The organism is Gorillibacterium sp. CAU 1737, assembly GCF_039888655.1.
Classification (GTDB): domain Bacteria; phylum Bacillota; class Bacilli; order Paenibacillales; family NBRC-103111; genus Gorillibacterium.
The window spans coordinates 1-55,654 of the sequence record NZ_JBDQQO010000016.1; the positions used below are offsets into that span (position 1 = coordinate 1).

At 54.7% G+C, this 55,654-nt stretch carries 66 protein-coding genes, 1 rRNA gene and 1 other annotated feature (1 of these 68 cut by a window edge); of the genes, 66 read left to right on the plus strand and 1 reads right to left on the minus strand.

What is annotated here, in order from left to right; genetic code table 11:
• Positions 1-178 precede the first annotated feature (178 nt).
• The 11 genes from rrf (at position 179) to pssA (ending at position 13,315) form a co-directional block, all read left to right on the plus strand.
• Positions 179-295 (plus strand): 5S ribosomal RNA (rrf, locus tag AAFN83_RS21250).
• Between the two features lie 194 nt (positions 296-489).
• A complete protein-coding gene (locus AAFN83_RS21255) occupies positions 490-957 on the plus strand; it encodes a DinB family protein (protein ID WP_347773141.1) in 468 nt (155 codons plus the stop codon).
• A gap of 150 nt (positions 958-1,107) precedes the next feature.
• Positions 1,108-2,229 carry an SGNH/GDSL hydrolase family protein gene (locus tag AAFN83_RS21260; protein WP_347773143.1) on the plus strand — a complete coding sequence of 374 codons (1,122 nt, stop codon included), beginning with the start codon at positions 1,108-1,110 and terminating at the stop codon, positions 2,227-2,229.
• 397 nt (positions 2,230-2,626) lie between these two features.
• Complete coding sequence (locus AAFN83_RS21265; RefSeq protein WP_347773145.1) at positions 2,627-3,091, plus strand: CtsR family transcriptional regulator; 465 nt, start codon at positions 2,627-2,629, stop codon at positions 3,089-3,091.
• Positions 3,092-3,105: 14 nt separating this feature from the next.
• The gene (mcsA, locus tag AAFN83_RS21270; RefSeq protein WP_347773147.1) at positions 3,106-3,627 is read left to right on the plus strand and encodes a protein-arginine kinase activator protein McsA; all 522 of its coding nucleotides are present in this window, start codon (positions 3,106-3,108) and stop codon (positions 3,625-3,627) included.
• A 12-nt stretch (positions 3,628-3,639) separates the two neighbouring features.
• Complete coding sequence (gene mcsB / locus AAFN83_RS21275; protein ID WP_347773149.1) at positions 3,640-4,698, plus strand: protein-arginine kinase McsB; 1,059 nt, start codon at positions 3,640-3,642, stop codon at positions 4,696-4,698.
• A 44-nt stretch (positions 4,699-4,742) separates the two neighbouring features.
• Complete coding sequence (gene clpC, locus AAFN83_RS21280; protein WP_347773151.1) at positions 4,743-7,169, plus strand: ATP-dependent protease ATP-binding subunit ClpC; 2,427 nt, start codon at positions 4,743-4,745, stop codon at positions 7,167-7,169.
• Positions 7,170-7,413: 244 nt separating this feature from the next.
• On the plus strand, positions 7,414-9,918 hold the full coding sequence (locus tag AAFN83_RS21285) for a DUF6242 domain-containing protein (protein ID WP_347773153.1): 2,505 nt from the start codon (positions 7,414-7,416) through the stop codon (positions 9,916-9,918).
• 89 nt (positions 9,919-10,007) lie between these two features.
• Positions 10,008-11,378, plus strand: a complete 1,371-nt coding sequence (radA, locus tag AAFN83_RS21290; protein WP_347773155.1) for a DNA repair protein RadA — start codon at positions 10,008-10,010, stop codon at positions 11,376-11,378.
• A gap of 103 nt (positions 11,379-11,481) precedes the next feature.
• Entirely contained in the window at positions 11,482-12,552 is a 1,071-nt protein-coding gene (gene disA, locus AAFN83_RS21295) for a DNA integrity scanning diadenylate cyclase DisA (RefSeq protein WP_347773286.1), read from the plus strand.
• A 64-nt stretch (positions 12,553-12,616) separates the two neighbouring features.
• A complete protein-coding gene (pssA, locus tag AAFN83_RS21300) occupies positions 12,617-13,315 on the plus strand; it encodes a CDP-diacylglycerol--serine O-phosphatidyltransferase (protein WP_347773157.1) in 699 nt (232 codons plus the stop codon).
• A gap of 142 nt (positions 13,316-13,457) precedes the next feature.
• Here the strand turns inward: pssA and AAFN83_RS21305 are convergent, their stop codons facing one another.
• Positions 13,458-13,853: a DUF1573 domain-containing protein gene (locus AAFN83_RS21305; protein ID WP_347773159.1), complete on the minus strand. Its 396-nt coding sequence runs from the start codon at positions 13,851-13,853 to the stop codon at positions 13,458-13,460.
• Positions 13,854-14,113: 260 nt separating this feature from the next.
• Between AAFN83_RS21305 and AAFN83_RS21310 the strand changes: the two genes are divergently transcribed.
• From AAFN83_RS21310 to rplQ, 55 genes are all read left to right on the plus strand, one after another.
• The gene (locus tag AAFN83_RS21310; RefSeq protein WP_347773161.1) at positions 14,114-15,199 is read left to right on the plus strand and encodes a PIN/TRAM domain-containing protein; all 1,086 of its coding nucleotides are present in this window, start codon (positions 14,114-14,116) and stop codon (positions 15,197-15,199) included.
• Positions 15,200-15,324: 125 nt separating this feature from the next.
• Positions 15,325-16,533 carry a 2-C-methyl-D-erythritol 4-phosphate cytidylyltransferase gene (gene ispD / locus AAFN83_RS21315; protein ID WP_347773163.1) on the plus strand — a complete coding sequence of 403 codons (1,209 nt, stop codon included), beginning with the start codon at positions 15,325-15,327 and terminating at the stop codon, positions 16,531-16,533.
• Positions 16,534-16,571: 38 nt separating this feature from the next.
• The gene (gltX, locus tag AAFN83_RS21320; protein WP_347773165.1) at positions 16,572-18,035 is read left to right on the plus strand and encodes a glutamate--tRNA ligase; all 1,464 of its coding nucleotides are present in this window, start codon (positions 16,572-16,574) and stop codon (positions 18,033-18,035) included.
• A 417-nt stretch (positions 18,036-18,452) separates the two neighbouring features.
• On the plus strand, positions 18,453-19,121 hold the full coding sequence (cysE, locus tag AAFN83_RS21325) for a serine O-acetyltransferase (RefSeq protein ID WP_347773167.1): 669 nt from the start codon (positions 18,453-18,455) through the stop codon (positions 19,119-19,121).
• Entirely contained in the window at positions 19,122-20,579 is a 1,458-nt protein-coding gene (cysS, locus tag AAFN83_RS21330) for a cysteine--tRNA ligase (protein ID WP_347773169.1), read from the plus strand.
• A gap of 14 nt (positions 20,580-20,593) precedes the next feature.
• Complete coding sequence (locus AAFN83_RS21335; protein ID WP_347773171.1) at positions 20,594-21,013, plus strand: Mini-ribonuclease 3; 420 nt, start codon at positions 20,594-20,596, stop codon at positions 21,011-21,013.
• A 40-nt stretch (positions 21,014-21,053) separates the two neighbouring features.
• Entirely contained in the window at positions 21,054-21,794 is a 741-nt protein-coding gene (rlmB, locus tag AAFN83_RS21340; RefSeq protein WP_347773173.1) for a 23S rRNA (guanosine(2251)-2'-O)-methyltransferase RlmB, read from the plus strand.
• 7 nt (positions 21,795-21,801) lie between these two features.
• Positions 21,802-22,308, plus strand: coding sequence for an NYN domain-containing protein (locus tag AAFN83_RS21345; protein ID WP_347773175.1), 507 nt, complete (start codon positions 21,802-21,804; stop codon positions 22,306-22,308).
• Positions 22,309-22,467: 159 nt separating this feature from the next.
• On the plus strand, positions 22,468-23,115 hold the full coding sequence (gene sigH / locus AAFN83_RS21350) for an RNA polymerase sporulation sigma factor SigH (protein WP_347773177.1): 648 nt from the start codon (positions 22,468-22,470) through the stop codon (positions 23,113-23,115).
• A gap of 307 nt (positions 23,116-23,422) precedes the next feature.
• Positions 23,423-23,572 (plus strand): 50S ribosomal protein L33, encoded by a 150-nt coding sequence (gene rpmG / locus AAFN83_RS21355; RefSeq protein WP_040953140.1) that lies wholly within the window; start codon positions 23,423-23,425, stop codon positions 23,570-23,572.
• A gap of 20 nt (positions 23,573-23,592) precedes the next feature.
• Positions 23,593-23,805 carry a preprotein translocase subunit SecE gene (gene secE / locus AAFN83_RS21360; RefSeq protein ID WP_058300181.1) on the plus strand — a complete coding sequence of 71 codons (213 nt, stop codon included), beginning with the start codon at positions 23,593-23,595 and terminating at the stop codon, positions 23,803-23,805.
• Positions 23,806-23,826: 21 nt separating this feature from the next.
• The gene (gene nusG / locus AAFN83_RS21365; protein ID WP_347773180.1) at positions 23,827-24,360 is read left to right on the plus strand and encodes a transcription termination/antitermination protein NusG; all 534 of its coding nucleotides are present in this window, start codon (positions 23,827-23,829) and stop codon (positions 24,358-24,360) included.
• 224 nt (positions 24,361-24,584) lie between these two features.
• A complete protein-coding gene (rplK, locus tag AAFN83_RS21370) occupies positions 24,585-25,010 on the plus strand; it encodes a 50S ribosomal protein L11 (protein WP_347773182.1) in 426 nt (141 codons plus the stop codon).
• 141 nt (positions 25,011-25,151) lie between these two features.
• Positions 25,152-25,844, plus strand: a complete 693-nt coding sequence (rplA, locus tag AAFN83_RS21375; RefSeq protein WP_347773184.1) for a 50S ribosomal protein L1 — start codon at positions 25,152-25,154, stop codon at positions 25,842-25,844.
• A 43-nt stretch (positions 25,845-25,887) separates the two neighbouring features.
• Positions 25,888-26,037: a sequence feature (ribosomal protein L10 leader region), on the plus strand.
• A gap of 42 nt (positions 26,038-26,079) precedes the next feature.
• On the plus strand, positions 26,080-26,589 hold the full coding sequence (gene rplJ, locus AAFN83_RS21380) for a 50S ribosomal protein L10 (RefSeq protein WP_347773186.1): 510 nt from the start codon (positions 26,080-26,082) through the stop codon (positions 26,587-26,589).
• 88 nt (positions 26,590-26,677) lie between these two features.
• The gene (gene rplL, locus AAFN83_RS21385) at positions 26,678-27,040 is read left to right on the plus strand and encodes a 50S ribosomal protein L7/L12 (protein WP_347773188.1); all 363 of its coding nucleotides are present in this window, start codon (positions 26,678-26,680) and stop codon (positions 27,038-27,040) included.
• A 79-nt stretch (positions 27,041-27,119) separates the two neighbouring features.
• Positions 27,120-27,716, plus strand: a complete 597-nt coding sequence (locus tag AAFN83_RS21390; RefSeq protein ID WP_347773190.1) for a class I SAM-dependent methyltransferase — start codon at positions 27,120-27,122, stop codon at positions 27,714-27,716.
• 567 nt (positions 27,717-28,283) lie between these two features.
• On the plus strand, positions 28,284-31,820 hold the full coding sequence (gene rpoB, locus AAFN83_RS21395) for a DNA-directed RNA polymerase subunit beta (protein ID WP_347773192.1): 3,537 nt from the start codon (positions 28,284-28,286) through the stop codon (positions 31,818-31,820).
• Positions 31,821-31,974: 154 nt separating this feature from the next.
• Positions 31,975-35,628, plus strand: a complete 3,654-nt coding sequence (gene rpoC / locus AAFN83_RS21400) for a DNA-directed RNA polymerase subunit beta' (protein ID WP_347773194.1) — start codon at positions 31,975-31,977, stop codon at positions 35,626-35,628.
• 176 nt (positions 35,629-35,804) lie between these two features.
• The gene (locus tag AAFN83_RS21405) at positions 35,805-36,056 is read left to right on the plus strand and encodes a 50S ribosomal protein L7ae-like protein (RefSeq protein WP_347773196.1); all 252 of its coding nucleotides are present in this window, start codon (positions 35,805-35,807) and stop codon (positions 36,054-36,056) included.
• A gap of 126 nt (positions 36,057-36,182) precedes the next feature.
• Positions 36,183-36,605 (plus strand): 30S ribosomal protein S12, encoded by a 423-nt coding sequence (gene rpsL / locus AAFN83_RS21410; protein WP_347773198.1) that lies wholly within the window; start codon positions 36,183-36,185, stop codon positions 36,603-36,605.
• A 45-nt stretch (positions 36,606-36,650) separates the two neighbouring features.
• Positions 36,651-37,121, plus strand: a complete 471-nt coding sequence (gene rpsG, locus AAFN83_RS21415; protein ID WP_347773200.1) for a 30S ribosomal protein S7 — start codon at positions 36,651-36,653, stop codon at positions 37,119-37,121.
• A 41-nt stretch (positions 37,122-37,162) separates the two neighbouring features.
• On the plus strand, positions 37,163-39,238 hold the full coding sequence (gene fusA, locus AAFN83_RS21420; protein WP_347773202.1) for an elongation factor G: 2,076 nt from the start codon (positions 37,163-37,165) through the stop codon (positions 39,236-39,238).
• A gap of 36 nt (positions 39,239-39,274) precedes the next feature.
• A complete protein-coding gene (gene tuf / locus AAFN83_RS21425; protein WP_347773204.1) occupies positions 39,275-40,465 on the plus strand; it encodes an elongation factor Tu in 1,191 nt (396 codons plus the stop codon).
• 249 nt (positions 40,466-40,714) lie between these two features.
• Positions 40,715-41,023 (plus strand): 30S ribosomal protein S10, encoded by a 309-nt coding sequence (gene rpsJ, locus AAFN83_RS21430; protein ID WP_027087350.1) that lies wholly within the window; start codon positions 40,715-40,717, stop codon positions 41,021-41,023.
• 45 nt (positions 41,024-41,068) lie between these two features.
• A complete protein-coding gene (rplC, locus tag AAFN83_RS21435; RefSeq protein ID WP_347773207.1) occupies positions 41,069-41,692 on the plus strand; it encodes a 50S ribosomal protein L3 in 624 nt (207 codons plus the stop codon).
• A gap of 21 nt (positions 41,693-41,713) precedes the next feature.
• Positions 41,714-42,337, plus strand: a complete 624-nt coding sequence (gene rplD, locus AAFN83_RS21440; RefSeq protein WP_347773209.1) for a 50S ribosomal protein L4 — start codon at positions 41,714-41,716, stop codon at positions 42,335-42,337.
• A complete protein-coding gene (gene rplW, locus AAFN83_RS21445; RefSeq protein ID WP_347773211.1) occupies positions 42,337-42,627 on the plus strand; it encodes a 50S ribosomal protein L23 in 291 nt (96 codons plus the stop codon). The genes rplD and rplW overlap by 1 nt, the downstream gene beginning before the upstream one ends.
• Before the next feature lie 33 nt (positions 42,628-42,660).
• Entirely contained in the window at positions 42,661-43,491 is an 831-nt protein-coding gene (gene rplB / locus AAFN83_RS21450; protein ID WP_347773213.1) for a 50S ribosomal protein L2, read from the plus strand.
• A gap of 39 nt (positions 43,492-43,530) precedes the next feature.
• Positions 43,531-43,815 (plus strand): 30S ribosomal protein S19, encoded by a 285-nt coding sequence (gene rpsS / locus AAFN83_RS21455; RefSeq protein WP_347773215.1) that lies wholly within the window; start codon positions 43,531-43,533, stop codon positions 43,813-43,815.
• A gap of 80 nt (positions 43,816-43,895) precedes the next feature.
• Positions 43,896-44,231, plus strand: coding sequence for a 50S ribosomal protein L22 (gene rplV, locus AAFN83_RS21460; protein ID WP_347773217.1), 336 nt, complete (start codon positions 43,896-43,898; stop codon positions 44,229-44,231).
• A 13-nt stretch (positions 44,232-44,244) separates the two neighbouring features.
• Complete coding sequence (rpsC, locus tag AAFN83_RS21465) at positions 44,245-44,907, plus strand: 30S ribosomal protein S3 (RefSeq protein WP_347773219.1); 663 nt, start codon at positions 44,245-44,247, stop codon at positions 44,905-44,907.
• Between the two features lie 2 nt (positions 44,908-44,909).
• On the plus strand, positions 44,910-45,338 hold the full coding sequence (gene rplP, locus AAFN83_RS21470; protein WP_058300201.1) for a 50S ribosomal protein L16: 429 nt from the start codon (positions 44,910-44,912) through the stop codon (positions 45,336-45,338).
• The gene (gene rpmC / locus AAFN83_RS21475; protein WP_058300202.1) at positions 45,335-45,532 is read left to right on the plus strand and encodes a 50S ribosomal protein L29; all 198 of its coding nucleotides are present in this window, start codon (positions 45,335-45,337) and stop codon (positions 45,530-45,532) included. The genes rplP and rpmC overlap by 4 nt, the downstream gene beginning before the upstream one ends.
• Positions 45,533-45,563: 31 nt before the next feature.
• Entirely contained in the window at positions 45,564-45,827 is a 264-nt protein-coding gene (rpsQ, locus tag AAFN83_RS21480) for a 30S ribosomal protein S17 (protein WP_347773222.1), read from the plus strand.
• Positions 45,828-45,858: 31 nt separating this feature from the next.
• Positions 45,859-46,227: a 50S ribosomal protein L14 gene (rplN, locus tag AAFN83_RS21485; protein WP_347773224.1), complete on the plus strand. Its 369-nt coding sequence runs from the start codon at positions 45,859-45,861 to the stop codon at positions 46,225-46,227.
• A gap of 41 nt (positions 46,228-46,268) precedes the next feature.
• On the plus strand, positions 46,269-46,622 hold the full coding sequence (gene rplX, locus AAFN83_RS21490) for a 50S ribosomal protein L24 (protein WP_347773226.1): 354 nt from the start codon (positions 46,269-46,271) through the stop codon (positions 46,620-46,622).
• 29 nt (positions 46,623-46,651) lie between these two features.
• Positions 46,652-47,194: a 50S ribosomal protein L5 gene (rplE, locus tag AAFN83_RS21495; protein ID WP_347773228.1), complete on the plus strand. Its 543-nt coding sequence runs from the start codon at positions 46,652-46,654 to the stop codon at positions 47,192-47,194.
• A 25-nt stretch (positions 47,195-47,219) separates the two neighbouring features.
• Entirely contained in the window at positions 47,220-47,405 is a 186-nt protein-coding gene (locus AAFN83_RS21500; protein ID WP_082651657.1) for a type Z 30S ribosomal protein S14, read from the plus strand.
• Between the two features lie 31 nt (positions 47,406-47,436).
• Positions 47,437-47,835 carry a 30S ribosomal protein S8 gene (rpsH, locus tag AAFN83_RS21505; RefSeq protein ID WP_347773231.1) on the plus strand — a complete coding sequence of 133 codons (399 nt, stop codon included), beginning with the start codon at positions 47,437-47,439 and terminating at the stop codon, positions 47,833-47,835.
• 31 nt (positions 47,836-47,866) lie between these two features.
• Entirely contained in the window at positions 47,867-48,409 is a 543-nt protein-coding gene (gene rplF, locus AAFN83_RS21510) for a 50S ribosomal protein L6 (protein WP_347773233.1), read from the plus strand.
• Positions 48,410-48,485: 76 nt separating this feature from the next.
• On the plus strand, positions 48,486-48,851 hold the full coding sequence (gene rplR / locus AAFN83_RS21515; protein ID WP_347773235.1) for a 50S ribosomal protein L18: 366 nt from the start codon (positions 48,486-48,488) through the stop codon (positions 48,849-48,851).
• A gap of 29 nt (positions 48,852-48,880) precedes the next feature.
• Positions 48,881-49,378 carry a 30S ribosomal protein S5 gene (rpsE, locus tag AAFN83_RS21520; protein ID WP_058300210.1) on the plus strand — a complete coding sequence of 166 codons (498 nt, stop codon included), beginning with the start codon at positions 48,881-48,883 and terminating at the stop codon, positions 49,376-49,378.
• 12 nt (positions 49,379-49,390) lie between these two features.
• Positions 49,391-49,579 carry a 50S ribosomal protein L30 gene (gene rpmD, locus AAFN83_RS21525; RefSeq protein ID WP_058300211.1) on the plus strand — a complete coding sequence of 63 codons (189 nt, stop codon included), beginning with the start codon at positions 49,391-49,393 and terminating at the stop codon, positions 49,577-49,579.
• Between the two features lie 61 nt (positions 49,580-49,640).
• Positions 49,641-50,081, plus strand: coding sequence for a 50S ribosomal protein L15 (rplO, locus tag AAFN83_RS21530; protein ID WP_347773238.1), 441 nt, complete (start codon positions 49,641-49,643; stop codon positions 50,079-50,081).
• Complete coding sequence (gene secY / locus AAFN83_RS21535) at positions 50,081-51,397, plus strand: preprotein translocase subunit SecY (protein WP_347773240.1); 1,317 nt, start codon at positions 50,081-50,083, stop codon at positions 51,395-51,397. The genes rplO and secY overlap by 1 nt, the downstream gene beginning before the upstream one ends.
• A gap of 45 nt (positions 51,398-51,442) precedes the next feature.
• Positions 51,443-52,096: an adenylate kinase gene (locus tag AAFN83_RS21540; protein ID WP_347773242.1), complete on the plus strand. Its 654-nt coding sequence runs from the start codon at positions 51,443-51,445 to the stop codon at positions 52,094-52,096.
• Positions 52,093-52,842: a type I methionyl aminopeptidase gene (gene map, locus AAFN83_RS21545; protein ID WP_347773244.1), complete on the plus strand. Its 750-nt coding sequence runs from the start codon at positions 52,093-52,095 to the stop codon at positions 52,840-52,842. The genes AAFN83_RS21540 and map overlap by 4 nt, the downstream gene beginning before the upstream one ends.
• A gap of 5 nt (positions 52,843-52,847) precedes the next feature.
• Positions 52,848-53,153: a KOW domain-containing RNA-binding protein gene (locus AAFN83_RS21550; RefSeq protein WP_347773246.1), complete on the plus strand. Its 306-nt coding sequence runs from the start codon at positions 52,848-52,850 to the stop codon at positions 53,151-53,153.
• A 2-nt stretch (positions 53,154-53,155) separates the two neighbouring features.
• Positions 53,156-53,374, plus strand: a complete 219-nt coding sequence (gene infA, locus AAFN83_RS21555; RefSeq protein ID WP_023558720.1) for a translation initiation factor IF-1 — start codon at positions 53,156-53,158, stop codon at positions 53,372-53,374.
• A gap of 156 nt (positions 53,375-53,530) precedes the next feature.
• A complete protein-coding gene (rpmJ, locus tag AAFN83_RS21560) occupies positions 53,531-53,644 on the plus strand; it encodes a 50S ribosomal protein L36 (protein ID WP_023388342.1) in 114 nt (37 codons plus the stop codon).
• 19 nt (positions 53,645-53,663) lie between these two features.
• Positions 53,664-54,032, plus strand: coding sequence for a 30S ribosomal protein S13 (gene rpsM, locus AAFN83_RS21565; RefSeq protein ID WP_347773249.1), 369 nt, complete (start codon positions 53,664-53,666; stop codon positions 54,030-54,032).
• Positions 54,033-54,050: 18 nt separating this feature from the next.
• Positions 54,051-54,449, plus strand: coding sequence for a 30S ribosomal protein S11 (rpsK, locus tag AAFN83_RS21570; protein WP_058300218.1), 399 nt, complete (start codon positions 54,051-54,053; stop codon positions 54,447-54,449).
• 127 nt (positions 54,450-54,576) lie between these two features.
• Positions 54,577-55,521 carry a DNA-directed RNA polymerase subunit alpha gene (locus AAFN83_RS21575; protein WP_058300219.1) on the plus strand — a complete coding sequence of 315 codons (945 nt, stop codon included), beginning with the start codon at positions 54,577-54,579 and terminating at the stop codon, positions 55,519-55,521.
• A gap of 24 nt (positions 55,522-55,545) precedes the next feature.
• A protein-coding gene (gene rplQ / locus AAFN83_RS21580; RefSeq protein WP_347773252.1) for a 50S ribosomal protein L17 crosses the window boundary here: on the plus strand, positions 55,546-55,654 show its start. It continues 254 nt past the right edge of the window; 109 of the gene's 363 nt are visible here — the first part of the coding sequence; it begins with the start codon at positions 55,546-55,548; its stop codon lies off the right edge, out of view.

Here is a 55,654-nt window from a genome sequence, read left to right on the forward strand (position 1 = left end):
CGAGGTGGAAGTGCGGCAACGCATGCAGCTGACGGATACTAATCGGTCGAGGGCTTATCCAACACAACACATCGGTAAGAATGTTACTCGCGAGTTGCTTCGCATCCGGTTTTCAGGGAATAACCTTCCTTGAGAGAGCTTATGCTTTCGAAGTGGTTTTGCCAAGGCAAAACTCTAGTTTGGTGATAATGGCGGAGGGGAACCACGCGTTCCCATCTCGAACACGACCGTTAAGCCCTCCAGCGCCAATGGTACTTGGACCGCAGGGTCCTGGGAGAGTAGGACGTCGCCAAGCACAATGAAGTCTGCACATATCGTGCAGGCTTTTTTGTTGTTTCTAACCAGATTTGCCTGGTTGAACACAGGAGTGCTTACCGGATAGGTGAGTTTATTTGGAGGTGTTATGGAAATATTGCAGGATTGCTCTATCTAAACGAGAATTGTTCTAAGGAAGGAACGCGAGAAGGAATAAAGAGGAGAGGATTCGAGATGCTAAAGCTCTTTACGTACAACTGGCAAGTGAGAGAAGAGTGGTTAACCTGGTGCGAGTCTTTGAGTGAAGAGGAATTGTTGAAACCCCGGATAGGGGGCCAAGGCAGCATTCTCCGAACATTATTCCACATCATTGAGGTAGAGTACAGCTGGACCATTATGCTCCAGGGGAATGCGGACCCCGGTGAACCTCCGTTTGAACCATATGCGAGCTTATCGAAGGTTCGAGAGTACTCGGCGAAGTGTCACGAGACGATTGCCCCGTTCCTTACAAAATGGTGCAATGCCGATTACGATGAAGTGAAGGAGCAGACTTCGTCAGGGGAAGAAGGGGGACCCAGCTTGGGGGACGTTTTACGCCATATGATCGCTCACGAGATCCATCATGTTGGGCAATTATCCGTTTGGGCTCGCGAGATGGGCCGGAGTCCCGTGTCCGCTGACCTTATTGGAAGAAACCTGTGATGGACGATTGGAATTTGCATTTATCGGGAAGAAGAGAATGGACAAACGGAAGCGCTTTAAAGAACTTCGGCAGTCTTTCTAGGGAATTGTTATAATGGTGTTAGCAATCGATCATAACAATACCCTAACAACGCCAGGAGGAACAGTCATATGGCAATGCAAGAGGGCCTCCGTCAACTGGACGGAGCTAATCAAGTGAAGGTTCATGGAAGAACGTCGCGGACACAGTTTCCGATCCCGCTTTTTTGGACAGCCAGCGGAGTGGAGGCCAATGTGACGGGCTCAGAGCTCTGGGTGGAGCTAGAATCGGATTATGCTCAATATGAGCCATGGATCAGCATCTTACTCAATTCCGAACCGATCAGCCGGCTGATGATTCCAAAGGGACGTCAGTGGGTATGTTTGTTTAGAGGTATGAACCCGGAGACAATCAAGAATGTCCGCATCGTGAAGGATGTGCAGGCCATGAGCGGCGATCCCGATGCATCCCTTATCGTACACGGCCTAAAAGGAAACGGCGAGCTAAAGCCTGTTGAGGATAGGCCATTCAAGCTTGAGTTCATTGGGGATAGCATCACGTCCGGAGAAGGCTCAATCGGGGCCAAGCCGGAGGAGGACTGGATTCCGGCTTGGTTCAGCGGTGTTCTTAACTACACCACCCTCACGGCAGTCGCCCTGAATGCAGACCATCGGGTTCTGTCTCAAAGCGGTTGGGGCGTGATGACCAGCTGGGATAACAATCCGAACGCCAATCTGCCGGCTGGGTATGAGCAGGTGTGCGGGTTATTGACCGGCGACAAGAACGCTGCTCTTGGAGCGCATGAACCGAATGATTTTGCGGCTTGGCAGCCGGATGTCGTGGTCATCAATTTGGGAACCAACGATGGCGGAGCGTTTTACAATCAGGAATGGAAGGATCCCAACACTGGTAAGGTGCACAAGCAGCGGCTAAATGAAGATGGCAGCTTCCACCCGGAAGACTTGGCTTCTTTTGAACAAGCCGTGCAGGCTTTCTTGATCAAGCTTCGAAAAAACAACCCGAAGGCTGACCTCGTTTGGGCCTACGGCATGCTCGGCCTTCCGATGATGCCGGCTATTTATCGGGCAGTGGACACCTACATCCGTCAAACGGGCGACCGCAAGGTTTCGGTCTTCCAACTGCCGAACACCAATGAGCACACGATCGGCGCGCGGATGCATCCGGGTCGTCTGGCTCATGAAGCGGCCGCGAAGGAACTGTCGGGTTATCTGAAGGAGCTTCTGAAGGCGTAGAAACAAACCGAATCATATCAGTTCCTGTTGGGAACTCTGGATTCCTGGGAACGATGGGGAAGAAAAGTCGAAGGGCTCAGTCGTCGGTCAAAAGCTGGACGGACAGAAGTCGTGTTCTGTTTCATGAAGCTGGACTGGACCGAGGGCAGATCTTCCCCCTTCCCTTGCTATTCGAACGTTTTATGAGCCTGAAATCACGCTCTAGGTATATCCTAGAAAAAATCGGCGGACACTACTAGCAAGGCGCTTGAAAACAAAAGAAAACGTGCTATAATAATGATAAGGTCAAAGAAAGTCAAAGTCAGACTAAATGGCGGCGGGCTTCTGATTTGGCTCGTGCCATCTATCCGATTTTGGACAGATGGCCTTTTGATATCAAGAGGCGGAGGGTGAATGGATGCGCAATGCTTCGGATATGATTGAACAGTATCTCAAGAATATCTTGATGCAAAGCCCGACCGGTGTGATTGAAATCCAGCGAAACGAGCTGGCCGAACGGTTCCAATGCGTCCCCTCTCAGATCAACTATGTGATCAGTACCCGCTTCACGCTTGAAAAGGGCTACATCGTCGAAAGCAAACGAGGCGGCGGGGGGTACATCCGGATTCAGAAGGTGCAATTGTCCTCCCATGGCATGATTCTCGATTATGTCCTGGGAGCCATCGGTGACCGGATCGACCAGACCAGCTCGGAAGGGTTGCTTTATCAGTTGGAGGAGGGCGGGTTTATAACCTGCCGCGAGGGAAGCCTGATCAAGGCGGCGATGTCTCGGGACGTCCTCTACCTGAAGCTTCCGATTCGGGATGAAATACGGGCCAGGCTGCTTAAAGCGATGCTATTGTCACTGCTCAGCCATGCTTAAGGAGGGATAACCTTATGCTATGTCAGGAATGTGGAAAACGACCGGCGACTTTGCATTTTACGAAGATCATCGGCGGGGAGAAGACGGAATCGCACCTGTGTGAAACCTGCGCGCGGGAAAAGGGAGAGCAAATTCCTGGAACACCGGGCGGCTTCTCCATCCACAATCTGCTCTCGGGTCTGCTGAATTATGATTCGGCGGTCATGCAGGGTGCCGTAGCGGCTCCTCCGCTTAACAACCGATGTGAGGAATGCGGGTTGACTTACGCGCAATTCAGCAAGCTCGGCCGCTTCGGCTGCAGCTCCTGCTACCAAGCATTCGGCGACCGGCTGGACCCTTTGTTTAAACGAGTTCACGGCAGCACGACGCACAGCGGCAAGGTTCCCCTTCGCTCTGGCGGGATTCTTCAGCAGCGGCGTGAGCTTCAGACGCTCAAGCAGCAGCTGGCGGATCTGATCCAACAGGAGGAGTTTGAGAAGGCCGCAGCGACTCGCGACCAAATTCGCGAGCTGGAAAAACGGATCTCCGACGTATAAGGAGGGGCAAGAATGGCAGTGGGACATTTTACCGATCAGGCGCTTAGCGATTGGATGAGGCAGGACGGACCCGACTCCGATATTGTCCTGTCCAGCCGAATTCGGCTGGCTCGCAACATGAGGGGCTATCCGTTCCCTATGCTGGCCACAAACCAGCAGGCACGCGATGTCCTCGATAAGGCGACCGAAGTGCTGGAGAATGAGGAGCTTAATGAACTGGGGGACTTCACCCTCGTTCCGCTTGCAGACATCAGCGACCTGGAGAAGAAGGTTCTGGTGGAAAAGCACCTCATTAGCCCGAACCTGGCGAACGAATCACGCGGGGGCGCGGTCATTCTAAGCGAGAACGAATCCATCAGCATCATGGTGAACGAAGAGGACCATCTTCGCATTCAATGCCTGACATCAGGGTTTCAAATTCGGGAAGCCTGGGATATGGCCAACCGGATTGACGATATTTTGGAAAGCCAATTGAATTACGCCTTTGATGAACGCCGCGGCTACTTGACGAGCTGCCCCACCAATGTGGGGACCGGTCTCCGCGCGTCGGTGATGATCCATCTCCCTGCACTCGTCATGATGCAGCAGATCAATCGGATTCTCTCGGCGGTTACCCAGGTGGGTCTCGTCGTCCGGGGGATCTATGGCGAAGGCAGCGATGCATCGGGCAACCTGTTCCAGATTTCCAACCAGATCACACTGGGGCAATCGGAGGAGGAGATTTTGAACAACCTGTACAGCGTCGTTCAGCAGATCATTGAGCATGAGCGGGCTGCACGGGAACGACTGCAGGAGGATACGCCGCATCGGCTGGCCGACCGCATTCAACGCTCTTTCGGGATCCTCTCCCATGCGGTCATCCTTGATTCGAAGGAAGCGATGCAGCGTTTGTCCGACGTACGGCTGGGCATCGACCTGGGCTTGCTATCCGGCATTGAGAAGAAGACGTTGAATGAACTCCTTGTCGCGACACAGCCGGGCTTTTTGCAGAAACAATCGGGAGAGCTGTTGACCCCCGAATACCGGGATATCCGCCGAGCGGAGCTTATCCGTGAGCGGGTTCAGGAATAATCGGGTCGACAGCGGCCTGAATTTTATAACGGAGGTGCTAGTGAATGATGTTTGGGAGATTTACGGAACGTGCACAAAAGGTGCTCGCACTTGCTCAAGAAGAGGCGGTTCGCCTCGGTCACAATAACATTGGTACAGAACATATCCTGCTCGGTTTGATCCGGGAGGGGGAAGGCATTGCGGCTAAGGCCCTGATGGCCTTGGGGCTCGGACTTGAGAAAATTCAAGACGAAGTAGAATCGCTGATCGGCCGCGGACAAGAGCAGCCGACCAACATCGCCTACACCCCGCGTGCTAAGAAGGTCATCGAATTGTCGATGGACGAAGCCCGTAAGCTGGGCCATACCTATGTAGGAACGGAGCATATCCTGCTTGGCCTCATTCGAGAGGGAGAAGGCGTAGCCGCACGGGTGCTGAACAACCTCGGCATCTCGCTGAACAAGGCCCGCCAGCAAGTGCTTCAACTGCTTGGCAGCAGCGACTCGGTGTCGTCCAACCACGGCACGCCAGCCAATGTGAATACGCCGACGCTGGACGGATTGGCTCGCGACCTGACGGCCTTCGCGAAGGAAGGCAATGTCGATCCGGTCATCGGCCGCAGCAAGGAGATCGAGCGCGTCATTCAAGTGCTGAGCCGCCGGACGAAGAACAATCCCGTCCTGATCGGGGAGCCGGGCGTCGGCAAGACAGCCATCGCCGAGGGGCTTGCTCAACGCATCGTGAACAACGAGATTCCGGAGACGCTGCGTGAGAAACGCGTCATGACGCTCGACATGGGCTCTGTAGTCGCCGGGACGAAATATCGCGGTGAATTTGAAGACCGCCTGAAGAAGATCATGGATGAGATCCGTCAAGCCGGGAACATCATCCTGTTCATTGATGAACTGCATACGCTCATCGGAGCGGGTGGAGCGGAAGGTGCCATCGATGCCTCCAACATCCTGAAGCCGGCGCTCGCTCGCGGCGAGCTGCAATGCATCGGGGCGACGACGCTGGATGAATACCGCAAGTACATTGAGAAGGATGCTGCCCTCGAACGCCGCTTTCAACCCATTCAGGTTGATGAGCCGACGCCGGAGGAAGCGATCCAGATCCTTCACGGACTGCGCGACCGCTATGAGGCTCACCACCGTGTAAAGATTACGGACGAAGCGATCGTGCAAGCGGTGAAGCTATCCGATCGGTACATCACCGACCGCTTCCTGCCGGATAAGGCGATCGATCTTATCGACGAAGCCGGTTCGAAGGTCCGACTGAGCTCCTACACGACTCCACCGCAGCTGAAGGAACTGGAAAACAAGCTGGAGGACATCCGCAAGGAGAAGGACGCAGCGGTGCAAAGCCAGGAGTTCGAGAAAGCGGCCGCTCTCCGCGACACGGAGCAAAAGCTTAAGGAAGAGCTGGAAGATACCCGCAACGAGTGGAAGAAGACGCAAGGCCGGTCCGATTCCGAGGTCACGCCTGAGGACATCGCCGATGTCGTCGCCAGCTGGACCGGGATTCCGGTGCGGAAGCTGGCGGAGGAAGAAACCGAACGCCTGCTCAAGATGGAATCGATCCTCCACGAACGCGTCATCGGACAGGATGAAGCGGTTCGCTCCGTAAGCCGCGCCATCCGCCGTGCCCGGGCCGGACTGAAGGACGTGAAGCGTCCAATCGGCTCCTTCATCTTCTTAGGTCCCACGGGCGTCGGGAAAACCGAGCTTGCTCGTGCGCTGGCCGAGGCCATGTTTGGCGATGAGAATGCGGTCATCCGCATCGACATGTCGGAATACATGGAGAAGCACTCGACATCCCGTCTCGTCGGAGCGCCTCCAGGGTATGTCGGATACGAAGAAGGCGGCCAGCTCACCGAGAAGGTTCGCCGCAAGCCGTACTCCGTCGTCCTGCTGGACGAAGTCGAGAAGGCCCATCCGGAAGTGTTCAATATCCTCCTGCAGGTTCTGGAAGATGGTCGCCTGACCGACTCCAAGGGCCGGACGGTAGACTTCCGCAACACGCTGATCATCATGACCTCCAATGTTGGTGCCGATACGATCAAGAAGAACTCCACGCTCGGCTTTACCGCTGCGGATGATTCGAGCCGCGAATACAATAACATGAAGGACAAAGTGATGACCGAGCTCAAGAAGAGCTTCCGTCCCGAGTTCCTCAACCGGATTGACGAAATCATCGTCTTCCACAACCTGGAGGAAGCCCACATTCAGGAGATCGTCTCCCTGATGGCAGAAGACCTCCGCAAGCGCCTGAAGGAGCATGATGTCGACTTCGTTCTCACTGAGGAAGCGAAGAAATTCCTGGCGAAGGAAGGCTACGATCCTGCATTTGGTGCACGGCCACTCCGTCGGGCGATTCAGAAGCACATTGAGGATCGACTGTCTGAAGAACTCCTCAAGGGCAACATCGCCAAGGGGGATTCGCTCACCATTGACGTGAAGGAAGGGACCCTCGACGTCGTTCGCAACGGCTAAGAAAGCCGATACGAGGAATCAGCCTACCACTAAACCGTTCATCAACTCTTGATCCGCCAGTCGCATGATGAGAGTTTGATGCGCGACTAGAAGCACCCGTCTTTGCTGCAGCACTCTTCCTTAGGGAAGGAGCTGCGGCGGGCGGATGCTTTTTTGCGCCTGGAAATATTAAGTATAGCTGTATACTAGGCGGATATCGATTGCTATAATTATACAATCATCGCCATTTTGAGAGGAGTCCGTTATGCGCCGTCGCAGTCAGCAGTTGTTTCGCCTTTTCCTCATTTTCCTTTTGTTTGTAGGACTTGTTCCCGTCATGCCCAGTCCGCAAGCGCGGGCAGAGAGTCTCGCTAACATTGAAGATCCGTTCGTAGAAGAGGCCATTCGCGCTAAGCTCGACTACGATCCCAATCAGCCGCTCACCAAGGATGCGGTATACAGTCTCCACGCGTTGGAGATCCACTCGAGCAAGGTTCATTCCCTTCGAGGATTAGAGGATGCGGGGCAACTCGTCACCCTCACGCTCACGGATAGCAAAGTGATGGATTTCACACCTATACTAGGGCTTAAAGGCTTGCGCGTCTTGGACCTAAGCCGCAATGAAATCGTGAGCCTGGCTCCGTTCGTGGCCTTGAAGGACCTGGCTGAGCTGACTATCAGCCACAATCAGATCAAGGACCTGTCTCCGCTCTCCAAGCTGACCAAGCTTGAGAAGCTGAATGTATCCGGCAACCAGATCACCAGCCTCGAGCCCCTCAGCGGGCTTGTGAAATTGAATGTTTTGGATTGCTCCGACAACCAGGTGAGCAGCTTGAAGCCCCTGCTGACGCTGACGAACCTGACGAAGCTCTCCGTTTCGAAGAACCTTCTCGATCTTACGGATCCGGAGATTGCCGAGCAGATCAATACGCTAAAGCGTACAAAAGTCACACAGTTCGTGGATGCCTACACGGAGCAAAAGGCGGTCCCGAAAAGCAAGCTGCTGCTGGATTGGACCGAGGTAACCGGGCTTGAGGCACAATATTTTCAGTACTACGTTTATGGCAACGGGCGCTATGTAACGGCAGCTTCGGAAGGCCACACCCTGGTTTCAACAGACGGCCTTAATTGGAAAAGGTACTACTCCGGCGATTCGGAGCCCTTCATGTCCATTGTTTGGGGCAAGAATGAGTTTCTGGGTATCAAGCCAGACGGATGGGGAAATACCGTATGGAGCTCCAAGGACGGAATCACCTGGACGAAACATAAGGAGAAATTCGGAACCGGCGGCTGCCGACTTGTCGCCTGGAACGGGAAGCGTTATGTCGCCGTAGACGGGGGCATCTATACATCCGAGGATGGGCAAAAGTGGACCGAACGCTCGTTGAAACTCGACACTCAAATCCAGGGCCTCGCCTATGGCAATGGAGTTTTTGTTGGTCAGGGGGAAGAGTGGGGGCAAGTGGTCGTCTCTTCAGACGGCATCACCTGGAAAACGGTGAAGACCAAGCAGCCCAACTATCATGACATGTACGATATTGCCTTTGGCGGAGGACTCTTTGTAGCCGTCGGCGGCAGCACGATCATGACCTCCAAGGATGGCAAGACGTGGACATACGTCTCTGCTGCTTCATCCAAAACAACACTCCACCAAGTGATGTGGGCCAAAGATCGCTTTTACATCTACGGCTCGGAGTATGCGTCTTCCAAGAAACCGGCTCATCTGACCTCCAAGGACGGGAAAAAGTGGACCAGTGCCGGCTTTACGAATTCGCCAAACCAAGAGCCCCAATTCACGCTGTATAACGGAAAACAGTATGTAACCGCGACCACGGCCGGCCTGCAGACCTCTGCCAACGGAGTGAAGTGGACGCAAGCCCTCACCTACCCGCTGTACAATACCGGTATATTGTATGGTTGGGCTGTAGGCAATGGAAACCTGGTCATGGTTGGCGGGCATTATGATACGTTTAGGGAAGTGGCTCTGAGTTATCAGAGTTCGGTACGGCTGGGGGCAGACGGAAAGTGGAAGGGCTCCTCGATCAAGGAAACCCTTCCGTTAACGAGTGTCGTATGGACGGGGAAGGACTTTTTTGCAGTCGGGTACACCGGCAAAATGATGACCTCGACCGATGGCCTCGCTTGGAAGGCGATTGCTTCTCCTACCAAGGAGAGTTTGAGCAAAGTGGCCTATGCGAATGGAAAGTATTACGTGACCGGTGCGAAAGGAACGCTTTTCACCTCCACGGACCGGGTAAAGTGGAAAAAGGCGAATACAGGTGTCAGTGTAAGGCTGGAATCCATTGCTTCGAACGGCAAGACGACGGTCGCGGTGGGGAAAGAAGGAACGCTGATCGTGTCCAAGGACGGCGAGAAGTGGACCAAGCCCGCCAAGCTGTTTAAGGGGGACCTCTACGATGTGGAGTGGGGGAACGGCAAATTCGTTGTGACCGGCCAAAGCCATGTGGAGAACAGGAAGGATTCTACGATCCTGGTCTCTTCCGATGGAACCTCGTGGAAAAAGATTTCCTTCGATGATGAAACGCCGGAGGGATCGGTCAGCACAGCAGGCTTGTATGAGATTTCTGTAGTGGGCGGCCTGTTTATCGCGGTAGGCAGCGGAGGAGCCGTCTTCGTCTCGGAGGATGCGGAGAAATGGAGAAAGCAGCCGGCGATGGTCGCAGGAACATGGCTCGTGGCAGCTGAACATAAGGGAAGCGTCTATTTGATGGGGAACGCGACCAAGACATTGAAGGCCAAGCTCCCTTAAAAATACGGATTTGATGCTGCGGATATTTTCATTAAGTCGTCAAAAATGGTACACTTCGAATAGTGTGTATTTTTCGACTGGAGAGAGCTATGGCAAAAGCAAAAACGAAATTTGTCTGTCAGGACTGCGGCTATGAGACGCCCAAATGGTTGGGCAAATGCCCGGGCTGCGAGGCCTGGAATACGCTGGTCGAGGAAGTGGAGACGAAGGTCGTCACCCAAGGAATTCTCCCCGTCGGGGGGATGGTGCAGGAGAAGGCGATCTCGATCACGGAGATTGCCGGGGCACTTGACCCTCGCATTCGCACCGACAACCGCGAGCTCGACCGAGTGCTTGGCGGGGGGATCGTCCCCGGCTCGCTCATCTTGGTCGGCGGAGATCCGGGGATCGGGAAATCCACCCTGCTTCTGCAGACGTCTCATAAGTTAACCATCGGCGGCCGCAAGGCGCTGTATATATCCGGAGAGGAATCCGCACGGCAGACGAAGCTGCGGGCCGATCGGCTCGGAGCCCTGTCGCCGGAGCTTTATGTGCTCTGCGAGACCAACCTGGAGCGCATCGATGAAGCCATTGATCGGGTGTCGCCGGAGTTTGTCGTGATCGACTCGATCCAGACGGTCTACCATCCGGCAGTGACGTCGGCGCCGGGGAGCGTCTCTCAAGTGAGAGAGTGCACCTCGCACTTCATGCGGATCGCTAAGACGAAAGGCATCGCCATCGTCCTCGTCGGCCATGTGACCAAGGAAGGGGCCATTGCCGGCCCGCGGCTCCTGGAGCATATGGTGGATTGCGTCCTCTATTTCGAAGGCGAACGGCATCATACGTACCGGCTGCTTCGGGCGGTCAAAAACCGGTTCGGCTCGACCAACGAAATCGGCATCTTCGAAATGCGCGAGGAGGGGCTCGCGGAGATCGCCAACCCTTCCGAGCTGTTTCTTTCGCAGCGCCCGAAGGGCGTGTCCGGCTCGACGGTCGTGGCCAGCATGGAAGGCACCCGGCCGATGCTCGTCGAGCTCCAGGCGCTCGTGACGCCGACCACCTTTCCGTCGCCGCGGCGAATGTCCACCGGCTTCGATTATAACCGGCTGTCGCTCATCATGGCCGTGCTGGAGAAGCGCAACGGCTTGTTCCTGCAGAGCCAGGATGCATACCTGAACGTGGCCGGCGGTGTTCGGCTCGATGAGCCGGCCGTTGACCTGGGTGTAGCGGTCAGCCTGGCGTCGAGCTTCAAGGATCGCCAGACACGCCAGGATGATGTCGTGTTCGGCGAGATCGGCCTTACCGGCGAAGTCCGGGCGGTCTCTCGCATCGAGCAGCGCGTTCGCGAAGCCGAGAAGCTGGGCTTCAAGCGAGTGATTCTGCCGGCTGCCAGCCTGAAGGGGTGGACGCCGCCGGAGGGAATCGTCGTCAAAGGAGTTAACACGGTAGCGGAAGCGCTTGCCGCAGCTCTTGATGAGTAAAGGTTCAAGGCCTTGCTGCCGATAGAAAAAGGGTACACTAGAGAGAAAGAACCGTCGAGGAAACGGACTTTCCGGCGGGAGAATCGTGAAGAGGGGGTACATGATGGGCAAGGAAGAGGAAATGAAGAGCCGGATCATCAAGCTGGTCGCACCCGGCACGCAATTTCGCGAAGGACTGGAGAATGTGCTCCGGGCCAAGACCGGTGCACTTATCGTGGTCGGTTACAGCCCCGAGGTCATGGAATTGGCCGACGGCGGCTTTTGCATCAACTGCGATTTTACTCCGAACTTTTTGTACGAGTTGGCGAAGATGGACGGAGCGATCATCTTAAGTGAAGATATCAAGAAGATTCATTACGCAAACACTCAGTTGAATCCGGACCCGGGCATTTCCTCGAACGAAACGGGCATCCGCCACCGGACGGCTGAACGTGTCGCCAAGCAGACCGGCAAGCTGGTGGTCTCGATCTCCCAACGCCGGAATATCATAACCCTGTACCAAGGCAACCTGCGTTACTCGCTGAAGGACATCGGCGTCATTTTGACAAAGGCGAACCAGGCGATGCAGACGCTGGAAAAATACAAGTCGGTGCTCGACCAGAACCTCATCAACCTGGGGGCAACGGAGTTTGAGGATGCGGTTACCTACGAGGATGCCGTCCATGCCCTGCAGAGAGCGGAGATGGTGCTCCGGGTAAAAGCCGAGATTCGCCGCTACATCAACGAGCTCGGTGTAGAAGGGCGCCTGATCAGCATGCAGCTGGAAGAGCTGGTCTCCCATGTTGAGCATGAGTCGGCGCTGCTTATCCGCGACTATGTGCGCGAGAACACGGACGACAAGATCAAGGAGATTCGGGCAGGCCTGTCCCGCTTGACCAGCGAGGAACTGCTGGACCTGCATCACATCGTCCGGCTACTGGGCTACAACGTCACGAATAACATCCTGGACGAACAGGTTTCGCCTCGCGGCTTCCGCGTATTGAACAAGATTCCGCGGCTCCCGTCCATCATCATCTCGAACCTGGTCGAGAAATTCGAACACCTGCCGCAGATCATCTCCGCCTCCATCGAACAGCTGGATGAGGTGGACGGCATCGGGGAAGTGCGCGCCCGGGCAATCAAGGAAGGGCTTCGTCGCTTCCAAGAGCAGGTATTCATTGACAGACAAATCTAAATTGACTACAATTTCTAGGTTAACTTCCTGCCGGTCTAGCGGCGGATGAAAAAGGTGGGTCCTCATGCTGCGAAAATCGGTACCCAATATGTTTACGATCCTGAATCTGTTTCTCGGGATTGTCGCGATCATTCTCGTGTTGAACGACACTCCGGTCTTTCCGGACTTTGATAATGCCAATCTGGCCTCGATCATCGTCATCATCTCCATGCTGATGGACGGCATCGATGGACGGCTGGCCCGTGCGCTCAACGTGCAGAGCGAATTCGGTAAGGAGCTGGACTCCCTGTCCGACGTCATTTCGTTCGGGGTCGCACCGGCATTCATTATGTACGTGGTTGCCTATGGCGACGTCAATCCGTTCATGGCCTGGATCACAACGGCCATCTTCCCGATCTGCGGAGCGCTCCGGCTGGCGAGGTTCAATGTCATCGAAGGCATTCCCGGTTTCTTCATCGGGCTTCCCATCCCGGCGGCGGGTGTCATCCTGTGCACCCTCGCTTTGTTTCATCAGGAAATCAGCGCGTATGTGCTCGTGGGGGCCTCGCTCCTGCTTTCGTTCCTCATGATCAGCCGCGTCAAGTACCCGAGCTTCAAAAAGGTCCGTATTACGAAGAGAGCGGCGCTGCTTGCGCTCCTGTTCGTGGCGATCGCGCTCATTATCGCCGTCCTCTTCCCGACGTATCTGTCGCGGCTTATCTTCATTCCGCTGGTCCTCTATGCATTGTACGGGACCTTCATGGGCTTCAAGCGCAAACGGTAGGGTCTCGTCTTCTTCGGGCAACGTCGACCCTCTTGGGCGGTGAACGGCCCACTATCAACATAAAACAAGACCGTCAGGGCTCCCTGACGGTCTTGTTGTCTTTCTCACTTATGTACGATTCGGACGGGCGGAACCCGCCTTCTTAAGACAGGTTGAAGAACCCCAGCGTGGAGCACTTCTTGGACTCGTCCTCCACCACTTGCTGCATGTCGACGCCGAGCAGGTTGCAGAGAGAGGCCAGATAGAACAGATTGCGGCCCAGCTCGGCTGCCACGACCTCTGTACAATTCTCGCAGAGTTCCCCGCTCATATGGGTATCGAGAAGCTTCTTCGCATCCTCGATCGTCATTTCCGTGGAATAGTGCTGCTTGCCTGCGTGCACTTGAACGCAGCCGCATTCCGTGATTGACTTGGTCACGGCCCGACTCACAGCCGCATTGGATTGCGTGGTCTTCGACAAAACATCCAGCAGGCTGCGGTGGCGAAGCAGGAGATCCGATACCTGTTCTTGAAACTGGGTAAGGCTTAGCGAATTCATTCTCTCTTCACCCCAAGGAAAGGATAGGCACTAAGGTCATTATAATGGAACCTCCTCTACAATTCAATTTGCAATCCTTGGCGAATCATCCCAGTGACCTGTGAGTGAACGAGAACGGAGACTGGGCCAAATAATGCAATTCAATGGATGCTGTACAGCATGTTTAGAGGCTTGCTTCTTCGACCATACTGGTAACACGGCAAATCCTGCCAGCTCTAGCGAGGCAAGGAAACAGCCGGGGAAAGGGAAAGGTGAAGCAAGTGAAACCATTCATTCATGTGGCATCTTTGGCAGTGGGCTTTTTTGTCGGTTATCAGAACCGGTTATCCGTCGGACGGCTGTTGGAGCAAGCGGCAGGCGACCGTTTCGCAGGCCTCTCGTACAGCATGCAGGATTTCGTTAGCGCAGGGAGTGTTGCGCTTCTTTTCCTGCTTGCGGCAGGAATGTTCGGAGACGCGCTCGTCCGTCTGCTCAGCCGGATGGATACGTCGCTGAAGCATATGCCGGCGGAGCAGCTGGTGTTTTTGGCTGTCGGGACAACCATGGGGCTGCTGGCATCCGCACTGCTGGCTCCGCTGCTGCTGGCACTCGGTGCCGGGAGTCCGGTGCCGGCCTTTGCGGTCACGGTGCTGGTGGTCTTCTATTCCTCTCGTCTAGCACGGTCGAAGGGAACGGAGATCTGGCAAGCCTTCCGCGACAGCAAAAAGTCGGGAGACGGAGACGGCCGTGATGAGGCGGAAGAGCGGAAGATTCTCGATACGAGCGTGATCATCGACGGCCGGATTGCAGATATCTGCAAGACGGGGTTCATTGAAGGGACACTTGTCATCCCGGAGTTTATTCTGGAGGAACTTCAGCACATTGCCGATTCCTCCGATCTGCTGAAGCGCAATCGCGGTCGGCGCGGACTCGACATCCTGAACAAGATCCAGAAGGAACTCGATGTGAAGGTGGAGATCTACGAGGGAGACTTCGAGGAAATCTCCGAGGTGGACAGCAAGCTCGTCCGGCTCGCCAAGGTGATGGGAGGCAAGGTGCTGACCAACGACTTTAACCTGAACAAGGTGTGCGAGCTGCAGGGTGTGAGCGTCTTGAACATCAACGATCTGGCGAATGCGGTAAAGCCGGTTGTGCTGCCGGGTGAAGAGATTGTCGTACAGGTGATCAAGGACGGCAAGGAGCATGGGCAAGGGGTTGCCTATCTGGATGACGGAACGATGATCGTGGTCGAAGGCGGCCGTGACTACATCGGCACGACCATGGAAGTGATGGTCACGAGTGTTCTGCAAACCTCTGCTGGCCGAATGATTTTTGCCAAGCCGAAATTGTTGGAAAAAGCGCAGTAAAACGATTATGATAGAGACAGCCGGCCGGACGGGGGCATTCGCAACATCCGTCCAAGCGGCTGTTTTTCTGTTCTTGAGCGTGTTTTCCTAAGCGCTCAAGCAAGAAACGCGGAGGAAGCTGGCGTATGAGCATACAAGAGAACACGGCCTTTGGGGTCGTGATGCTGGCGGGCGGGCGAGGCTCTCGCATGAAGAGTGCGGAGAGCAAGCAGTTTCTGCTCGTCGCCGGCAAGCCGATCCTCGTTCACGCCCTGGAGCGGTTCGAGGAACAACCGGAGACGGCCTGTATTGTTCTGGTTGCGGCCGAAGGCGAACTGGAGCGTTGCCGCCATCTTGTGAACCAGCACGGGATTCATAAGGTGACGGCGATCGTGCAAGGAGGCGCCGAGCGCCAAGATTCGGTCGCTTGCGGCCTGAAGGCGCTGCCGGCCGAGGTGGAGTGGGTGATGGTCCATGATGCGGCCCGCCCGTTTGCCGCAGCGGAGGACATCCGCGCCTGCGCAGCCGCAGCTGTTGAGGAGGGAGCCGCGATTCTGGCGGTCCCGGTCAAGGACACCATCAAGACAGCGGACGCCCGGAGGCGGGTCACGGCAACGCCGGATCGGAGCACGCTGTGGGCGGTCCAGACGCCGCAGGCGTTTCGTCGCCGCGTGCTCGAAGAGGCGCATGCTGCCGCGCTTGACGAAGGCTGTCTCGGCACTGATGACGCCAGCCTGGTAGAGCGAATCGGCGGAACGGTGCGGATCGTACCGGGAAGCTATGAGAATATCAAAATCACAACGCCGGAGGACCTGCAGTGGGCAGAGGCTTATGCCGCTCGAGCCGCTTCGGCAGGAAAGGACCCTGCTATGATCCGAATAGGACAAGGCTTTGACGTTCACGCCTTTGAAGAGGGGCGCAAGTGCATCATCGGAGGGGTGGACATTCCCTTTGAGAAAGGACTCGCCGGCCACTCGGATGCCGATGTGCTGCTGCACGCGGTGGCAGATGCCATTCTCGGCGCGTTGGCGCTGGGGGATATCGGCAAGCATTTTCCCGATACCGACGCGGCTTACAAGGATGCGGACAGCATCAAGCTGCTGGAGCATGTCTGGGCGCTCGCGATTGAGCGAGGCTATCGTTTGGGTAACCTCGATGCAACCGTCATTGCCCAGCGGCCCAAGATGGCTCCCCACATCCCCGCGATAGTCGAGGTTCTCGCCCGGACGCTTCATGCGGAGCCGGGAGCGATCAACGTGAAGGCGACCACGACCGAGAAGCTTGGCTTCACGGGACGCGAGGAAGGCGTGGCCGCTCAGGCAGTTGTTTGTCTTTTTGCGAATGTGCTATCATAGCATGTAATCTTTCTGATGGAAGAACGGAGGAAATTTCCATGACGGAACAAGTTCGCGTCCGCTACGCGCCGAGCCCGACCGGGCATCTGCACATCGGCAACACTCGGACCGCATTGTTCAACTATCTGTTTGCCCGCCATGCCGGCGGCAAGTTCATCATCCGTATCGAGGACACCGACCTCAAGCGCAATGTTGCAGGCGGTGAGGAGAGCCAGCTAAAGTACCTCAAATGGCTCGGCATCGAGTGGGATGAGAGCGTGGACGTAGGCGGCGAATACGGCCCTTATCGGCAAACGGAACGCCTCGACATCTACCGCAAGCATTATGAGGAGCTGCTCGAGCGCGGGCTTGCGTACCCCTGCTATTGTACGGAAGAGGAATTGGAGCAGGAGCGCGAAGCTCAGAAGGAAAAGGGAGAAACGCCGCGCTATTCCGGCAAGTGTCGCCACCTGACGGAAGCAGAACGCGCTGCTCTGGCTGCGGAAGGCCGAGTCCCGAGCATCCGCTTCCAGGTACCGGAGGATCGCACTTATTCGTTCGATGATATGGTGAAGGGCACCATCTCGTTCTCGACCGAAGAGATCGGCGACTTCGTTATCGTGAAGAAGGACGGCATTCCGACCTACAACTATGCCGTTGCCGTGGACGACCACCTGATGAAGATATCCCATGTGCTGCGGGGGGAAGAGCACATCTCCAACACGCCGCGTCAGCTTATGATTTATGAAGCCTACAGCTGGGAGCCACCCGTCTTCGGGCATATGACGCTCATCGTCGGTGAAAACCGCAAGAAGCTGAGCAAGCGCGACGAATCGATCGTGCAGTTCATCGCCCAATACGACAAGCTCGGCTACTTGCCGGAGACGATGATGAATTTCATCGCCCTCCTGGGCTGGTCTCCGGAAGGGGAGAATGAGATCTTCACCAAGGAAGAGCTCATTGCCGCTTTCAATGCAGACCGACTGTCGCAAAGTCCGGCCATGTTCGACACGCAAAAGCTGGCTTGGATGAACGGCCAATACATCAAGAACGCCGATCCTGAACGGGTTGTTCGCTTGTGTCTGCCTATTCTCCAGGAGGCTGGGCGACTGCCTGAATCGCTTGATGCGGAGAAGCAGGCTTGGGCGGAACGCCTCATTCGCCTGTTCCAGGACAAGCTCTCTTGCGGAGCCGACATCGTGGAACTCACGACGCTGTTCTTCGAGGAAGACGTCCACCGCGACGAAGAGGCGGCAGCCGTGCTGGAAGGCGAGCATGTGCCGGTTGTACTGGGCGGCATGCTGGACGAGCTCAAGGCAGCGGAGTCCGATGAGCTGGCGCCCGAGGCGATCAAAGCCATGCTGAAGAGCGTGCAGAAGGGAACCGGCTTCAAGGGCATGCAGTTGTTCATGCCGATTCGTGTCGCTGTCACTGGACAGATGCACGGACCGGACCTCAATGAGACCATTTCCTTGCTCGGTCGACAAAAAACGATGGCTCGCCTTGCTGCTTTGTTGCCATAAGGGCGCATCGTGGGCTATACTGAAAAAAATCGGAAGAATTTCCGTTCATCACATGAACGCTATGACCGGATAAGTACCGCCGTACAGGAAGCACAGAGAGGATGACCCCTCCTGCGAGAAAGCAGGAAGCGGGCTGCAAGTCATCTCTTCCTGCCGGTGTGGAAATGCGCCCGGGAGCAGCGAGGTCGAATGGTTCACCGTAGATCTCGCCGGATCTGTCCACGATACGGACCCCAAGGGGAAGGAGAGTTCGCTTCCAGCCGGCTTCCTGTTTCAACAGGCGCTGTCTGATGAGGCCTCCTTCAAGCAGAGTGGAACCGCGTGCATAAGCGCCTCTGCAGCCGTCAGGCTGCGGAGGCGTTTTTTTACATCGATCATCAGGGAGTGCCTTCGGGCTAGCGACAGGGGGTTGTCTCAATGTTTCCACGCATCCGCTCGGATGTGAAAGCCGTGTTCGACAACGATCCGGCTGCCCGTTCGACCATAGAGGTCGTGCTTACCTATTCCGGTCTGCACGCCATCTGGTTTCATCGGATCGCCCATTTTCTATACCGGCATCGCGGGTATGCGCTGGCGCGAGCTGTCTCCCAATTTGGGCGTTTCATGACGGGTATCGAAATTCATCCGGGGGCGGTCATCGGCAACCGGCTGTTCATCGATCACGGCATGGGGGTCGTCATCGGGGAAACGTGCGAGATTGGAGATGATGTCGTCCTGTTCCAAGGTGTCACGCTTGGAGGGACAGGGAAGGAAAAGGGGAAGCGGCACCCCACCATCGGCAGCAATGTGGTCGTCGGCTCGGGAGCCAAGGTGCTCGGCTCCTTCAAGGTAGGCGACAATTCGCGGATCGGAGCCAATGCCGTGGTGCTCCAGGAGGTGCCGGCGAATTGTACCGTCGTGGGCAATCCTGGGCGAGTGGTTCGACGAGACGGCATGAAGGTGAATAAGCTGAACCATGCCGATATGCCGGACCCCTCCAGCGAGTTGTTCCGCTCGCTGCAGGCTCAGATCGATGAGCTGAAACGAGAGTTGGAACGGGAGAGACGCAAGACCGGGGAACATGATTACACAGAGGAGCGGTATTGAATGACGCTGAGTATTTACAATACGTTAAGCAGAACGAAGGAAGAGTTTCACCCGATTGAGCCGGGCAAAGTAAAGATGTATGTCTGCGGTCCTACCGTGTACGACTACATTCACATCGGCAACTCCCGTCCGCTGGTTTTCTTTGATACGGTGCGTCGTTACCTGGAGTACGCCGGCTACGAGGTTCAGTACGTGGTGAACTTCACGGACGTCGACGACAAGCTGATTCGCCGTTCGGAGGAGCGCGGCATTCCCGTTCCGGAGCTCGCAAGCACGTTTATCGAGGCCTATTTGGAAGATGCCAAGAAGCTGGGGGATGAGAATGTCATTCACCCGCGCGTAACGGAGAACATGGATGAAATCGTCTCTTTCATCGCCGGCCTGGTGGAGAAAGGGGCAGCCTACGAGAGCGGCGGGGACGTCTTCTTCCGCACGAAGGCATTCCCGAAATACGGCCAAATCTCTCACAAAAACCTGGAGGAGCTCCAGCACGGAATCCGGATCGAGGTGGATGAGCGCAAGGAGAGTCCGCATGATTTTGTCCTTTGGAAAAAGGCGAAGCCCGGTGAAATCCGTTGGCCGAGCCCTTGGGGAGATGGACGCCCGGGCTGGCATATCGAATGCTCAGCCATGGCAGCCAAGTACCTCGGGGAAACGATCGACATCCATGGCGGCGGCGAGGACCTAGAGTTCCCGCACCACGAATGCGAGGCGGCTCAATCCGAAGCGCTGACAGGCAAGCCGCTTGCGCGTTATTGGATGCATAACCGCTACCTGAACATCAAGGGCGAGAAGATGTCCAAGTCGCTCGGCAACAGCTTGACGGTGCAAGCGCTCCTCAAGCATGCGAAGCCGCAGGCTTTGCGGTTCGTGATCCTGTCGACGCATTACCGCAACCCGATCAACTTTAACGATGATTCGCTCCAACAGGGAGAAGCCGGCGCGGAGCGTTTAAACAACAGCTTTTTGAGCCTGGTCCACCGTTTGCAGATTCTTACGGAATCGAAGAGCGGCTGGGTTCCGGAGTCCGAGGAGGCGCTGGATGCCATTCTGGCTCGGAATGAGCATGACGGCGAGGACGAGAGCGTTCAGGAAGCGTCTCGCGCCGTCCGGGAATTTGAAGCCCGCATGAACGATGATTTCAATACCCCTGATGCCATCACCGCCATGTTCGACCTGGCTACCGCAACCAACAAGTACTTGCTTGTGGAGCAGGCATCGCTTACGGTTCTTCAAGTTCTGGAACGGGCGTTCCTGCGCATGGATTCGGTGCTGGGCCTTCTCTTCGAGCAGGAAGCGACCGACGATGACGCCGGGATCGAACGGTTGATTGTAGAGCGCCAAGAAGCCCGCCGGTCGCGAGACTTTAAGCGAGCGGATGAAATCCGCGACGAGCTTGCAGTGCGCGGTATTCTGCTTGAGGATACCGCCCAAGGCATCCGTTGGCGCAGGAAATGAGGGAGGACGAACCGATGGAACCCGCCCCCTTATTTATCCCGCCGGCCAAGGATCCGAAGCTGATGAACCCGCTGGCGCTCGCCTACATGGGAGACACGATCTATGATCTGTTCGTGCGCCAGTACCTCATCGCCCAGCCGAATCACCGACCGCATCACCTGCATCGCGAGGCGAGCCGTTTCGTTTCCGCGAAGGCGCAGGCCAAGGCGCTAGAGAGATGGCTTCCTCTTCTCACGGAGGAAGAGCAGGATGTCGTCCGCCGCGGCCGCAATGCCAAGAGCGGGACGGTGCCGAAGAACACGGACGTGCTCGTCTACCGGCACAGCACCGCCTTTGAATGCCTCGTTGGATATCTGTACTACCGGCAGCAGCTTGACCGGCTGCACGATCTGCTCATGATCAGCATCAGCTCCTACCCGGATATTCTTGGATAGCACTCGAGCAAGAGGGAACCAACAGAGAGGAAGAACGAACATGGAAGAATATTTGGCAGGGAAGCACTCGGTGCTGGAGGCGCTCCGTTCCGGGCGGCCCATTCACAAGATCTGGTTCGCGGAAGGCGCACAGAAGCATCTCGTGACGCCGATTCTCGCCGAGGCGAAAGCGCTCGGCATCGTGACCCAGACGGCAGATAAGCGCAAGCTCGATCAGATGGCAGGCAGCGTTCAGCACCAAGGAGTCGTGGCGCAGGTGGCCGCCTACGAATACGCGGAGCTCGACGACATCCTTCAAGCAGCAGAAGAAAGCGGCGAGCCGCCTTTTCTTCTGCTGCTGGATGAGATCGAGGACCCGCATAACCTTGGTTCCATTCTGCGGACGGCTGAATGCACCGGGGTTCACGGTGTTGTCATTCCCAAGCGGCGCTCGGTCGGTCTTACTGCGACGGTGTCAAAAACCTCGGCGGGAGCGATTGAATACGTCCCCGTGGCCAAGGTGACCAATCTGGCCCAGACGATCGATGACCTCAAGAAGCGCGGGATTTGGGTGGCGGGAACCGACGGCAGCGCAACGCAGGATATTTACCGCACCGATTTCCGCATGCCCCTGGCACTGGTTATCGGCAACGAAAACAAAGGCATGGGGCGCCTCATCAAGGAAAAATGCGACTTCCTCGTGAAGCTCCCGATGTTCGGAAGCATCAACTCGTTGAACGCTTCCGTTGCCGCCTCGCTCTTCATGTACGAGGTTGTCCGTCAGCGCCGGATCGTCCAGTAGGCCGGTCATGAAGGACTATCTGATCGTCGACGGATACAACATCATCGGAGCCTGGCCTGAGCTCGCCCGATTGAGGGACATCCGTCTGGAGGATGCGCGGGACCGCCTGATCGACATTATGGCGGACTATCAGGCGTTCTCGGGGATGAAGGTCTACCTGGTGTTCGACGCCCATCAGGTACCCGGTATAGGCGGCAAGTACGAGCAGAGCCGTCTTCAGGTGGTATACACGAAGGAGAAGGAAACGGCTGACGAGCTGATCGAGCGGCTCGTGTCCGATCTGATCGGCAGGAGGCGGCACGTCTACGTGGCTACCTCCGATATGACGGAACAGCATGTGATCTTCGGTCGGGGGGCCTTTCGCCTGCCGGCGAGAGAGCTCCTGTCGAAGGTCAAAGAGAGCCGCAAGGAAGTCCGCAAACAGCTGGAGGATTCAAGAAAATCCGCGAATACCATCGACAGCAAGCTCAGCGATGATCTCCGAAAGCGGTTTGAACAGTGGAGGCGCGAATGAAGTTCCTTGTTCTGCCTGAATTTTCACTTGGCATCCCGCTCCGAAACAGGTTGACGATAATCGGAGCTATCAGGTATACTTATTTCATATGTTTGCTTATTTTCCCATTTTTCTGCGTTTCGCAATTGCTGCCTGACAGGCCAAGCCGGAGGGATTTTCGTGGGTATTGACCTCAATGATTTAAGAATGCAGGACTATGCCCTTTTGACCGATGAGGACAATGTCGAGGCGGTAAGAGCGGGGAACAGTGATGCTCTGGAACACCTGATCAACAAGTACAAGAATTTCGTTCGGGCCAAAGCCCGTTCCTACTTCCTGATCGGCGCGGATCGAGAGGACATCGTGCAGGAAGGCATGATCGGCCTGTATAAGTCCATCCGGGATTTCCGGGGAGACAAGCTGGCCTCCTTCAAGGCCTTTGCCGAATTGTGCATCACCCGGCAGATCATCACGGCCATCAAGACCGCAACCCGCCAGAAGCACATTCCGCTCAATTCCTATGTCTCGCTGGACAAGCCCATCTATGACGAAGAGTCCGACCGCACCTTGCTGGATATTATCTGCGGATCAAAGGTAACCGATCCGGAAGAGCTCATCATCAACCAGGAGGAATTCTCCGGCCTGGAGGATAAGATGGGCGAGATTCTGAGCGACCTGGAACGCCGAGTCCTCATGCTCTATCTTGACGGACGCTCCTATCAGGAGATCGCCGTAGATCTTGACCGTCATGTAAAGTCCATCGATAACGCCCTTCAGCGGGTGAAGCGCAAGCTGGAAAAATACTTAGAAGTTCGTGATATGGTCTAATCAAGAGCATCTGGTTCCTTCCGGGAACGACGGATGCTTTTTTTACTGGGAAGAGAGGAAGCAATCGGTGCTTTGGTGGTATAACTCCTGGTATTTTCGTCCATACTGGGTGGAGGCTGATTCCGCCCGGCCTCTTGGCTTGCGCCCCTCCGGTTTCTGCGAATCTCTCGAGAATTGCCAGAGTCCTGTCGGTTCACTTGACAGGCACTTGACGCTGTGCTAAATTATTTTAGGTAACCCTATTTGTCGGAGTCTGCTCAAGACAATCGGGGTTCTTTAATTCAGGTTGTCTCGGGAGGTGTGATCCATGCGGGTTATTATCACGTTGGCTTGTACGAGCTGCAAACAAAGAAACTACACGTCCAACAAGAACAAGCGTAACAACCCTGACCGCTTGGAGAAGAAGAAATATTGCAAATTCTGCAATTCTCATCAGCTTCATCGCGAGACCCGTTAAGGTAATACGGAGGTGCTGTTGTGGGATTCGTAGCCAGAATGAAGCAAGGATTCAGCTCCACGTTCTCCTTCTTCGCGGAAAGTTGGGCGGAACTGCGTAAGGTCAAATGGCCGGGACGCAAGGAATTGACCAGCTACACGATCGTGGTTATCACTACGGTCATTTTCGTGGGAATCTATTTCACTATCTTGGATTTGATCATTTCCGAGATCGTGAGATTGGTCACTAAATAAGAGTGACGCAAGGAGACGATCATGGAGAAACGATGGTATGTTGTCCATACCTACTCCGGGTATGAGAACAAAGTGAAGGCCAATTTGGAGAGACGCGTCGAGTCCATGAACATGACCGACAAGATCTTCCGCGTCCTCGTTCCGATGGAAGAGGAAGTGGTAAGCAAGGACGGCAAGAAGAAAACCGTCATGCGCAAGGTCTACCCGGGCTATGTCCTCGTGGAAATGATCCAGACCGACGACTCCTGGTATGTCGTCCGCAATACGCCTGGTGTTACCGGCTTTGTGGGCTCTACCGGATCAGGTTCCAAGCCGACTCCGCTTCTGGCCGAAGAGGTGGAGGCTATTCTTCGCCATATGGGCATTGAAGAGCCGAAACCACGGATCGACTTTGAGCTCAAAGAAACCGTTCGCGTGAAGGTTGGACCATTCGCCGACTTCGTGGGTTCCGTCGAAGAGATTCTGTTCGACAAGAACAAGCTGAAGGTGCACGTGAACATGTTTGGGCGCGAAACCCCGCTCGAGTTGGACTTCACTCAAGTGGAAAAATTATAGGACACACCGGGGGCTGTTGGCACTCGGCTTGTGCTCTATAATGGGTTTGGCGCGAGCTTCGTCCTATATGGACGGCACATGAATGCCGACCGCTCAGTGCGGTTCGGCGCGCGGTTAACCGGCTTCAGGGGTGGCGGAGTTCTCCGCAGCAGCCTGTCAGCCGTTTTGCCTTAGGTGGGAGGGTATTACCCGTTCGACCACATTCCAGCAAGGAGGTGTCCCTCATGGCTAAAAAAGTGATCAAAATGGTCAAACTGCAAGTCCCCGCAGGGAAAGCAAATCCGGCTCCGCCTATCGGTCCGGCCCTCGGTCAAGCAGGCGTAAACATCATGGCGTTCTGTAAGGAATTCAATGCTCGTACCGCCGATCAAGCCGGCCTGGTTATCCCGGTCGTCATCAGCGTGTTCGAAGATCGTTCCTTCACGTTCGTTACGAAAACTCCGCCCGCCGCTGTTCTTCTTCGCGTTGCAGCTGGTATCCAAAAAGGCTCCGGCGAACCGAACAAGAAAAAAGTTGCTACGGTAAAGCGCGACAAAGTTCGTGAAATCGCCGAGCAAAAAATGGAAGACCTGAACGCAGCATCGGTTGAAGCCGCTATGCGCATGGTCGAAGGTACCGCCCGCAGCATGGGCATCACGATCGCCGACTAATTGCAGTCCGGCATCATCCAAATGCGAGCTTCCCGAAACCGATTGACTCGTTTAGAGACTTTCCGTTTACCATTTGGATAACGACTCCTTGAGTCGTATGTGGGAGGATATTCCGTTAACACCACAAAGGAGGAACAAGACGTGCCGAAGCATGGTAAGAAGTATGCCGAAGCGGTCAAGAACATCGATCAAGATGCTCTCTACGAGCTTCTCGATGCGGTGACCGCGGTCAAGAAGAACGCGACGGCCAAATTCGACGAAACCGTCGAAGCGGCTATCCGTCTCGGAGTTGACCCGAAGAAACAAGACCAAGCCGTTCGTGGCGTAGTGGTACTGCCGCACGGAACCGGTAAAACGAAGCGCGTGCTCGTGTTCGCGAAGGGCGACAAAGCCAAGGAAGCGGAACAAGCCGGCGCTGATTTTGTCGGGGATCAAGACATGATCAACAAGATTCAGCAAGGCTGGTTCGACTTTGATGTCTGCGTAGCTACGCCGGACATGATGAGCGAAGTAGGGAAGCTGGGTCGTCTGCTTGGCGGTAAGGGCCTCATGCCGAACCCGAAGGCAGGCACCGTTACGTTCGATGTGACGAAGGCTGTGCAAGAAATCAAAGCCGGTAAGATCGAGTACCGTCTGGACCGTGCGGGACAAATCCATGCCCCGATCGGAAAAGCCTCGTTCTCGGAGCAACAACTGGCTGATAACCTGCGCGCTCTGATCGACGCCCTCGTTCGTTCGAAGCCAGCTGCTGCCAAGGGTGTATACCTGAAGGGTGCAGCGGTTGCGTCCACGATGGGACCGAGCGTTAAGCTGAATCTCCAATCCTTCCGTTAAGCCTTGACACGGGCTTGCCCGTCTGGTATGATGGCTAGGGTTTTTGGAATCGAATAGTCTGCCGTAGACAGTAGGTGCCCGTGTGTCGGGCTTAATTTCCTCCCGAGGCGTTCGAATACAGTTCGACCGTTCATGATGAACATCGAATTTCGGGCCTTCGTGCGGAATGCACGAAGGCCCTTCTTATATCGGACATCCGCTCGATGGCAGGACGACAGTAACAGGAGGTGTAACGATGGCAAACGCAAAGATTTTGGAGTCGAAACAAGAACAAGTTTCGGTAGTATCCGGCAAGCTGAAGGATAGCTCTACTACGGTTGTAGTGGACTACCGCGGCCTGAACGTGTCCCAGGTAACGGAACTTCGGAAGCAACTGCGTGAAGCAGGTGTGGAATTCGAAGTATTGAAGAACACCCTGGTTCGCCGCGCAACGGCTGACGCTGAGCTCTCCGAGCTTAACCAATACCTGACCGGCCCGACGGCCATCGCATTCAGCAATGAAGACGCGATCGCCCCGGCTAAGATCCTCGCCGACTTCGCTAAGAAGAACGACAAGCTGAACATCAAGGGCGGCGTTGTCGAAGGCAAAGTGGTCGGTTTCGACCAAATCAAGGCGCTGGCGGATCTTCCTTCCCGCGAAGGACTTCTGTCCATGCTGCTTTCCGTGCTCCAAGCTCCGATGCGCAACTTCGCGCTCGCAGTCAAGGCCGTATCCGAGAAGCAAGAAGGCGGAGCCGAAGCGTAAGCTTCTTCCGTACGGGCTGATCGCGTAACATTTCGCAACAGACACGCTTCATTCGAAGCCATAACTATGAATCCATGGAGGGTTAACCATGAGCAAAGAGCAAATCCTTGAAGCCATCAAAGGCATGACCGTTCTGGAACTGAACGATCTCGTAAAAGCAATCGAAGAAGAATTCGGCGTAACCGCAGCTGCTCCAGTAGCAGTTGTAGGCGGCGGAGCTGCTCCGGTAGCTGAAGAACAAAGCGAATTCGACGTAATCCTGGCTAACGCTGGTGCATCCAAGATCAACGTAATCAAGGTTGTTCGCGAAATCACCGGTCTCGGCTTGAAGGAAGCGAAGGACCTGGTTGACGGCGCACCGAAGGCAATCAAAGAAAAAGTATCCAAGGATGACGCTGAAGCTATCAAGGCTAAGCTGACCGAAGCCGGCGCAACCGTAGAAGTGAAGTAAGGTTGCCCTTGCACAGAACCCCCTTGAAGGTTGACTTCAAGGGGGTTTTTATCCATCACCGGAAGCGGGAGGCTTTGGCATGAGCGAGCATTACTATACCGGAAAGCCGACGGTGAAACACGATACCCGAACCTTGAAGGAAACGCTCCGCGGCATCGACTTTACCTTCCTGACCGATGCGGGCGTATTCTCCAAGGGCGGCATCGATTATGGGAGCAAAGCCCTTATCCGCTCCATGCAAATCGCAGACAAAGCTCGGGTGTTGGATGTTGGCTGTGGCTATGGTCCGATCGGGCTGACGGCGGCCAAGCTGGTTCCCAGCGCAAGCATTACGATGGTGGATGTAAATGAGCGGGCCGTAGAGCTCAGCCGTCAAAATGCAGAAGCGAACGGCATCCACAACGTAGAGGTGCTCGTAAGCGACTGCTTGTCAGCCGTGCGAGACCGGAGCTTTGATTGTGTACTCACGAATCCGCCGATCCGCGCAGGCAAAGAGATCGTTCACCGTATCTTTGAACAGGCGGCGGATGGTTTGGTGCCGGGAGGCAAGCTGTGGGTGGTCATCCAGAAGAAACAGGGGGCGCCTTCGGCGGTTTCCAAATTGGAGACCTTGTTCTCTTCCGTTAAGGAAGTGGACAAGGACAAAGGGTACCGGATCATTGTTTGCGAGAAATAGGCAAGAAGCGAAGCCTATCACGGGAGGGTCAGTTTTCCGATTGACTCTCTATTTGCTTTGTGGTATCATAATTAAATGTCAGTATAAAATGGGCTCCATGTCTTTAGTTGACTAAAATGTCAAGCCTTTTCTCTTGCCAGAGAGGCGCTGTCGGCCGGCAGACGCTTGTCAATCGGGCAATGGCAGGGGCTTGTGCATAAAGTTGGCCCGAATGGCGTATATTACTCCTTTTTTGGGCAATATCTATTGAGTAGGAGACTCGGCCGTTTTCAATATCGATGGGCAGGCGGGAAAACTGTTTTTCCGAGAGTCCGGTCGATCTGGCACTTGCGGTTGCCGCTCTTTGCAAGAAGAGATGGCAGTTCGCGAGACCGGCCGCACATCACAAGAAAGACTTTGACCGCGTAAGCATCGGCAGGTGAAGTCGCGGAAGGCTTCATCATTGAAGCTTTTTCTTGTTTTATCGCTGTCCGAAAGGGCGCTTCCACAAGCTTTCATAGGTTGGACGGAAACGCATTTTCGAACCGCTAATCGTTTTATTGAGTAGACACAAGGGGTGAAGAAAAGTTGGCAGGTCATCTTGTACAATTCGGACGACGCACACGCAGAAGTTACGCGCGGATCAACGAAGTCTTGGAAGTCCCCAACCTGATTGAAATTCAGCAGAAATCGTATCAATGGTTTCTGGATGAGGGCCTGCGGGAAATGTTCCAGGATATTTCCCCGATTCAGGACTTTACGGGCAATCTGGTGTTGGAGTTCATCGATTACAGCCTGGGCGAGCCCAAATACACCGTAGACGATTCGAAAGAACGCGATGTTACCTACGCAGCTCCCCTCCGGGTGAAGGTTCGCCTGATCAATAAGGAGACCGGGGAAGTAAAAGAGCAGGAAGTCTTTATGGGCGACTTCCCGCTGATGACGGACACCGGCACCTTCATTATCAACGGTGCGGAGCGTGTTATCGTCAGTCAGCTCGTTCGTTCCCCCAGCGTCTATTTCAGCACGAAAACCGATAAAAACGCGAAAAAGACCTTCACGGCTACGGTTATTCCGAACCGCGGTGCCTGGCTAGAGCTGGAAACCGATGCGAAGGACATCATTTATGTACGGATCGACCGTACGCGGAAGATCCCGGTAACGGTGCTTTTGCGCGCACTTGGATTTGGCACAGATGCTGAAATCCTCGATCTGCTCGGTGATGACGAGTTTATCCGCAATACCTTGGACAAGGATAACACCGACTCTACCGAAAAAGCGTTGATTGAAATCTACGAGCGCCTGCGTCCAGGCGAGCCGCCTACGCTGGATAATGCGAAGAGCCTGCTCGTGGCTCGCTTCTTTGATCCAAAGCGCTACGACCTGGCCAATGTGGGTCGATACAAGATCAACAAGAAGCTGCATATCAAGAACCGTCTGTTCAACCAACGTCTGGCTGAGTCGCTGGTTGATCCGGAAACCGGAGAAATCCTGGCAGAGGCCGGTCAAATGCTTGACCGTCGTCTGTTGGACCAAGTCCTTCCCTTCCTGGAGAAGAACCTGAACGGCAGAGCCTTCCCTGTTGCGGGCGGCGTATCCGAATCGGAAGACATCCCGCTGCAAGTGGTGAATGTCTACTCTCCGCAGGAAGATGGCAAGGTCATCAAGGTCATCTCCAACTCCATTATCGACAAGTCCGTCAAGCACATCACGCCGGCTGACATCATCGCGTCGATCAACTATTTCATTAACCTGCTGCACGGCATCGGAAACATCGACGATATTGACCACCTGGGCAACCGTCGTCTTCGCTCCGTTGGTGAGTTGCTGCAGAACCAATTCCGTATCGGGCTGTCCCGGATGGAGCGCGTCGTTCGCGAGCGCATGTCCATCCAAGACGCGAATGTCATCACGCCGCAAGCGCTGATCAACATTCGTCCGGTCATTGCCTCGATCAAAGAGTTCTTCGGAAGCTCCCAGCTTTCGCAGTTCATGGACCAAACGAACCCGCTCGCCGAGCTTACGCACAAGCGCCGTCTGTCGGCACTCGGACCGGGTGGTCTGACCCGGGAACGGGCCGGCATGGAAGTGCGTGACGTTCACCCGTCCCACTACGGCCGGATGTGTCCGATCGAAACGCCGGAAGGTCCGAACATCGGGTTGATCAACTCGTTGTCCACCTTCGCGCGGATCAACGAGTATGGGTTCATTGAAGCTCCTTACCGCCGCGTCGATCCGAAGACTGGTGTTGTTACGGAGCACATTGATTACCTGACGGCTGACGAAGAAGATAACTACGTCGTCGCACAGGCGAATGCTTCTCTCTCGGAAGAGAACAGCTTCCTGGATGAACAGGTCATCGTTCGGTTCAAGGATGAAATCCTGACGCTTCCGCGTGAACGCGTCGATTACATGGACGTTTCGCCGAAGCAAGTGGTTTCGGTTGCTACGGCGCTCATTCCGTTCCTTGAGAATGACGACTCCAACCGTGCGCTCATGGGATCCAACATGCAGCGTCAAGCGGTACCGTTGCTTGTTCCTCGTTCGCCGTTTGTCGGTACCGGGATGGAGCATAAGGCTGCGAAGGACTCGGGCGTCTGCATTGTCGCCAAGCACCCGGGTGTTATCGAACGGACGTCTGCCAACGAAATCTGGGTACGTCGCCAGGAAACCGTGGACGGCAAGGTCGTCACCGGCAACCTGGACAAATACAAGCTTCATAAGTTTGAACGTTCCAACCAAGGAACATGCATCAACCAACGTCCGCTCGTCTTCCGCGGTGAAGTGGTTCAAGCCGGTGATATCCTCGCCGACGGTCCTTCCACGGAGCAAGGCGAATTGGCGCTCGGCCGTAACGTGGTCGTAGCCTTCATGACTTGGGAAGGCTATAACTACGAGGATGCGATCCTTCTCTCCGAGAAGCTCGTGAAGGAAGACGTCTACACCTCGATTCATATCGAGGAGTATGAGTCGGAAGCACGGGACACCAAGCTCGGACCGGAAGAGATCACCCGTGACATCCCGAACGTCGGGGAAGAAGCGCTCAAGAATCTGGATGAGCGCGGCATCATCCGCATCGGGGCAGAGATCGCAGCCGGCGATATCCTCGTCGGTAAGGTAACCCCGAAGGGTGTAACCGAGCTGACGGCGGAAGAACGCCTCCTGCACGCGATCTTCGGCGAGAAGGCGCGCGAAGTGCGCGACACCTCGCTGCACGTTCCTCACGGCACCGACGGAATCGTCGTTGACGTGAAAGTCTTTACCCGCGAGAACGGCGATGAATTGCCGCCAGGCGTCAACCAGCTCGTGCGCGTCTACATCGCGCAAAAGCGGAAGATCTCTGAAGGCGATAAGATGGCCGGCCGTCACGGAAACAAAGGGGTCGTCGCCCGGATTCTTCCGGAAGAAGACATGCCTTTCATGCCGGATGGTACGCCGGTTCAAGTCGTGCTGAACCCGCTCGGGGTTCCGTCGCGGATGAACATCGGGCAAGTGCTGGAGGTTCATCTTGGCATGGCTGCCCGCGGTCTTGGCATCCACGTAGCGACACCGGTCTTCGACGGTGCGCACGAAAATGACGTCTTCGACACGATGGTCGAAGCCGGCATGCAACGGAATGGTAAGACCAAGCTCTATGATGGTCGTACAGGCGAACAGTTCGAGCGCGAAGTAACGGTCGGCGTCATGTACATGATTAAGCTGGCGCACATGGTTGATGACAAGATCCACGCCCGTTCAACTGGTCCGTACTCCCTCGTTACGCAACAGCCGCTCGGTGGTAAGGCTCAGTTCGGCGGCCAACGCTTCGGGGAAATGGAAGTATGGGCGCTGGAAGCCTACGGCGCTGCCTATACCCTGCAAGAAATCTTGACCGTCAAGTCCGATGACGTGGTTGGACGCGTTAAGACCTACGAATCCATTGTCAAAGGCGAGAACGTGCCGGAGCCGGGCGTACCGGAGTCCTTCAAGGTTCTCATCAAGGAACTGCAAAGCCTTGGCATGGACGTCAAGATCCTCTCCGAGAACGAAGAGGAGATCGAAATGAAAGAGCTCGACGACGAGGACGATGTGGCCAGCGACAAGCTGAACCTCAATCTCGAAGGCGCAGAATACGGCGTCGAATAACTCCCGGTCTCACCAGTAGCGGCCTTTCGGCCGTAGCATAATTGATCGCTTGCTTGAGGCGCCCCGGTTTTCGTTGTTCCGAAGCCCGGGGCCTTCGGCAAGCCACCGTGTCATTTCTGATATCCAGCTTTTCAATCTTGAGGAGGGTTGCTCCTTGATCGACGTAAACAATTTTGAATACATGAAAATCGGCCTCGCCTCTCCGGAGAAAATCCGCTCCTGGTCTCGCGGCGAAGTCAAGAAGCCCGAAACGATCAACTACCGTACGCTGAAGCCGGAAAAAGAAGGCCTCTTCTGCGAGAAGATCTTCGGACCGACAAAAGACTGGGAATGTCATTGCGGCAAGTACAAGAGAGTTCGCTATAAAGGCGTTGTCTGCGATCGCTGCGGCGTCGAAGTCACTCGTCAAAAGGTTCGCCGTGAGCGCATGGGCCACATCGAGCTGGCCGCTCCGGTCTCTCATATCTGGTATTTCAAGGGCATTCCGAGCCGTATGGGTCTCGCCCTCGACATGTCTCCTCGCTCCCTTGAGGAAGTCATTTACTTTGCTTCCTACGTTGTAACGGACCCAGGCGACACGCCTCTCGAGAAGAAACAACTTCTCTCCGAGAAGGAATATCGCAGCTACCGTGAAAAATACGGCTACGCCTTCCAGGCCGGTATGGGTGCTGAAGCCGTTAAAAAGCTTCTGCAGGACATCGACCTCGAACGCGAGCTCGAATCGCTCAAGGAAGAGCTTCGCACAGCTCAAGGACAACGTCGCAATCGGGCGATCAAGCGTCTGGAAGTCATCGAAGCGTTCCGCAACTCCAAGAACAAGCCGGACTGGATGGTCCTTGATGTCTTGCCGGTCATTCCTCCGGAGCTTCGTCCGATGGTTCAACTCGACGGTGGCCGTTTCGCCACGTCCGACTTGAATGACCTGTATCGTCGGGTCATCAACCGGAATAACCGTTTGAAGCGCCTGCTTGACCTGGGCGCTCCGGACATCATCGTACAGAACGAAAAGCGGATGCTTCAAGAAGCCGTCGACGCCCTGATCGACAACGGCCGCCGCGGCCGCCCGGTAACGGGCCCAGGCAACCGTCCGCTCAAGTCCCTGTCGCACATGCTGAAGGGGAAACAAGGTCGCTTCCGTCAAAACCTGCTCGGCAAGCGCGTTGACTACTCTGGTCGTTCCGTTATCGTCGTAGGTCCGAACCTGAAGATGTACCAATGCGGTCTTCCGAAGGAAATGGCGCTTGAGCTGTTCAAGCCGTTTGTCATGAAAGAGCTGGTCAACAAGGGCCTCGCTCATAACATCAAGAGTGCAAAGCGCAAGGTGGAACGCAGCAGCGCAGAGGTATGGGACGTTCTTGAAGAAGTCATTCGCGAGCATCCGGTTCTCCTGAACCGTGCCCCCACGCTGCACAGACTCGGGATTCAGGCGTTCGAGCCCATCCTGGTCGAAGGCAAGGCTATCAAGCTTCACCCGCTCGTATGTACGGCTTACAATGCCGACTTTGACGGTGACCAAATGGCCGTGCACGTTCCGCTCTCGGCTGAGGCCCAAACCGAAGCTCGCTTGCTCATGCTCGCTTCGGGCAACATCCTGAACCCGAAGGATGGCAAGCCGGTCGTCACGCCTTCCCAGGATATGGTTCTCGGCAGCTTCTATCTGACGGTTGCCGATAAGAATGCTCCGGGAACCGGTTCGGTGCTGAGCTCGATCCACGAAGCCATTTCCCTGTACCAACGGGGGATCGCTTCCCTGCACGCAGTCGTTGCCATTCCGGCGAAGCTGCTGCACAAGACGAGCTTTACCCCTGAACAGCAAAAAGCGATGATCATCACCACGATCGGAAAGATTATCTTCAACGAAATCTATCCGGACGATTTCCCTTATATCAACGAAGCGACGAAGGAAAATCTCTTGAACGGCATCTCTGACAAGCACTTTGTGTTTGAAAAGGGTGCGAACATTCAGGAACGTATCGCGGACGCTCCCGATACGAAGGGCGTGGGCAAGGAATACCTGGGTTCCATCATCGCCGAGTGCTTCCGTCGCTACAAGACGACCGAAACGTCGGTCATCCTGGACCGCATCAAAGAGAATGGCTTCACCTACTCGACGAAGGCCGGGATTTCCATCGCTGTCTCCGATGTTACCATTCCGCCGGAAAAAGCGCGTATCATTAAGGATTCCAATGAAAAGGTCAGTACGGTAACGAATCAATTCCGTCGCGGATTAATAACCGACGAAGAACGTTACACCCGAGTCATCGGCATCTGGAGCCGAACGAAGGACGAACTGACGGACATCCTGATGAAGTCGCTCGACCGGTTCAACTCCATCAGCTTGATGGTCGAATCGAAAGCACGGGGTAACAAATCGCAAATCACCCAACTCGGTGGGATGCGGGGCCTGATGGCAACGCCGACCGGCCGGATTTATGAACTGCCGATCATCTCGAACTTCCGTGAAGGTCTGACGGTCCTTGAGTACTTCATCTCGACCCACGGCGCCCGGAAGGGTCTGGCGGATACCGCGCTTCGGACGGCTGACTCGGGGTACTTGACCCGTCGTCTCGTCGACGTTGCGCAGGATGTCATCGTACGCGAAGATGATTGCGGAACCGACAAGGGCTTCTCCGTTAGCCGTATTCAGGACGGTAAGGAAGTCATTGAGGATCTGTACGACCGCATTGAAGGTCGTTATGCCTTCGAAACGCTCAAGCACCCGCAAACGGGCGAGGTCATCGTTGGCCGCAACGAACTGATCGAACCGAGCATTGCGGACGAGATCATCAATGCAGGGGTTGAGAAGGTTCAGATTCGCTCCGTTCTCAGCTGCCGCGCTCGTCATGGCGTCTGCAAGAAGTGCTACGGCCGCAACCTGGCGACCGGGGATCACGTGGAGATCGGGGAAGCGGTAGGGATTATCGCCGCCCAATCCATCGGGGAACCGGGAACCCAGCTCACGATGCGTACGTTCCATACCGGGGGCGTTGCCGGAGACGACATCACGCAAGGTCTTCCGCGGATTCAGGAGCTCTTCGAAGCCCGTAATCCGAAGGGTCAAGCGATCATCTCCGAGATCGACGGTGTCGTGAAGGATATCCGCGAAGCGAAAGATCGCCGTGAGATTGAAATTCAAGGCGAAGCCGAATCCAAGGTATACTCCGTCACCTATGGTTCCCGAATTCGCGTCTACAAGGATCAGCAAGTCGAAGCAGGGGATGAGCTTACCGAAGGTTCGATCGACCCGAAAGACATGCTTCGCATCAAGGGTATCCGCGGCGTGCAGAACTACATTCTTCAAGAAGTTCAGCGCGTATACCGGAACCAAGGCGTAGAAATCAACGACAAGCACGTCGAAGTCATGATCCGGCAAATGCTTCGCAAGATCCGCGTCATCGATGCGGGCCACACGACGCTCCTGCCGGGCTCCTTCGTCGATATGCATGAATACGAAGCTGCCAATTTGCAAGCACTTCTAAGTGGTGATGAGCCGGCAGTTGCCAAACCGGTACTGCTCGGGATCACGAAGGCGTCGCTCGAAACCGACTCCTTCCTCTCCGCCGCTTCCTTCCAGGAAACGACGCGGGTGCTCACCGATGCTGCGATCAAGGGCAAGGTGGACCAACTGCTCGGCCTCAAGGAGAATGTTATCATCGGCAAGTTGATTCCGGCAGGTACCGGGATGGCCCGCTACCGCAGCATTCGCCTGAGCGACGCCAATGGCGTACTGGGTGAACCGGAAGCAGCTGAGCTTGAAGGAGAAGTCTCCGAAGCAGCAGAACAAGTGGATGCTGTAGAAGTTCAGTAAATCGGAAGTTTTGTAACTCTATCCCCATGGGGATAACCTCTCGTTCATGTCAAGGATCGTTCACTTTCTTTGCAGAAAGCCCGAACTTTCCTTGACATGGAACTAGGGTGAATGCTATTATGTCGTAGTGTGCCAAAATCGATTGTTTTCCTGTGCTTTGGAGGATATGATTTCTTATGTCTTATGATAAAGTGAAGCAGGCTGGAAAGCTCCGGATTGGCACGAAGCAGGCGACAAGAATGATCGAGCTTGGAGAAGCGACGGAAGTCTTTGTTGCCAAAGATGCGGATCCGCGTCTCACCGGCAAAGTGGTGAACCTCTGCAAGAAATGCGGAGTGAACATCACTTACGTCGATTCCATGAAGCAGCTTGGCAAAGCATGCGGAATCGAAGTGGGAGCCGCCGTAGCGGCAGTTGCAACTGAATGAAGGACCTGACCGTTTTTGTTGCCGGTCCCCGGTGGCAAAAACGTTTCCTTTGTCCAATTGCGACTCACCTGGATCTGTGGGCTTGCAATACAAGAAGGAATAGAATGACTGGAAGGGGGTGCAGTAATGCCGACAATCAATCAATTAGTACGTAAAGGCCGCAAAGCCAAGGTGGTGAAATCCAAGTCGCCGGCTCTGCAAGTAGGCTTCAACGCACTGAAAAGAGAAGAAACCGATCTGAGCGCACCGCAAAAACGTGGAGTTTGCACTCGTGTCGGTACGATGACGCCGAAGAAACCGAACTCCGCTCTCCGTAAATATGCTCGGGTACGTCTGTCCAATCGGATCGAAGTAACCGCCTATATCCCGGGGATTGGCCACAACCTCCAAGAGCACAGCGTTGTGCTGGTTCGTGGTGGACGGGTTAAGGACTTGCCTGGTGTTCGTTATCACATCGTTCGCGGAGCACTTGATACCGCTGGTGTCAACAACCGCAAACAAGCCCGTTCCAAATACGGCGCAAAGCGTCCGAAAGCCGCCAAGAAATAATGGCGCATAATCTGCTAGACGATTCCGTAAGAAAGGGGGATAACTATGCCGCGCAAAGGTCCTGTAACACGAAGAGACGTGCTGCCTGATCCCATTTACAACAGCAAACTGGTTACTCGTTTGATTAACCGTATCATGATCGACGGCAAGCGGGGAACCGCACAGAAGATCCTGTACAACGCGTTCACCACGATTCAAGAACGCACGGGTAAGGATCCGATGGAAGTGTTCGAAGCTGCCATCAAGAACATCATGCCTGTTCTGGAAGTGAAAGCTCGCCGTGTAGGTGGTTCTAACTACCAAGTACCGGTTGAAGTTCGTCCGGAACGTCGTACCACCCTCGGTCTCCGTTGGTTGGTAAACTATTCTCGCCTTCGTGGTGAGAAGACGATGGAAGAGCGTCTGGCTGCCGAGATCATCGACGCCAGCAACAACACCGGCGCATCCGTCAAGAAACGCGAAGACACGCACAAGATGGCGGAAGCCAACAAAGCGTACGCTCACTATCGCTGGTAGAACCCCGGTTACGACCGGTTCATACGAAAGGAGAATACCCCATGGCAAGAGAGTTCTCCTTGAAAGATACGCGTAACATCGGGATCATGGCACATATTGATGCTGGTAAAACGACCACGACGGAACGGATCTTGTTCTACACCGGCCGTACCCACAAAATCGGGGAAGTGCACGAAGGTGCTGCCACGATGGACTGGATGGAGCAGGAACAAGAGCGCGGCATTACGATTACGTCTGCCGCAACCACCGCTCAATGGAAGGGCCACCGCATCAATATCATCGATACCCCGGGACACGTCGACTTCACCGTTGAAGTTGAACGTTCCCTGCGCGTTCTGGATGGAGCAGTGGGCGTGTTCAGCGCCAAAGAAGGCGTAGAACCGCAATCCGAGACGGTATGGCGTCAAGCTGACCGTTACGGAGTGCCCCGCATTGCTTACGTCAACAAAATGGATATCATCGGAGCCGACTTCCTCGGAGCTGTTCAGCAAATGCGTGAAAAGCTCGGAGCAAATGCTGTTCCGATTCAACTTCCGATCGGAGCCGAGAACGACTTCATCGGCATGATCGACCTGGTCGAAATGAAGGCACACGTCTACAAGGACGACCTGGGTAAGCAAGCTGAAGAAGTAGAGATCCCGGCTGAGTTGAAAGACAAAGCCGAAGAGCTCCGCCTTGAGCTGGTAGAAAAGGTTGCTGAACTGGACGAAGAACTTACGCTCAAGTACCTGGAAGGCGAAGAGATCTCGATTCCTGAGATCAAAGCCGCTCTCCGTAAAGGTGTCTGCGAAGTGAAGATCTTCCCGGTTATCTGCGGCTCTTCCTACCGCAACAAGGGCGTACAGCCGATGCTGGATGCCGTTGTGGACTACCTGCCTGCTCCGATCGATGTTCCGGACATCAAGGGACATCTGGAAGACGGCAGCGAAGTAACGCGTCGTTCGGCCGATAACGAGCCGTTCTCCGCACTCGCTTTCAAAATCGCTACGGACCCCTACGTGGGCCGCTTGACCTTCTTCCGCGTGTACTCGGGCGTTCTGAACTCCGGTTCTTACGTTCTGAATGCCACGAAGAACAAGCGTGAACGCGTCGGCCGTATCCTTCAGATGCACGCGAACAGCCGTCAAGAAATCCAGGAAGTCTATTCCGGTGATATCGCGGCTGCCGTTGGTCTGAAAGACACGACCACCGGGGACACCCTGTGCGACGAAAAAAACCCGGTTATCCTCGAGTCCATGAACTTCCCGGATCCGGTTATCTCCATCGCTGTTGAACCGAAGACCAAAGCCGACCAAGACAAGATGGGCGTTGCCCTCTCCAAGCTGGCGGAAGAAGATCCGACGTTCCGTTATTACACCGATGAAGAAACCAACCAAACGATCATTCAAGGGATGGGCGAGCTTCACCTGGAGATCATTGTTGACCGGATGCTGCGCGAATTCAAGGTAGAAACCAACGTGGGTAAACCCCAAGTTGCCTATCGCGAAACGTTCCGCTCCTCGGCGAAGGTCGAAGGCAAGTTCGTTCGTCAATCCGGTGGTCGCGGTCAATACGGTCACGTATGGGTCGAGTTCGCTCCGCGCGAACCAGGAGAAGGGTTCCTGTTCGAGAACAAGATCGTGGGCGGCGTGGTTCCGCGCGAATACATCGCTCCGGTTCAAGCAGGTATCGAAGAGTCGATGAAGAACGGTGTTCTTGCCGGCTTCCCGCTCGTTGATATCAAAGCAACCATCTTCGATGGATCGTACCATGATGTCGACTCCAACGAAATGGCGTTTAAGATTGCTGGTTCGATGGCCCTTAAGGCTGCCAAGGACAAGTGTAATCCTGTCCTGCTCGAGCCGATCATGAAGGTAGAAGTAACCGTTCCGGAAGAGTACATGGGCGACGTTATGGGCGACCTGAACTCCCGCCGTGGACGCATCGAAGGCATGGACGCCCGTCACGGAGCTCAAATCATCCGTGCGAAGGTGCCGCTGTCTGAAATGTTTGGTTACTCCACCACCCTGCGCTCCCGGACGCAAGGACGCGGCGTCTATTCGATGGAAATCTCCCATTACGAAGAAGTGCCGAAGTCCATTTCCGAAGAAATCGTGGCTAAGCACAAAGGTGCATAACCATCATAACCGCTAAATTAAGGAGGAATCGTTTCAATGGGTAAAGCTAAATACGAACGCAATAAGCCGCATATGAACATCGGTACCATCGGTCACGTCGACCATGGTAAAACGACCCTGACGGCAGCGATTACCACTGTTCTTTCCAAGAAATACGGCGGCGCAGCCGTAGCTTTCGACCAAATCGACAAAGCTCCGGAAGAACGCGAACGCGGTATCACGATCTCCACGGCTCACGTTGAGTACGAAACGGCTTCCCGCCACTACGCTCACGTTGACTGCCCGGGACACGCCGACTATGTGAAGAACATGATCACCGGTGCTGCTCAAATGGACGGAGCGATCCTGGTTGTATCCGCAGCTGACGGTCCGATGCCGCAAACGCGCGAACACATCCTTCTGTCCCGTCAAGTAGGTGTTGCTTACATCGTCGTATTCATGAACAAGTGCGACATGGTAGAAGACGCTGAATTGCTTGAACTGGTTGAAATGGAAATCCGTGATCTGCTCAGCGAATACGACTTCCCGGGCGACGACACGCCGATCATTCACGGCTCTGCTCGTGAAGCTCTGCAAAACCCGGATGGCGAATGGGCTGAAAAGATCGTTGACCTGTTCAACAAGATCGAAGAGTACATTCCGCTGCCAGAACGTCAAACCGACAAGCCTTTCCTGATGCCGGTCGAAGACGTGTTCACGATCACGGGTCGCGGTACGGTTGCTACCGGTCGTGTAGAACGCGGTACGGTTAAAGTCGGCGACGAAGTTGAAATCGTTGGTATCGCCGAAGAAACTCGCAAGACCGTCGTTACGGGCGTTGAAATGTTCCGCAAGCTGCTTGACTCCGCTCAAGCCGGCGACAACATCGGCGCACTGCTTCGCGGTGTTGACCGTAAAGACATCGAGCGCGGCCAAGTTCTGGCGAAGACGGGTTCCGTTAAGCCGCACACGAACTTCACCGCTTCCGTATACGTTCTGACGAAAGAAGAAGGCGGTCGTCACAAACCGTTTTTCACGGGCTACCGTCCGCAATTCTTCTTCCGCACCACGGACGTAACGGGAATCATCCACCTTCCGGAAGGCACCGAAATGGTTATGCCTGGCGATAACATCACCGTTACCGTCGAGCTGATCGCACCGGTTGCTATCGAAGAAGGAACGAAGTTCACGATTCGCGAAGGCGGCCGCACGGTTGGCGCGGGTTCCGTTGTCACGATCAGCAAATAAGCTTCGACCTCGAACTGGAGGGCTCCTGTCGATCGACAGGAGTCCTTTTTTAAATCGGCTTAAAAAAGCTTGAAATCTTTCTTGCTTTTCATCTGGGCCTTGTTATATAATAGTGAACGTTGGTCTGTGACGTTGCGATGATGTGGGAGGTTGCCGATACACCCGGCCCCTTTGCCATTGGGTGGGGTATTGGAGAATTTCCACGGAGTATGTCCGATTACAAATTGGGCGATAGAAGGAGGGACTTATATGGCAAAGCAAAAGATTCGTATCCGCTTGAAGGCATACGATCACAGGATTCTTGACCAGTCCGCAGAGAAAATCGTTGAAACGGCAAAACGTACCGGTGCAGGTGTATCGGGACCGATTCCGCTTCCGACTGAGAAGCAAATCATCACGATTCTTCGCGCGGTTCACAAGTACAAGGATTCCCGGGAACAATTCGAAATGCGTACGCATAAGCGCTTGATCGACATTGTCAACCCGACCCCGCAAACGGTCGACGCTCTCATGCGTTTGGACCTGCCGTCCGGCGTGGACATCGAAATCAAGCTTTAATAGTAGAAACTAATTATCCACATGTGAATGAAATGAGGTGTCAACATGACTAAAGGTATCTTAGGTAAGAAACTGGGCATGACTCAAGTTTTTACTCCTGATGGTACGGTTATTCCGGTAACCGTCATCCTGGCTGGTCCTTGTGTAGTCCTCCAAAAGAAAGACGTGGAGAACGACGGCTACGAAGCGATCCAACTCGGCTTTGACGATAGAAAGAAAAACGCCATCAAACCTGAGCTGGGCCACGCGAACAAAGCGGGCACGGCCCCTAAGCGCTACATTAAAGAATTCCGCGGGGTAACTTTGTCTGATTATGAAGTTGGCCAAGAATTGAAGGCTGACGTGTTCTCCGAAGGCGAATTCGTTGATGTCACGGGCACTTCCAAGGGTAAAGGGTTCCAAGGTAACATCAAGCGTTGGGGACAACACACCGGGCCGATGGCTCACGGTTCCCGCTATCACCGCGGACCAGGTTCGATGGGTTCGATCCAAGCGAACCGTGTACCGAAGGGCAAGCACCTTCCGGGCCACATGGGTGTCGAAACCGTAACCCTGCAAAACCTGCAAGTGGTGAAAGTCGACACGGAACGCAATGTGCTGCTCATCAAGGGTTCCATTCCGGGCCCTAAAAATAGCTACGTTTCCGTCAAATCGACGGTTAAGAAGTAAGAAGCGGAAAGGAGGATCACCATGCCTAAAGTAGCAGTTTACAACGTCAGCGGTTCGGAAGTCGGCGAAATCGAGCTGTCCGAATCCGTATTCGGTATCGAACCGAATGTACACGTGCTTCACTCGGCTGTTGTCATGCAGCAGGCTTCCCTGCGTGCAGGTACGCACAGCACGAAAGGCCGTTCGGAAGTTCGCGGCGGCGGACGCAAGCCGTGGAAACAAAAAGGAACCGGCCGCGCTCGCCAAGGTTCCATCCGCGCTCCTCAATGGAAGGGCGGCGGGATCGTATTTGGCCCGACTCCTCGCAGCTATGGCTACAAGCTGCCGAAGAAAGTTCGTCGTCTCGCTATCAAATCCGCACTGTCTTCCAAAGTGATCGACAATAACATCGTTGTTCTTGATCAACTGAGCATCACAGCTCCGAAGACGAAAGAGATCGTCAGCCTGTTGAAGAACCTGAAGGCAGACCGCCGCGCGCTGGTTGTCACCGGTGAATTCAACGAGAACGTCGCTCTCTCCGCCCGCAACATCCCGGGCGTGAAGTTCGTCAGCGCATCCGGCATCAACGTCCTTGACGTCATGCTGCATGACAAGCTGATCATCACCAAGGAAGCGGTCGAGAAAGTACAGGAGGTGCTGGCGTAATGAAAGATCCTCGCGATATTATCAAGCGCCCGGTCATTACGGAACGTACCAGCGACCTGATGGCTGCCAAGAAGTATGTCTTCGAAGTGGACATCCGCGCCAACAAGACCGAAATCAAGCAAGCCGTTGAAGCGATCTTCAAAGTGAAGGTAGTGAGCGTAAACACGCTTCGCATGCCGGCTAAACCGAAGCGCTACGGCCGTTACTCCGGCTACCGCTCGGAGTGGAAAAAAGCCATCGTGGCTCTTTCCCCGGAAAGCAAAGAACTCGAATTCTTTGAAACCGTGTAAGACCACCATCTTTCGAGTAAGGAGGGAATCCAAGTGCCAGTAAAAAAATACAAACCGACTTCGCCGGCTCGTCGCTCGATGTCCGTCTCTACATTTGAAGAGATCACCGCGAGCGTACCGGAGAAATCTTTGCTTGCGCCTCTTAGCAAGAAAGCCGGCCGTAACAACCAAGGTAAGATTACGGTTCGTCACCAAGGCGGCGGTGCTAAGCGCAAATATCGGATTATCGATTTCAAGCGGAACAAAGATGGAATACCCGGTCGCGTTGCTACGATCGAGTATGACCCGAACCGTTCGGCTAACATCGCTTTGATTCATTATGTGGACGGGGAAAAGCGTTACATCATCGCCCCGAAGGGTTTGAAGGTTGATGACGTCATCACCTCCGGTGTTGGCTCTGACATCAAAGTGGGCAATGCCCTTCCGCTGGAGAACATCCCGGTCGGTACCGTTATCCACAACATCGAGCTGAAGCCTGGTAAAGGCGGCCAAATGGTCCGCGCAGCCGGTACGGAAGCTCAACTGCTTGGTAAAGAAGAAGACTACGTCACCATTCGTCTTTCCTCCGGTGAAGTACGTCGCATTCTGAAGAACTGCCGCGCTACCATCGGCTCCGTCGGCAACGGCGACCACGAGCTCGTGAAGATCGGTAAAGCCGGTCGTGCTCGTCACATGGGCAAGCGTCCGGAAGTCCGCGGTGTCGTCATGAACCCAGTGGATCACCCGCACGGCGGTGGCGAAGGCCGCGCTCCGATCGGCCGCAAATCGCCTTTGTCTCCTTGGGGCAAACCGACTCTCGGCTACAAGACCCGCAAGAAGAACAAAGCTTCCAACAAGTACATTGTACGCCGTCGCACGAAATAAGATTGCACGAGATAAGGCTTATGGAAGGGAGGATCTTCAATGGGACGCAGCTTGAAAAAAGGACCTTTTGTAGACAGCTATCTGCTTAAGAAAGTCGAAGAGGCCGGCGACACCACTCAACGTAAAGTGGTCATCAAGACCTGGTCGCGCCGTTCCACGATTTTTCCGCAGTTCATCGGACATACGTTCGCGGTGTACGACGGAAGAAAGCATGTTCCGGTTTATGTAACGGAAGACATGGTGGGACACAAGCTCGGCGAGTTTGCCCCGACGCGCACGTACAAAGGGCACACCGACGACGACAAGAAGACCGGCCGCCGCTAAAACCGGTCTTTCCCAGACCGGTTTTCCCAAGCGGGAAGCCGAAGACATTGATTTCTACGGTATGAGAGGAGGTTCATCCCATGCAACAAGCAACTGCTAATGCGAAGTTCATCCGCATCGCACCCCGCAAGGCTCAGCTGGTCATCGATTTGATCCGCGGCAAGCAAGTGGGCGAAGCGATCGCGATTCTGCGCAATACGCCGCGTGCGGCATCCCCGATTCTTGAGAAGCTCCTGAACTCGGCTATTGCCAACGCAGAGCACAACTACCAGCTCGACCCGAGCAAACTGGTCATCTCGCAAGCCTATGTGAACCAAGGCCCGACGATGAAACGGTTCCGTGAACGCGCCATGGGTCGCGCAAGCCGCATCAACAAACGCACGAGCCACATCACCTTGGTGGTATCCGAAAAATAAGGAGGGAAAACGTGTGGGTCAAAAAGTAAACCCAATCGGTCTTCGTATCGGCATCATCCGTGACTGGGAGTCCAAGTGGTACGCTGGTAAAGATTACGGCACCCTGCTGATGGAAGACGTCAAGATCCGTGAATACCTGAAGGGCAAGCTGAAGGATTCTTCGGTTTCCCATATCGATATCGAACGCGCTGCAAACCGCGTGAACGTCACCATCCATACGGCTAAGCCTGGTATGGTAATCGGCAAGGGTGGATCTGAAGTAGAAACGATCCGTACGCACCTGTCGAAGCTGACGAACAAGAAAGTTCACATCAACATCACCGAAATCAAAAACCCCGAGCTCGACGCGATCCTCGTTGCGGAAAGCATTGCTCAACAACTGGAGCGCCGTGTTTCCTTCCGTCGCGCCATGAAGCAATCGATCCAAAGAACGATTCGATCGGGAGCCAAAGGAATCAAGACCTCGGTAAGTGGCCGTCTGGGCGGCGCCGAAATCGCTCGTACCGAAGGCTACAGCGAAGGCACCGTACCGCTGCACACCCTGCGTGCAGACATCGACTACGGAACGGCTGAGGCACACACCACCTACGGTCGGATCGGCGTAAAAGTCTGGATCTACCGTGGCGAGGTTCTTCCTGCGGCTAAGAAGAAGGCTGTCCGGGAAGGAGGAAACTAATCATGTTGGTACCAAAGCGCGTTAAGCACCGTAAGGAGCACCGCGGTACGATGAAAGGGAACGCCAAGGGCGGAACCGAAGTATCCTTCGGTGAATACGGCCTGAAGGCTCTCGAACCGGCATGGGTCACGAACCGCCAAATCGAGGCTGCTCGTATTGCCATGACCCGTTACATCAAACGGGGCGGTAAAGTATGGATCAAAATTTTCCCTTCGAAGCCGATCACCCAAAAACCCCTCGAAGTTCGGATGGGTAGCGGTAAAGGTAACGTTGAGAAGTGGGTAGCTGTTGTTAAACCGGGCAAGATCCTGTTTGAACTGGCAGGCGTAAGCGAAGAGATTGCACGCGAAGCCATGCGTCTTGCCGCTCACAAGCTGCCGATCAAGACGAAGTTTGTAAAACGCGAAGAACTGGGTGGTGAAGCAGAATGAAGGCTAGCGATCTCCGCAACCTGACCAGTGCCGAAATCGAGCAAAAAGTGGCAGGTTTCAAGGAAGAGCTGTTCAACCTCCGTTTCCAGCTGGCCACCGGCCAATTGGATAACCCGACTCAAATCCGCAACGTGCGCAAAGAAATTGCACGGGCCAAAACCATTTTGCGTGAAAGGGAGCTCGGTATCGGTTAATCCGATCCAAGCCCAGAGAGGAGGATGAAACATGGCAGAACGCAAGGAACGTAAAGTTCAAGTTGGCAAGGTCGTCAGCGACAAGATGGACAAAACCATCGTGGTTGCCGTCGAAACCTACAAAAAGCACAGCTTGTATCACAAGCGGATTAAATACACGAAGAAGTTCAAGGCACATGATGAAAACAACGAAGCCAAGATTGGCGATACGGTGAAGATCATGGAAACCCGCCCGTTGTCCAAGGACAAGAGCTGGAGAATGGTTGAAATCGTAGAGAAAGCTGTCATCATCTAAGGCCTACTGAAGCCGAAAGGAGGGTATCCCCATGATTCAACCTTTATCCCGTTTGAATGTCGCCGACAACTCGGGCGCTAAGCAACTGATGTGCATTCGCGTGCTGGGCGGAACCGGTCGTCGCGTAGGACATATCGGTGATACGATTATCTGCTCCGTCAAAGAAGCAACACCAGGCGGCGTTGTCAAGAAGGGTGATGTCGTGAAGGCCGTTATCGTCCGCACCAAGTTCGGTGCTCGCCGTAAAGACGGATCCTACATTTCCTTCGACGAAAACGCAGCGGTTGTCATCAAGGACGACAAGAGCCCCCGCGGAACCCGGATCTTCGGGCCGGTTGCCCGTGAGCTCCGCGACCGCGACTACATGAAGATCGTCTCCCTGGCGCCGGAAGTTATCTAAGACAGGGACCTTTTATCCGCCATTAGGAGGTGTAACTGAAGATGCCGAAAGCAAAGAAGAAGCTGGAATCTCACAGCAACAAGCTTCACGTCAAAAAAGAAGACACGGTAGTTGTGATTACCGGTAAAGATAAAGGCAAAAAAGGCCGCGTTCTCGCCGCTTATCCCCGTGAAAACCGTGTTCTGGTTGAGGGTGTTAACCTGGTGAAGAAGCACGCCAAGCCTTCCCAACAGAACCCGCAAGGCGGAATCATCAGCCAAGAAGCTCCGATCCACGTATCGAACGTCATGCTGATTGATCCGAAGAGCGGCAAGCCTACTCGCGTAGGTTACAAAGTGCTCGACAACGGTGACAAAGTCCGCGTAGCTAAGCGCTCCGGAGAAGTCATCGACTAAGAAAAAGCTGGAAAGGAGGAACATGTAACATGGCTGCAAGATTGAAAGATCGTTACTTAAACGAAATCACTCCTGCTCTGATGCAGAAGTTCGATTATAAAACGGTTATGCAAGTACCGAAGCTGGAAAAAGTGGTCATCAACATGGGTGTCGGCGAAGCAGTTGCCAACTCCAAGGTGCTCGACTCCGCGCTTCAAGATCTGCAAATCATCGCAGGTCAAAAACCAGTTATCACCCGCGCCAAGAAATCCATCGCCGGCTTCAAGCTGCGTGAAGGAATGCCGATCGGCGTAAAAGTTACGCTGCGCGGTGAGCGCATGTACCACTTCCTGGACAAATTGTTCAACGTTGCTCTTCCCCGCGTCCGCGACTTCCGCGGTGTATCCTCCAAAGCCTTTGACGGCCGCGGTAACTACACGCTGGGTCTGAAGGAACAACTGATTTTCCCGGAAATTGAATATGACAAAGTCGACAAGGTCCGCGGTATGGACATCGTTATCGTTACGACTGCAAAGTCTGACGAAGAGTCCCGTGAGCTGCTTACCCAGCTCGGCATGCCGTTCGTAAAGTAATTCCTACTATGGAGGTGTTAATCCAGTGGCAAAAACTTCGATGAAGATTAAGCAACAACGCGCTCCGAAGTTCAAGGTCCAGGCGTACACCCGTTGCGAACGCTGCGGGCGTCCCCATTCCGTCCTGCGCAAATTCAAGATTTGCCGGATTTGTTTCCGTGAATTAGCATACAAAGGCCAGATTCCTGGCGTAAGAAAAGCCAGCTGGTAATCACCCCGCTTACGGGAAGGAGGTTCGCTACATGGTAATGTCTGATCCTATTGCCGATATGCTTACGCGCATCCGCAATGCCAATATCGTTCGTCACGAGACTGTAGAAATCCCCGCTTCCAAGATCAAACGCGAAATCGCCGAGATTCTGAAACGGGAAGGCTTCATCCGTGACGCAGAATATGTTCAGGACAACAAGCACGGGATTATCCGTTTGTTCCTGAAATACGGATCCAACAACGAACGCGTTATCACCGGTCTGAAGAGAATCAGCAAGCCGGGTCTGCGCGTCTATGCGAAAAGTCAAGAAATTCCCCGGGTTCTGGGCGGTCTTGGCATCGCGATCATCTCGACGTCCCAAGGCGTCATGACCGATAAAGAAGCTCGTCAATCCAAAGCAGGCGGAGAGGTTCTCTGCTACGTTTGGTAATTGACCAACGTGAACGAATGGAGGTGTAAACATGTCCCGTATTGGTCGTAAACCCATTGCAGTCCCGAGCGGAGTTGCCGTAACCCTCGACAACACGCTGATCACGGTAAAAGGCCCGAAAGGTACCCTGTCCCGTGAACTGCATAAAGATATGAAAGTCAGCGTAGAAGAGAACGTGATCAACGTAGAGCGTCCTTCCGACAACAAGCTGCACCGTTCCTTGCACGGAACGACCCGGAGCGTGGTTGCAAATATGGTGAGTGGAGTTACCGAAGGATTCAGCAAATCCCTCGATCTCGTCGGCGTCGGCTATCGTGCCAACAAGAGCGGCAACAAGCTGGTCTTGAACGTCGGTTACTCTCACCCGGTTGAAATCAACCCGGAAGAAGGCATTGAGTTCGAAGTGCCGGCTCAAAACAAGATCATCGTTCGTGGTATCGACAAGGAACTCGTCGGCGCAACGGCTGCAAAAGTCCGTTCCGTACGTGAACCTGAGCCTTACAAAGGCAAAGGGATCAAGTATGAAGGCGAACGCATTATCCGCAAGGAAGGTAAAGCCGGTAAGAAGAAATAAACCGGCTATCCTAGAACCAGCAGCATGATACGGCAAAGACCGTGTCCAAGATAAGCTGAAAGGAGTGAGTGTTCCCATGATCACCAAAGGCGATAAAAACGAAGCCCGTCTGAAACGGCACTTGCGCGTGCGCAAGAAAATTCAGGGAACGGTTGAACGTCCTCGTTTGAGCGTTTACCGGTCTTCCAAGCACATGTACGCTCAGATCATCGACGATGTAAACGGCAAGACCATTGCAGCAGCGTCGACTCAAGATAAAGAACTGAAAGAGATCGCAAACGGCGGCAACGTCGATGCAGCTCAACAAGTTGGCACCCTGATCGCAAAGCGTGCCAAAGAAAACGGAATCGAGAAGGTCGTGTTTGACCGCGGAGGGTACCTGTACCACGGACGCATCCAAGCATTGGCTGACGCGGCTCGCGAAGCCGGACTCGAATTCTGATCCATTTTGCCAATAAGGAGGTTAAGGACTTGCGCGTAGATCCGAACACACTTGAATTGAAAGACAAAACCGTACACATCAACCGTGTTGCGAAAGTAGTCAAAGGCGGACGTCGCTTCAGCTTCAGCGCACTGGTTGTCGTCGGTGACGGCAACGGCTGGGTTGGCGCCGGGATCGGCAAAGCTTCCGAAGTAGGCGATGCGATCAAGAAGGGTATCGAAGATGCCAAGAAAAACTTGATCCATGTGCCGATCGTCGGAACGACGATTCCTCACCTGGTAACCGGTCGCTTTGGCGCTGGTCGCGTTCTTCTGAAGCCGGCTTCCGAAGGTACCGGTGTGATCGCAGGCGGCCCGGTTCGTGCCGTTCTCGAACTTGCTGGTGTAGGCGACATCTTGACGAAATCCCTCGGTTCTTCCAACTCCACTAACATGGTTAATGCGACGTTGGAAGGCTTGCAACGCTTGAAGCGGGCAGAAGAAGTTGCCAAGCTTCGCGGCAAAACCGTTGAAGAGTTGATGGGTTAAGGAGGGGTAATCATGGCTAAGCAACTGCAAATCACCCTCGTGCGCAGCTTGATCGGACGTCCGGAGAAGCAGCGTGTAACCGTTAAAACGCTGGGACTTACGAAGATGCACCAAACGGTGCTTCAACAGGACAACCCGGCCATTCGCGGAATGGTAAATCAAGTGAAGCACTTGGTTGACGTTGTTGAAGTAGAAGCGTAACTCGCATCAAAGGCCTGTGTCAGGCTGCTATAGAAAAGACAAACAAGGAGGTGCTTGAGCGATGAAAATCCATGAACTTTCCCCGGCTGCGGGATCGACCCATGTGAGCAAGCGTATCGGACGCGGTATCGGTAGCGGTACCGGTAAAACTTCGGGTAAAGGTCACAAAGGTCAAAAAGCTCGTTCCGGCGGTGGTGTTCGCCCTGGATTCGAGGGTGGTCAAAACCCGTTGTACCGTCGTCTTCCGAAGCGCGGCTTCAAGAACATCAACCGTGTGGAATATGCCGTAATCAACTTGGCTGACCTTAACGCGTTCGAAGCGGATACGGTTGTTACACCGGAACTCCTGCTGGAAACCGGTCTTGTGAAAAACCCGAAAGACGGTATCAAGGTTCTGGGCAATGGCGAATTGACCGTAAAGCTGACGGTCAAAGCGAATAAGTTCTCTGCTTCCGCAGTGGAAAAAATCCAAGCTGCCGGCGGTCAATCCGAGGTGATCTAATGTTCAAAACATTGTCCAACATTTTGAAGGTAGAAGATCTCCGCAAAAAGATCCTTTTTACACTTCTCTGTTTGATTGTCTACCGGATCGGGAACTTCATCCCTAGCCCCAACATCAACTCGGATGCACTGAAGGCCCTCGATGAGCAGGGCAGCAGTGTATTCGGCTTGATGAACACCTTTTCTGGCGGAGCGCTGTTCCGCTTCTCCATCTTCGCGATGGGGATTATGCCTTACATCACATCGTCGATTATCGTTCAGCTCCTTTCCATGGATGTCATTCCGAAGTTCGCGGAATGGGCCAAGGAAGGCGAGAGCGGAAAGAAGAAGCTTGCTCAGATCACCCGGTACGGTACCATTGTCCTGGGCTTGATCCAAGGCTTTGGTACGGCAATCTCGTTTAACAACTTGATCCGCACCGGCGCTGGCAGCATCGTCATCGACCCGAAGTTCTCCACCTATGCTTTGATCGCGCTCGTCCTCACTGCAGGTACGGCGTTTCTTATGTGGCTCGGTGAACAAATCACCGAGAAGGGAATTGGGAACGGGATCTCGATCCTGATCTTTGCCGGTATCGTAGCGGCTGTCCCGACTGGGCTGCGTCAACTGGTCCAACAGATGTTCATCGATGCAGGCGACAAGCTGTTCCTGAACATCATCAAGTTCATCGTGCTGATCATCGTGGTCATCGCAATTGTGGCTGGAGTCATCTACGTCCAACAAGGCGTACGGAAGATTCCGGTTCAATATGCGAAGCGCGTTGTGGGCCGCAAGATGTATGGCGGTCAATCCACGCACATTCCGATGAAGGTCAATGCATCGGGCGTTATCCCGGTCATCTTCGCGGTTTCCCTGCTCATGTTCCCGGCGACCATCGCCCAGTTCTGGAGCGACAAGGCTTGGGCCAAGTGGATCCAGCATAACATCACCATCCAAGAACCGGCAGGAATCGGCATCACGCTGTATGTCCTCCTGATCATCGGATTTACGTTCTTCTACACGTTCGTTCAAATGAACCCGCAGCAAATGGCGGAAAACATGAAGAAGAACGGGGGCTACATCCCAGGGATTCGTCCCGGCAAGACCACGGAAGTCTACCTGACCCGTGTCATGACGAGACTGACTCTGGCTGGAGCACTCTTCCTGGCGCTCATTTCGGTCCTTCCTCTGATCTTTACGGATCTTGTCGGCTTGCCGGCTAGCCTGAAGATCGGCGGTACTTCGCTCCTCATCTTGATCGGGGTTGCCCTCGAGACGATGAAGACGATCGAAAGCCAACTGATCAAACGCCATTACAAAGGCTTTATCAACAAATAATGCAGGCCCGGTACTTGCCAAACACCCACGGGGAGGTGGCAAAACGTGAACATCTTATTTATGGGCCCCCCGGGAGCGGGTAAAGGAACGCAGGCGGAGCGGATCGTGAACGCCTATCACATCCCGCACATCTCGACCGGAGACGCGTTCCGGGCGGCCATGAAGCAAGGAACAGCACTCGGACTTGAAGCCAAGCGCTACGTGGATCAAGGGTTGCTTGTTCCCGATGAGATCACGAACGGGATCGTCCGTGAGAGGCTTCAGGAGAAAGACTGTGAAACGGGTTTTCTCCTGGATGGCTTTCCTCGAACGATCTCCCAAGCCGAGGCGCTCGACGGCATTCTGGCCGAACTCGGCAAACAGATCGACCATGTGATCGACCTTCACGTCGATCGGAGTCAACTACTTGCCCGGTTGACCGGACGCAGAATTTGCCGCTCGTGCGGAGCGACTTATCATGTTCTGTTCAACCCTCCTGCGAAGGAGGGTGTCTGCGACAAATGCAGCGGTGAATTGTACCAACGCTCGGACGATACAGAAGAGAAGGTGGGCACTCGTCTTGATGAGTACATCAACAAGACCGCTCCTCTCCTCGACTACTATCAGGCGAAGGGCAAGCTGCGGCAGTTGAACGGAGAGCAGGACATCGACGCCGTCACGGAAGAGATTCATTCGATTCTGCGGGGGCAGGCCGAATGATTATCTGCAAAACCGAGGCGGAGCTTGAATGGATGCGCCAAGCAGGCCGTATTGTGGCAGAGACTCATCGTCTCATGGCCGATGCGGTGAAACCGGGTGTCACCACCCGGGAGCTTGACCGGATCGCAGAGGAGTATATCCGAAGTCAGGGAGCAGTACCTTCATTCAAAGGCTATAACGGTTTTCCTGCCAGCATCTGCGCTTCCGTCAACAATGAATTGGTACACGGCTTCCCCGGCGACCGAACGCTCCAGGAAGGCGACATCATCAGCATCGATATCGGTGCGCAGTACAAGGGCTACCATGGCGATTCCGCCTGGACCTACCCGGTAGGCGTCATCTCTCCTGAAGCCAAACGGCTTCTCGAGGTGACGGAGGGCTCCTTGTTTGCCGGTCTCGCGGAAGCGAAGCCGGACGCGCGGCTGTTCAGCATCTCCCATGCGATTCAGACCTATGCGGAGAGTGCCGGTTTCTCCATCGTCCGCGAATACGTTGGACACGGAGTCGGTACGAAGCTGCACGAGGAACCGCAGATCCCGAATTTCGGCCCTGCCGATCGGGGACCGCGGCTGAAGCCCGGAATGGTGTTGGCCATCGAGCCGATGGTGAACGCAGGCGAGCGCTATGTAAAGACGCTCGCGGATAATTGGACGGTGGTAACCGTGGATGGATCTCTCTGTGCTCACTTCGAGCACACCATCGCCATCACGGCGAATGGTTACGAGATCCTGACGAAGGTCGGGTGACTGCTATGGCGAAGGCTGAGATCGGCCAGCTCGTGAAAATTCGACGAGGCCGCGGCCAAGAGCAGTATGCGGTCATCATCGGTGTGGAAGATGCCCGGTTCGTCTGGATAGCGGATGGAGACAAACGCAAGTTTGACCAGCCGAAGAAAAAGAACATGCTGCACCTCGAATTACTGGATGAAGTAAGCCGGGAAGTTCAGGACAGCATGAGCGAAACGGGACGTGTGACCAATGGAAAGCTGAGGTTCGCTCTTCACTCCTATCGGAACAGAGTTGAACAGCAGCGTGAAGCGCATGAGAGAGGAGAATGAAAGTGGCCAAAGACGATGTCATTGAAGTAGAAGGTACGGTTATCGAGCCTTTGCCGAACGCCATGTTCCGCGTCGAGCTTGAGAACGGGCACAAGATCCTGGCCCATGTCTCCGGGAAGATTCGGATGCACTTCATCCGCATTCTGCCGGGTGATAAGGTCACCGTGGAGCTGTCGCCTTACGACCTGACCCGCGGTCGGATTACCTATCGTTACAAATAAGTTGCATCGAATCCCTTCCGTAAGGAAGAACAGATAGCCGCTCTTATCGGCGGCCGACTACACGGCTTTTCCCGCCTAGGGAAGCTTGCCGTCAACCACGAAAAAGCTTTCCCGCAGGAGAAGCTGCGCCGAAATGCTTGAAGAGGAGGCATAACCATGAAAGTCAGACCTTCGGTCAAGCCGATTTGCGAAAAATGCAAAGTCATCAAGCGCAAAGGCAATGTCATGGTCATCTGTGAAAACCCGAAACACAAACAAAAACAAGGATAACAAGGAGGTGTAGCCTAGAATGGCTCGTATTGCTGGAGTAGACTTGCCCCGTGACAAACGTGTGGAAATTGCCCTGACTTACATTTTCGGGATCGGCAAAACCACGTCGCAAAAGATTCTTGCTATTACGGAAGTAAATCCGGATACCCGCGTGCGCGACCTGACGGAAGACGAAGTCAGCCGTCTGCGTGACGCAATCGACAAGAACCTGAAGGTGGAAGGCGACCTGCGCCGTGAGATCTCGCTGAACATCAAGCGTCTGGTCGAAATCGGTTGCTATCGCGGAGTTCGCCACCGCCGCGGCCTGCCCGTTCGTGGGCAACGCACGAAGACCAACGCCCGTACGCGTAAGGGTCCTCGTCGTACCGTAGCGAATAAGAAGAAATAAAAAGGGGGGAAACCACTAATGGCTAAACCGAAAGCAAAAATTGCTCGTACGAAACGTCGCGACCGGAAGAATATTGAATCCGGCGTAGCACACATTCGTTCTACGTTCAACAACACCATCGTGACCATCACCGACCCGCACGGAAATGCAATTTCCTGGGCCAGCTCCGGCAACATGGGCTTCAAGGGCTCGCGGAAGAGCACGCCGTTCGCCGCTCAAATGGCAGCGGAGTCTGCAGCCAAGGCTGCAATGGAACATGGTATGAAATCTGTTGAAGTGATGGTCAAGGGACCCGGCTCAGGTCGTGAAGCAGCTATCCGCTCTTTGCAAGCCGCCGGCCTCGAAGTGAACCTGATCAAGGACGTCACTCCGATTCCCCACAATGGCTGCCGCCCGCCGAAACGTCGTCGCGTGTAACCCAAGGATCGCTCGGTAGTATAAATATCTCTTCTCTGGTTAAAGCTGGAGAAGGATAGCCATACTACCAGGTTATTATCCGTTAGTAATCCCGAGGAAACGACGTTTCGAAGGAGGGTTCAGTTTCATGATAGAAATCGAAAAGCCGAAAATAGAGACCGTAACCGTAAACGAGGAAGGCAACTACGGCAAGTTCGTAGTAGAACCGCTTGAGCGGGGCTACGGAACCACGCTGGGGAACTCCCTGCGCCGTATTCTGCTCTCCTCGCTTCCGGGTGCTGCTGTTTCGTCCGTGCAGATCGACGGAGTTCTTCACGAATTCTCGACGATCCCGGGCGTAATGGAAGACGTTACGGAAATTATCCTTAACCTCAAAGGCTTGTCGCTTAAGATTCACTCTGACGAAGAGAAGATTCTTGAGATCGACGCCGAAGGGGAAGGCCGGGTTTCCGCAGGAGACATCCGCGCCGACAGCGACGTAGAAATCCTGAATCCGGACCTTCATATCGCAACGCTTTCCCCGGACGCCCGTGTCCACATGAGAATTCATGCAAACAGGGGCCGCGGTTACGTGCAGGCGGACAAGAACAAGCGGGATGACCAGCCGATTGGCGTAATCCCGATCGATTCGATTTACACGCCCATTACGCGCGTCAACTACACCGTGGAGAACACCCGGGTCGGTCAAGTGACCAACTATGACAAGCTCACGCTGGAAGTTTGGACCGACGGGAGCATTCGTCCGGAAGAAGCGGTAAGTCTCGGCGCCAAAATCCTCACCGAGCATCTTTATCTGTTCGTCGGGCTGACCGACGAAGCGAAGGATGCCGAGATCATGGTGGAAAAGGAAGAGGACAAGAAGGAAAAAGTCCTCGAAATGACCATCGAAGAGCTCGACCTTTCTGTTCGCTCCTACAACTGTCTGAAGCGGGCTGGGATCAACACCGTTCAGGAATTGATCACCAAGACCGAAGAAGACATGATGAAGGTGCGCAACCTGGGACGCAAGTCTCTGGAGGAAGTACAAGAGAAGCTCGACGAGCTCGGACTCAGCCTTCGCAGCGAAGAATAATCACGTACAGGAGGAGGGAACCTCATGGCATATCAAAAGTTGGGTCGTGACTCGAGCGCACGGAAAGCATTGTTCCGTGACCTGGTCACCGATCTGTTCATTTACGAGCGCATTCAGACGACGGAAGCGAAAG

Coding starts and splice junctions, on each gene's coding strand:
- AAFN83_RS21255 (WP_347773141.1), top strand. CDS start 490: ATGCTAAAGCTCTTTACGTACAACTGGCAAGTGAGAGAAGAGTGGTTA.
- AAFN83_RS21260 (WP_347773143.1), top strand. CDS start 1,108: ATGGCAATGCAAGAGGGCCTCCGTCAACTGGACGGAGCTAATCAAGTG.
- AAFN83_RS21265 (WP_347773145.1), top strand. CDS start 2,627: ATGCGCAATGCTTCGGATATGATTGAACAGTATCTCAAGAATATCTTG.
- mcsA (WP_347773147.1), top strand. CDS start 3,106: ATGCTATGTCAGGAATGTGGAAAACGACCGGCGACTTTGCATTTTACG.
- mcsB (WP_347773149.1), top strand. CDS start 3,640: ATGGCAGTGGGACATTTTACCGATCAGGCGCTTAGCGATTGGATGAGG.
- clpC (WP_347773151.1), top strand. CDS start 4,743: ATGATGTTTGGGAGATTTACGGAACGTGCACAAAAGGTGCTCGCACTT.
- AAFN83_RS21285 (WP_347773153.1), top strand. CDS start 7,414: ATGCGCCGTCGCAGTCAGCAGTTGTTTCGCCTTTTCCTCATTTTCCTT.
- radA (WP_347773155.1), top strand. CDS start 10,008: ATGGCAAAAGCAAAAACGAAATTTGTCTGTCAGGACTGCGGCTATGAG.
- disA (WP_347773286.1), top strand. CDS start 11,482: ATGGGCAAGGAAGAGGAAATGAAGAGCCGGATCATCAAGCTGGTCGCA.
- pssA (WP_347773157.1), top strand. CDS start 12,617: ATGCTGCGAAAATCGGTACCCAATATGTTTACGATCCTGAATCTGTTT.
- AAFN83_RS21305 (WP_347773159.1), bottom strand. CDS start 13,853: ATGAATTCGCTAAGCCTTACCCAGTTTCAAGAACAGGTATCGGATCTC.
- ispD (WP_347773163.1), top strand. CDS start 15,325: ATGAGCATACAAGAGAACACGGCCTTTGGGGTCGTGATGCTGGCGGGC.
- gltX (WP_347773165.1), top strand. CDS start 16,572: ATGACGGAACAAGTTCGCGTCCGCTACGCGCCGAGCCCGACCGGGCAT.
- cysE (WP_347773167.1), top strand. CDS start 18,453: ATGTTTCCACGCATCCGCTCGGATGTGAAAGCCGTGTTCGACAACGAT.
- cysS (WP_347773169.1), top strand. CDS start 19,122: ATGACGCTGAGTATTTACAATACGTTAAGCAGAACGAAGGAAGAGTTT.
- AAFN83_RS21335 (WP_347773171.1), top strand. CDS start 20,594: ATGGAACCCGCCCCCTTATTTATCCCGCCGGCCAAGGATCCGAAGCTG.
- rlmB (WP_347773173.1), top strand. CDS start 21,054: ATGGAAGAATATTTGGCAGGGAAGCACTCGGTGCTGGAGGCGCTCCGT.
- AAFN83_RS21345 (WP_347773175.1), top strand. CDS start 21,802: ATGAAGGACTATCTGATCGTCGACGGATACAACATCATCGGAGCCTGG.
- rpmG (WP_040953140.1), top strand. CDS start 23,423: ATGCGGGTTATTATCACGTTGGCTTGTACGAGCTGCAAACAAAGAAAC.
- nusG (WP_347773180.1), top strand. CDS start 23,827: ATGGAGAAACGATGGTATGTTGTCCATACCTACTCCGGGTATGAGAAC.
- rplK (WP_347773182.1), top strand. CDS start 24,585: ATGGCTAAAAAAGTGATCAAAATGGTCAAACTGCAAGTCCCCGCAGGG.
- rplJ (WP_347773186.1), top strand. CDS start 26,080: ATGGCAAACGCAAAGATTTTGGAGTCGAAACAAGAACAAGTTTCGGTA.
- rplL (WP_347773188.1), top strand. CDS start 26,678: ATGAGCAAAGAGCAAATCCTTGAAGCCATCAAAGGCATGACCGTTCTG.
- AAFN83_RS21390 (WP_347773190.1), top strand. CDS start 27,120: ATGAGCGAGCATTACTATACCGGAAAGCCGACGGTGAAACACGATACC.
- AAFN83_RS21405 (WP_347773196.1), top strand. CDS start 35,805: ATGTCTTATGATAAAGTGAAGCAGGCTGGAAAGCTCCGGATTGGCACG.
- rpsL (WP_347773198.1), top strand. CDS start 36,183: ATGCCGACAATCAATCAATTAGTACGTAAAGGCCGCAAAGCCAAGGTG.
- rpsG (WP_347773200.1), top strand. CDS start 36,651: ATGCCGCGCAAAGGTCCTGTAACACGAAGAGACGTGCTGCCTGATCCC.
- fusA (WP_347773202.1), top strand. CDS start 37,163: ATGGCAAGAGAGTTCTCCTTGAAAGATACGCGTAACATCGGGATCATG.
- tuf (WP_347773204.1), top strand. CDS start 39,275: ATGGGTAAAGCTAAATACGAACGCAATAAGCCGCATATGAACATCGGT.
- rpsJ (WP_027087350.1), top strand. CDS start 40,715: ATGGCAAAGCAAAAGATTCGTATCCGCTTGAAGGCATACGATCACAGG.
- rplC (WP_347773207.1), top strand. CDS start 41,069: ATGACTAAAGGTATCTTAGGTAAGAAACTGGGCATGACTCAAGTTTTT.
- rplD (WP_347773209.1), top strand. CDS start 41,714: ATGCCTAAAGTAGCAGTTTACAACGTCAGCGGTTCGGAAGTCGGCGAA.
- rplW (WP_347773211.1), top strand. CDS start 42,337: ATGAAAGATCCTCGCGATATTATCAAGCGCCCGGTCATTACGGAACGT.
- rpsS (WP_347773215.1), top strand. CDS start 43,531: ATGGGACGCAGCTTGAAAAAAGGACCTTTTGTAGACAGCTATCTGCTT.
- rplV (WP_347773217.1), top strand. CDS start 43,896: ATGCAACAAGCAACTGCTAATGCGAAGTTCATCCGCATCGCACCCCGC.
- rplP (WP_058300201.1), top strand. CDS start 44,910: ATGTTGGTACCAAAGCGCGTTAAGCACCGTAAGGAGCACCGCGGTACG.
- rpmC (WP_058300202.1), top strand. CDS start 45,335: ATGAAGGCTAGCGATCTCCGCAACCTGACCAGTGCCGAAATCGAGCAA.
- rpsQ (WP_347773222.1), top strand. CDS start 45,564: ATGGCAGAACGCAAGGAACGTAAAGTTCAAGTTGGCAAGGTCGTCAGC.
- rplN (WP_347773224.1), top strand. CDS start 45,859: ATGATTCAACCTTTATCCCGTTTGAATGTCGCCGACAACTCGGGCGCT.
- rplX (WP_347773226.1), top strand. CDS start 46,269: ATGCCGAAAGCAAAGAAGAAGCTGGAATCTCACAGCAACAAGCTTCAC.
- rplE (WP_347773228.1), top strand. CDS start 46,652: ATGGCTGCAAGATTGAAAGATCGTTACTTAAACGAAATCACTCCTGCT.
- rpsH (WP_347773231.1), top strand. CDS start 47,437: ATGGTAATGTCTGATCCTATTGCCGATATGCTTACGCGCATCCGCAAT.
- rplF (WP_347773233.1), top strand. CDS start 47,867: ATGTCCCGTATTGGTCGTAAACCCATTGCAGTCCCGAGCGGAGTTGCC.
- rplR (WP_347773235.1), top strand. CDS start 48,486: ATGATCACCAAAGGCGATAAAAACGAAGCCCGTCTGAAACGGCACTTG.
- rpmD (WP_058300211.1), top strand. CDS start 49,391: ATGGCTAAGCAACTGCAAATCACCCTCGTGCGCAGCTTGATCGGACGT.
- rplO (WP_347773238.1), top strand. CDS start 49,641: ATGAAAATCCATGAACTTTCCCCGGCTGCGGGATCGACCCATGTGAGC.
- secY (WP_347773240.1), top strand. CDS start 50,081: ATGTTCAAAACATTGTCCAACATTTTGAAGGTAGAAGATCTCCGCAAA.
- map (WP_347773244.1), top strand. CDS start 52,093: ATGATTATCTGCAAAACCGAGGCGGAGCTTGAATGGATGCGCCAAGCA.
- AAFN83_RS21550 (WP_347773246.1), top strand. CDS start 52,848: ATGGCGAAGGCTGAGATCGGCCAGCTCGTGAAAATTCGACGAGGCCGC.
- rpmJ (WP_023388342.1), top strand. CDS start 53,531: ATGAAAGTCAGACCTTCGGTCAAGCCGATTTGCGAAAAATGCAAAGTC.
- rpsM (WP_347773249.1), top strand. CDS start 53,664: ATGGCTCGTATTGCTGGAGTAGACTTGCCCCGTGACAAACGTGTGGAA.
- rpsK (WP_058300218.1), top strand. CDS start 54,051: ATGGCTAAACCGAAAGCAAAAATTGCTCGTACGAAACGTCGCGACCGG.
- AAFN83_RS21575 (WP_058300219.1), top strand. CDS start 54,577: ATGATAGAAATCGAAAAGCCGAAAATAGAGACCGTAACCGTAAACGAG.